Source organism: Mycobacterium innocens (genome assembly GCF_900566055.1).
Taxonomy (GTDB): domain Bacteria; phylum Actinomycetota; class Actinomycetes; order Mycobacteriales; family Mycobacteriaceae; genus Mycobacterium; species Mycobacterium innocens.
This window is the reverse complement of sequence record NZ_UPHQ01000103.1, coordinates 1-51,276: the sequence shown is the minus strand read 5'-3', so window position 1 is coordinate 51,276 and position 51,276 is coordinate 1. Positions and strand designations below refer to the sequence as shown.

Annotated in this window: 31 protein-coding genes, 1 pseudogene and 1 riboswitch; of the genes and pseudogenes, 16 read left to right on the top strand and 16 right to left on the bottom strand. The window is 63.8% G+C overall.

The window, feature by feature from the left end:
* Together EET03_RS31400 and EET03_RS11725 are read left to right on the top strand one after the other, a co-directional pair.
* Nucleotides 1-393, top strand: a pseudogene (locus EET03_RS31400) (IS1380 family transposase); the annotation flags it as partial.
* A gap of 133 nt (nt 394-526) precedes the next feature.
* Nucleotides 527-2,815 (top strand): arylsulfatase, encoded by a 2,289-nt coding sequence (locus EET03_RS11725; RefSeq protein ID WP_099194142.1) that lies wholly within the window; start codon nt 527-529, stop codon nt 2,813-2,815.
* Nucleotides 2,816-2,857: 42 nt separating this feature from the next.
* On the opposite strand, the gene ileS is transcribed toward EET03_RS11725, so the two are convergent.
* Entirely contained in the window at nt 2,858-6,040 is a 3,183-nt protein-coding gene (ileS, locus tag EET03_RS11720; protein WP_075543117.1) for an isoleucine--tRNA ligase, read from the bottom strand.
* Nucleotides 6,041-6,753: 713 nt separating this feature from the next.
* Here ileS and EET03_RS11710 point away from each other — a divergent pair.
* The 5 genes from EET03_RS11710 (at nt 6,754) to EET03_RS11690 (ending at nt 12,509) form a co-directional block, all read left to right on the top strand.
* Nucleotides 6,754-8,262, top strand: coding sequence for a condensation domain-containing protein (locus EET03_RS11710; RefSeq protein WP_082274697.1), 1,509 nt, complete (start codon nt 6,754-6,756; stop codon nt 8,260-8,262).
* 43 nt (nt 8,263-8,305) lie between these two features.
* Nucleotides 8,306-9,661, top strand: a complete 1,356-nt coding sequence (locus EET03_RS11705; RefSeq protein WP_244232322.1) for a condensation domain-containing protein — start codon at nt 8,306-8,308, stop codon at nt 9,659-9,661.
* 58 nt (nt 9,662-9,719) lie between these two features.
* On the top strand, nt 9,720-10,988 hold the full coding sequence (locus EET03_RS11700; RefSeq protein WP_075543135.1) for a glycosyltransferase: 1,269 nt from the start codon (nt 9,720-9,722) through the stop codon (nt 10,986-10,988).
* 157 nt (nt 10,989-11,145) lie between these two features.
* Nucleotides 11,146-11,856 carry a GAP family protein gene (locus tag EET03_RS11695; protein WP_244232321.1) on the top strand — a complete coding sequence of 237 codons (711 nt, stop codon included), beginning with the start codon at nt 11,146-11,148 and terminating at the stop codon, nt 11,854-11,856.
* 170 nt (nt 11,857-12,026) lie between these two features.
* Nucleotides 12,027-12,509: a class I SAM-dependent methyltransferase gene (locus tag EET03_RS11690; RefSeq protein WP_244232320.1), complete on the top strand. Its 483-nt coding sequence runs from the start codon at nt 12,027-12,029 to the stop codon at nt 12,507-12,509.
* A gap of 31 nt (nt 12,510-12,540) precedes the next feature.
* Here the strand turns inward: EET03_RS11690 and EET03_RS11685 are convergent, their stop codons facing one another.
* From EET03_RS11685 to EET03_RS11665, 5 genes are all read right to left on the bottom strand, one after another.
* Complete coding sequence (locus EET03_RS11685) at nt 12,541-13,311, bottom strand: glycosyltransferase family protein (RefSeq protein WP_063469545.1); 771 nt, start codon at nt 13,309-13,311, stop codon at nt 12,541-12,543.
* Between the two features lie 207 nt (nt 13,312-13,518).
* Entirely contained in the window at nt 13,519-14,406 is an 888-nt protein-coding gene (locus EET03_RS11680; protein ID WP_075543120.1) for a glycosyltransferase family 2 protein, read from the bottom strand.
* A gap of 240 nt (nt 14,407-14,646) precedes the next feature.
* On the bottom strand, nt 14,647-14,895 hold the full coding sequence (locus EET03_RS11675; protein WP_063469528.1) for an Rv1535 family protein: 249 nt from the start codon (nt 14,893-14,895) through the stop codon (nt 14,647-14,649).
* A gap of 283 nt (nt 14,896-15,178) precedes the next feature.
* Nucleotides 15,179-15,348: riboswitch (M-box (ykoK) riboswitch) on the bottom strand.
* Nucleotides 15,349-15,480: 132 nt separating this feature from the next.
* Nucleotides 15,481-16,173, bottom strand: coding sequence for a TetR/AcrR family transcriptional regulator (locus EET03_RS11670; protein ID WP_063469527.1), 693 nt, complete (start codon nt 16,171-16,173; stop codon nt 15,481-15,483).
* Entirely contained in the window at nt 16,170-17,297 is a 1,128-nt protein-coding gene (locus EET03_RS11665; protein ID WP_075543121.1) for an NAD(P)H-dependent flavin oxidoreductase, read from the bottom strand. Before EET03_RS11665 ends, EET03_RS11670 begins: the two co-directional genes overlap by 4 nt.
* A 59-nt stretch (nt 17,298-17,356) precedes the next feature.
* On the opposite strand from EET03_RS11665, the gene EET03_RS11660 reads away from it, so the two are divergent.
* Entirely contained in the window at nt 17,357-17,791 is a 435-nt protein-coding gene (locus tag EET03_RS11660; protein WP_075543122.1) for a PaaI family thioesterase, read from the top strand.
* A gap of 27 nt (nt 17,792-17,818) precedes the next feature.
* Here EET03_RS11660 and EET03_RS11655 read toward each other — a convergent pair whose 3' ends face one another.
* A complete protein-coding gene (locus EET03_RS11655; RefSeq protein WP_099194376.1) occupies nt 17,819-18,382 on the bottom strand; it encodes a carboxymuconolactone decarboxylase family protein in 564 nt (187 codons plus the stop codon).
* A gap of 810 nt (nt 18,383-19,192) precedes the next feature.
* On the opposite strand from EET03_RS11655, the gene pks2 (EET03_RS11650) reads away from it, so the two are divergent.
* From pks2 (EET03_RS11650) to EET03_RS11635, 4 genes are all read left to right on the top strand, one after another.
* On the top strand, nt 19,193-25,480 hold the full coding sequence (gene pks2, locus EET03_RS11650) for a sulfolipid-1 biosynthesis phthioceranic/hydroxyphthioceranic acid synthase (RefSeq protein ID WP_279637684.1): 6,288 nt from the start codon (nt 19,193-19,195) through the stop codon (nt 25,478-25,480).
* Between the two features lie 74 nt (nt 25,481-25,554).
* A complete protein-coding gene (locus EET03_RS11645) occupies nt 25,555-27,021 on the top strand; it encodes a condensation domain-containing protein (protein ID WP_321182585.1) in 1,467 nt (488 codons plus the stop codon).
* Nucleotides 27,022-27,312: 291 nt separating this feature from the next.
* The gene (locus EET03_RS11640; RefSeq protein ID WP_063469523.1) at nt 27,313-27,534 is read left to right on the top strand and encodes a hypothetical protein; all 222 of its coding nucleotides are present in this window, start codon (nt 27,313-27,315) and stop codon (nt 27,532-27,534) included.
* The gene (locus EET03_RS11635) at nt 27,534-31,100 is read left to right on the top strand and encodes an MMPL/RND family transporter (protein WP_099194140.1); all 3,567 of its coding nucleotides are present in this window, start codon (nt 27,534-27,536) and stop codon (nt 31,098-31,100) included. Before EET03_RS11640 ends, EET03_RS11635 begins: the two co-directional genes overlap by 1 nt.
* Before the next feature lie 268 nt (nt 31,101-31,368).
* Here the strand turns inward: EET03_RS11635 and EET03_RS11630 are convergent, their stop codons facing one another.
* Nucleotides 31,369-33,120, bottom strand: coding sequence for an AMP-binding protein (locus EET03_RS11630; RefSeq protein WP_075543125.1), 1,752 nt, complete (start codon nt 33,118-33,120; stop codon nt 31,369-31,371).
* A gap of 525 nt (nt 33,121-33,645) precedes the next feature.
* Between EET03_RS11630 and pks2 (EET03_RS11625) the strand changes: the two genes are divergently transcribed.
* On the top strand, nt 33,646-39,924 hold the full coding sequence (pks2, locus tag EET03_RS11625) for a sulfolipid-1 biosynthesis phthioceranic/hydroxyphthioceranic acid synthase (protein WP_167470625.1): 6,279 nt from the start codon (nt 33,646-33,648) through the stop codon (nt 39,922-39,924).
* 174 nt (nt 39,925-40,098) lie between these two features.
* Nucleotides 40,099-40,635, top strand: coding sequence for a class I SAM-dependent methyltransferase (locus tag EET03_RS11620; RefSeq protein ID WP_244232318.1), 537 nt, complete (start codon nt 40,099-40,101; stop codon nt 40,633-40,635).
* 270 nt (nt 40,636-40,905) lie between these two features.
* Here EET03_RS11620 and EET03_RS11615 read toward each other — a convergent pair whose 3' ends face one another.
* The 8 genes from EET03_RS11615 to rfbF are packed head-to-tail and all read right to left on the bottom strand — an operon-like array spanning nt 40,906 to nt 48,679.
* On the bottom strand, nt 40,906-41,679 hold the full coding sequence (locus EET03_RS11615) for a TylF/MycF/NovP-related O-methyltransferase (RefSeq protein ID WP_075543126.1): 774 nt from the start codon (nt 41,677-41,679) through the stop codon (nt 40,906-40,908).
* Nucleotides 41,679-42,932: an NAD-dependent epimerase/dehydratase family protein gene (locus EET03_RS11610; protein ID WP_075543127.1), complete on the bottom strand. Its 1,254-nt coding sequence runs from the start codon at nt 42,930-42,932 to the stop codon at nt 41,679-41,681. The genes EET03_RS11615 and EET03_RS11610 overlap by 1 nt, the downstream gene beginning before the upstream one ends.
* On the bottom strand, nt 42,929-43,963 hold the full coding sequence (locus EET03_RS11605) for an ATP-grasp domain-containing protein (protein ID WP_075543128.1): 1,035 nt from the start codon (nt 43,961-43,963) through the stop codon (nt 42,929-42,931). The genes EET03_RS11610 and EET03_RS11605 overlap by 4 nt, the downstream gene beginning before the upstream one ends.
* Nucleotides 43,956-45,065 carry a DegT/DnrJ/EryC1/StrS family aminotransferase gene (locus tag EET03_RS11600; protein WP_099194139.1) on the bottom strand — a complete coding sequence of 370 codons (1,110 nt, stop codon included), beginning with the start codon at nt 45,063-45,065 and terminating at the stop codon, nt 43,956-43,958. The genes EET03_RS11605 and EET03_RS11600 overlap by 8 nt, the downstream gene beginning before the upstream one ends.
* Nucleotides 45,062-46,285, bottom strand: coding sequence for a class I SAM-dependent methyltransferase (locus EET03_RS11595; RefSeq protein WP_075543130.1), 1,224 nt, complete (start codon nt 46,283-46,285; stop codon nt 45,062-45,064). The genes EET03_RS11600 and EET03_RS11595 overlap by 4 nt, the downstream gene beginning before the upstream one ends.
* Complete coding sequence (locus tag EET03_RS11590; RefSeq protein WP_075543139.1) at nt 46,282-46,833, bottom strand: dTDP-4-dehydrorhamnose 3,5-epimerase family protein; 552 nt, start codon at nt 46,831-46,833, stop codon at nt 46,282-46,284. Before EET03_RS11590 ends, EET03_RS11595 begins: the two co-directional genes overlap by 4 nt.
* On the bottom strand, nt 46,830-47,918 hold the full coding sequence (rfbG, locus tag EET03_RS11585; protein WP_244232316.1) for a CDP-glucose 4,6-dehydratase: 1,089 nt from the start codon (nt 47,916-47,918) through the stop codon (nt 46,830-46,832). The genes EET03_RS11590 and rfbG overlap by 4 nt, the downstream gene beginning before the upstream one ends.
* Nucleotides 47,906-48,679 carry a glucose-1-phosphate cytidylyltransferase gene (gene rfbF, locus EET03_RS11580; RefSeq protein WP_075543132.1) on the bottom strand — a complete coding sequence of 258 codons (774 nt, stop codon included), beginning with the start codon at nt 48,677-48,679 and terminating at the stop codon, nt 47,906-47,908. Before rfbF ends, rfbG begins: the two co-directional genes overlap by 13 nt.
* A 399-nt stretch (nt 48,680-49,078) precedes the next feature.
* On the opposite strand from rfbF, the gene EET03_RS11575 reads away from it, so the two are divergent.
* On the top strand, nt 49,079-50,080 hold the full coding sequence (locus EET03_RS11575) for a glycosyltransferase (protein ID WP_244232315.1): 1,002 nt from the start codon (nt 49,079-49,081) through the stop codon (nt 50,078-50,080).
* Between the two features lie 3 nt (nt 50,081-50,083).
* Nucleotides 50,084-50,998: an NAD-dependent epimerase/dehydratase family protein gene (locus EET03_RS11570; RefSeq protein ID WP_075543133.1), complete on the top strand. Its 915-nt coding sequence runs from the start codon at nt 50,084-50,086 to the stop codon at nt 50,996-50,998.
* Nucleotides 50,999-51,276: the final 278 nt, after the last annotated feature.

Genomic DNA, 51,276 nt, shown 5'->3' with positions numbered 1-51,276 from the left:
CCCGGTCGCCTACCTCGACGTCGACGGCACCATCGCACCCACCTACGGGCAACACAAGGCCGGAATGGACATGTCCTACAAGGGCATCTGGGGCTACGCGCCGCTGATCGTGTCGCTGGCCAACACCGCGGATACGTCAACCTCGAACTCAACTGCGAGGATGTCGCCGAGTTCAGCTACCAGCCCGGCAAATGTGCCCGACCCTACCGGGTGATCGCGCTGCGCAAGAACATCAGCAAGACCCGCGGCGAAGCGGCCCTCATCGAGGAGATCCGCTACTTCTTCTACATCACCACCCGCACCGACCTGACCCCCGCCCAGGTCGTGGCCTGCGCCAACGACCGCTGCGACCAGGAAAACGTCATCGAGCAGCTCAAAAACGGTGTCAACGCGGAAACGACTTCTCCAACAATCCTGCGACCCACTAACGCCGACTCGCGTATTTGAGGGGCTAGATCGTTCGGCGGCCGTTGTCGCTACCGGCCCACACAGCACCAGCCAATCCCAACCCGAGTGGAGGTAACCCGTGACACACGACCCGACCAGCACTGTCGATCGGACCCGGCTGCCGTTGCCGGACACGCCGACGGGGGGAAAAGCCGGGCGAACGGTTTCCGAGTCGACAATGCCGACGATCACTCCCATCCGCCCACCACAGAACGCGCCGAATGTGGTGATCGTCCTGCTCGACGACGTCGGATTCGGGGCCACGGCGACCTTCGGCGGCCCAGTGCCGACGCCAACCGGCGACGCGCTGGCACGGGAAGGGCTGCGGTACAACCGGTTTCACACGACCGCCTTGTGCTCCCCAACTCGCGCCGCACTGTTGACCGGCCGGAACCATCACGCGGTCAACACGGGCAACATCACCGAATGGGCCACTGGGTATGACGGCTACAACAGCATCATCCCGAAATCCGCCGCCACCATAGCCGAGACGCTGCGCCAAAACGGCTACAGCACAGCAGCATTCGGCAAATGGCACAACACCCCGGTATGGGAGGTGAGTCCGGCGGGCCCCTTCGACAGGTGGCCAACCGGGATGGGTTTCGAAGAGTTCTACGGCTTCATGGGCGGTGAAGCCCACCAATACAATCCCGGCCTGTATCACGGTACGACGCCAGTCGAACGGCCCGAAGGCGTTGAGAATTACCACCTTACGACGGATCTCGCGGATCGGATGATCGAGTGGGCACATCGGCAGCAGGCCATGTCGCCCGACCGACCGTTTTTCGTCTACTGGGCGTCCGGCGCCACCCACGCACCGCACCACGTGGCACCAGAATGGAGCGAACCTTTTCGCGGACGATTCGCCGCAGGCTGGGACAAGCTGCGTGAGGAAATCTATTCCCGGCAGAAGGAACTGGGCGTGATTCCCGCAGACGCCGCGTTGACTCCACGCCACGAATCGATACCCGCCTGGGACACGATGTCAGAAGAGCAGCAGCGCATCGCGTCGCGTCTCATGGAGGTCTACGCCGGATTCCTTGCCCACACCGATCACGAGATCGGTCGGATAGTCACCGCGCTCAAGGATATGAGGGTCTGGGACAACACGATGTTCGTCTACATCATCGGTGACAACGGCGCGGCTGCCGCCGGCGGGATCACCGGTGTCTTCAACGAAATGGTGACGTTGAACGGCCTCCAAGAAGACCCGGAAATCGTCTTGTCGAGGATCGACGATTTCGGCGGGCCCAAGGCCAGCAACGAGTATCCGGTCGGCTTCGCCTGGGCGATGTGCACCCCGTTCCAGTTCACCAAGCAGTTCGCCAGTCATTTCGGTGGCACCCGCAATCCGATGATTGTGACCTGGCCGCAACGCATCAACGACGGTGGCGGGCTGCGCTCGCAGTTTCACCACGTCATCGATATCGCCCCAACCATCTTGGAAGCCGCCGGCATCCCCGCACCCGTTGTGGTCAATGGCGTGCCACAGCAGCCCTACGACGGCATCAGCCTGGCGTATACATTCGACGACGCGGCCGCCCCGGACCGGCGCCGCACCCAGTATTTCGAGATCAAGGGCATCCGCGGGATCTATCACGATGACTGGATGGCCTGCACCTATCACGGCAAGATCCAGTGGCAACCGGGGTCGACGATGCCCGCCTTCTCCGATGACCGCTGGGAACTCTACGACCTGTCGCGGGACTACAGTCAAGCCGTTGATCTGTCCGCCCAGCACCCCGATCGGCTTGCCGAGTTGAAGGCACTATTCGACGCTGAGGGCGAGAAAAACCACGTCTTTCCGCTCGACGACCGCGGCCCCGCCCGGGCGATCGGTGCGCGGCCGACGGTTCTGGGCCAGCGAACCTCGATTTCGTTCGGGCAAGGATCAATCCGGATGCCTGAGGACATCATTCGGTGCGCCTTTAACCGGTCCTACTCGATTACCGCGGACCTGGACACTCCCGGTGGCGACACGGTCGACGGCGTTCTCCTGGCCGCCGGCGGCTACTTCGCCGGCCTGGCTCTCTACGTGCAGAATGGACTGGCCAAGTTCACCTACAACTATTTCGGGTCCAAGTACACGACCATCGCCGCGGCCACGCCCCTGCCCGCGGGCAGCTCGACCATCGCGGTCGAATTCGATTATGACGGTGGAGGTTTGGGAAAAGGCGGCGTCGCGCGACTCCTGGTAAACGGGCGCCAGACAGCTGAATCTCGCATCGAGCGGACGGTTCCGCTGGGGTTCAGCGCCGACGAAGGGCTCGATATCGGGCTCGACGGCGGCACCCCGGCCGCCGACACCTACGAGGGCGCATTCCCGTTCAACGCCACCATCAAGGCGGTGACGATCCAGTTGCGGTGAAGGCCGGCGGCGGCTGTCCCCCGGGCCGTGGGGCACCCGCCGTTAGCCGGCTTTGGCGATCGCGACTCGTACCCCGTCGCCGATGTCGACGCCGCCGGCCGGGTCGCCGAATTCGAAACTGGTGGCCAGAATTTCGCCGGCAATGAGATCGCGGTGGGTCTGCGCCCAGGCTTGCCGCTCGGCGGGCACCGATATCACCACGCTGATCCGGTCGGACACGTCCAGCCCGGTCGACTTGCGCAGCTCTTGCAGTTCCCGGATGCGGTCTTTGGCCCAGCCCTCGGCCTCCAATTCCGGGGTCACTGTGCCGTCGAGCACCACCAGCCCGGCGCCGCCGGGCAGTGCCGCGGTGGACTCCGGGTCGGCGGCCACCAGCCGTGAGCTGTATTCCTCCGGTTGCAGCACCGCGGGCCCTGCCGTCAAGGTGCCGTCGGGATTGACGACGCCGTCGCCGGCCTTGACCGCCTTGATCGCCGGTTGCACGTCCTTGCCCAGTCGCGGCCCGGCCACCCGGGCGTTGACGGTCAGCTCGAACCGCCCGTAGGTGTCGATGTCGTCGGTGAGTTCGACCTGTTTGACGTTGAGCTCATCGGCGATCAGTTCAGCGAATGGCTTCAGTCGTTCCGGGTCGGCAACTGCCACAGTCAGTTTCGGCAACGGCAGACGCACCCGCAGCTTCTTGGCCTTACGCAGGGACGACGCGGCCGAGCACACTTCGCGGACCTGATCCATCGCCGCTACCAGGCCGGCGTCGGCGGGCACCGCATCGGCCCGCGGCCAGTCCGTCAGATGAACCGAGCGCTCACCGGTCACAGCGCGCCAGATCACCTCGGTAATCAACGGAAGCAACGGCGCGGCCAGTCTGGCGGTGACCTCCAGCACCGTGTGCAAGGTGTCGATGGCATCGCCGTCTTCTTCCCAGAAGCGCAAACGCGACCGTCGCACATACCAATTCGTCAGCGCTTCGGTGAACTGCCGCAGCTGCTCGCAGGCCCCGGAGATGTCGCACACCTCCATCGACCGGGTGAGGTCTTCGCGCAGCACCGCCAGCTTGGCCAGAATGTAGCGATCCAGTACATGGCGTGAATCGGTACGCCAGGTACCCACTTTCGGCGCATACAGGGCCAAGAAGCTGTAGGCATTCCACAACGGCCGCAAGACTTGCCGTACGCCGTCCCGGATCCCCTGCTCGGTGACAATCAGGTTGCCGCCGCGCAGGATCGGCGAGGCCATCAAGAACCAGCGCATCGCATCGGAGCCGTCCCGGTGGAACACCTCGTTGACGTCGGGGTAGTTGCGCAGCGACTTGCTCATTTTCTGACCATCTGAGCCCAGCACGATCCCGTGCGCCACACACGTTTTGAACGCGGGCCGGTCGAACAGCGCGGTTGCCAGCACGTGCAGGGTGTAAAACCAGCCACGGGTCTGTCCGATGTACTCGACGATGAAGTCCCCGGGGTAATGGGCATCGACCCTTTTATCGGGGTCGACGCAATCGACTCCGTCGAACCAGTCACGGTTTTCGAACGGGTAGTGCACCTGGGCGTAGGGCATGGAGCCCGAGTCGAACCACACGTCGAGCACGTCTGGGATGCGCCGCATCGTGCTTTTCCCGCTGGGATCGTCGGGGTTGGGCCGGGTGAGCTCGTCGATGTAGGGCCGGTGCAAATTGTCCGGCCGCACCCCGAAATCGCGCTCCAGCTCGTCCAAGCTGCCGTATACATCGATTCTCGGGTACGCGGGATCATCGGACTTCCACACCGGAATCGGGGTGCCCCAGTAGCGGTTTCGTGAGATGGACCAATCGCGGGCACCCTGCAGCCACTTCCCGAACTGGCCGTCTTTGACGTGTTCGGGATACCAGGTGATCTGCCGGTTGAGTTCGACCATGCGGTCGCGGAATTCCGTCACCGTGACGAACCAGGACGACACCGCGCGGTAGATCAGCGGGTTACGGCAGCGCCAGCAATGTGGGTAAGGGTGTTCGTAGGATTCGTGGCGGATCAACACCGCGCCGTTCGCCGCCGCCGGACCACTTTGTTTCTTCAGGTCATGGATGATCTGGGCATTGGCGTCGAACACGTGCTGCCCCTGGTAATCGGCAACGGTGGCGTCGAAGCGGCCCTTGGCATCGACCGGGGTTACCGGCGCGATGCCGGCAGCCTCCGCGACCGCCATGTCGTCTTCGCCGTACGCCGGGGCCATATGTACGATGCCGGTGCCGTCTTCGGTGGTGACGAAATCGCCTGACAGTACGCGAAATGCGTTAGGCGAATCACCAAAGTATGTAAAGGGCGGCTGGTACTGCATATCCAGTAGGTCGGCGCCGCGATAGGTGCCGAGAACCTCGGGTTCTTCTCCGAACTCTCGAGCGTAGGCAGGCACCCTCGCCTCAGCCAGCACGAAGCGCCGATCGCCGGCTTTGATCTCTACATATGTCGTCTCAGGGTTTACCGCGACGGCCAGGTTCGACGGCAGCGTCCACGGTGTCGTGGTCCACACCAACAGGAATGCGCCGGCCAGCTCGTTAAGTGGTTGGCCACCCGGCACTTTGAATCCCACCGTGATCGCGGGGTCCTGACGGCTCTGGTAGACGTCGTCGTCCATCCGCAGTTCGTGATTGGATAGTGGGGTTTCGTCGCGCCAGCAGTAGGGCAGCACCCGGTAGCCCTCATATGCCAGGCCCTTGTCCCAGAGCTGTTTGAACGCCCAGATCACCGATTCCATATACGGCAGATCAAGCGTCTTGTAGTCGTTGTCGAAATCGACCCAGCGAGCCTGCCGGGTCACATATGCCTGCCACTCGTCGGTGTAGCGCAACACCGAAGCCCGGCAGGCATCGTTGAACGCGGCGATCCCCATGGCGTCGATCTGCGATTTGTCGGTGATGCCCAGCTGGCGCTCGACCTCGAGTTCGGCAGGCAACCCGTGGGCGTCCCAACCGAAGCGGCGCTCCACCTTATAACCGCGCATGGTTCGGTACCGCGGCACGATGTCCTTGACATAGCCGGTCAGTAGATGCCCGTAGTGCGGCAGGCCGTTGGCAAAGGGGGGCCCGTCGTAGAACACGTATTCCGGGGCGCCGTCGCGGCGGGCGATGCTGGCGCGGAAGGTGTCATCGCGGGCCCAATAGTCAAGGACCTGGCTTTCCATCACGGGAAAGTCCGGAGAGCCACCACGTTGGTCGGCGCCCAGGTCGCTCCGCGGGTAGGCGCTGTCGGTCATGCCGTCTCCTGTGTCGTTTGTCACAAGACACGGGGACGACGATGCGCCGGAAGCGCGAACACCGCGGTACCACCCCGCTTGCCGCACCTACCTACGCACGGCCGCTCGTTGCAGGCTGTGACGGGCCCACCCGTTCGGTTCTACTGGGCTTTTGCGCTGTTCTTCCGAAGGCTCACCGGTGATAGCCGGATCAACGCCGTTGCGGCCGATCCTACCCGGCAACCGGGGCGCGAGGCCCCGCCCAGCCAACAAACTGCGACCCCTCAACCACGGGTTTCAAACCCAATGCAGCGAAAACCGAAATTTAAGCACCACCCATCAACTAGGCTCAGCTCACCAACGCTAGAAACCTAAATACCCGGATGAACGGTCGTCGCAGCGTCGGGCATGGGGCAACCCACACCGACAGCGATATGGTCGTGCCTTCGGGGAGGCACGACAAAGTTAATGAGGGGGCATGTGAACACCACGATACCCGGCCTACCCAGTGCCGTCACGACCGCAGTCCGTTGGCCGGCCAGGGGTACCGACCCGTCCAACGTGTCCCGTGACGTGCGGTGGACCGGCACCGGTGGCGCAACCCGACATCGTTACGGCCAAGACCTCGAACCCGGTTCACCGGGATCCCTACAAATGTCATCACCGTGCCGGGTTCTGTGGACCACCCTTGGCTCTCCGGTGCATCGCAACCTGCTGGGCGACTGGGAGGAAGAATGGTCAGAGTAGGGAAAGTAGAGGCCGGGACCATCCGCGATTGGGCCCCCGAGCCGGGCATGCTGGTGTCGTGGCAACCATCGCCGGCGTCGCTCGCCAAGGCGAAGCAAGCACCGATCAGCCCGGTACCGCCCAGCTATATGCAAGCCCATCACCTGCGTAACTTCCGGTCCTACGCCAGCCGCAGCCTGGAGATGTCGCGATTGCTGATTTCCGCCTGGGACATTCCCGGTCGATGCGACACCCGCACCATGACGCACGTCATCAATGCGCACCTGCGTCGCCACGACACCTACCGAAGCTGGTTCGAGCACACCGAGGGCGATCACTTCGTGCGGCGAACCATCAACAAAGCCAACGACATTCAGTTCGTCGCAACCCAGCACGGTGAACTGACAACGCAAAGGCAATGGCGGGACCACCTGTTGGCCACCCCGAGCCCGCTGGAGTGGGACTGCTTCCGCTTCTCGATCATTCAGCGCGCAGACCATTTCACCTTCTGTGTGGCCATCGACCATCTTCACTGCGACGCCATGTTCGTCGGTGTCGCGTTCGCCGAGATCCACCTGATGTACGTAGCGCTGGTTGGGGGCGGAGCGCCGTTGCGGCTGGCCGAGACAGGCAGCTATCACGACTACTGCACCCGGCAGCAGGAGCACCTGTCCGGGCTCACCTTGGACTCCCCGGTTATCCGCGCATGGGCCGAATTCTTCGAGGGCAATGACGGGTGCCTTCCCAAATTCCCGCTGCCACTGGGGGACACATCTGCGCCGTGCGAGATGATGGGCGTCCGGCTGTTGGACGAGCGGCAGACACTCGCGTTCGAATCCGCGTGCTTGTCGGCGGGAGCCCGGTTCTGCGGCGGCGTACTCGCTATGTCGGCAGTGGCCGAACACGAATTGACCGGAACCGACGCGTTCCACGCCATCGTCCCCATCGACATTCGCCGCACCCAGACGGATTTCATGACGACGGGTTGGTTCACCGGCTTCGTGCCGATCACCGTCCCCACCACCGGATCGTCGTTCGGTGAAATCGTCAAGGCGGCTCAGGAAAGCTTTGATTCCGGCCGGGAATTGGCCGAAGTGCCGTTGGACCGCGTGCTGGAACTGGTTCCGTGGCTGCGGAAAGGCCAATGGGGAGCACCGTTGCTCTTCTACCTCGACGCCGGCATTCCACCGCTGTCGGCCCTGGCCAACTGCCACGTGGAAGGCTTACACGCCCGGCTCTGCCACGACGGCGGAATGATGGGGCAAATCGACATCCGGGTTAACCGGTTCGAGAAAGAGACCCAGTTAACGGTGTTGTTCCCGAACAACCCGATCGCCCGCGAGTCGGTCACCCGCTACGCCGAGACGCTGAAGGCCGCCTATATTCGGGTAGCCGAGGGACGCGAGGTGATGCCGGCCCGGCGCCACAACGGCAGTCAGCTGCACCTCGCCTATAGTCGGCGCGCTTACGAACCCGCGACCGCGGTCCCCCCCTTGACCACATGGCGCACCGGCTAGGCCGGCTAGGCCGGAAATCCGGGTTTTTCCAAGGAGTTTCGAATTGGCACGTTCTTCGGCCATGACGGACAACAGGATCGCCTTTCTCGACCACGTAGCTTTTCTTCGGTTGCGCGCAACCGGCGTTGACACCGTCGGCCAAGTTACCTGGATCTACGATCGTCCGGTTGACTTGGAAGGGTTGCGCCGGTTCAACCGCAACCTCGGCCGTGGATGGCTAGGGCGCCGAATCGAGCGTTCCCCGTTACCATTTGGTCGTCCCCGCTGGGTCGCATACCACGATCCACCGGAAATCGACATCGCTCCATCACCCCGATCTCGCGCTGAAATCATGGGCTGGCTGGATGAGCGTGCGCAGATTCCGGTCGACCCCGAATACGGACCTTGCTGGCATCTGGGGATCCTCCCGCTCCACGACGGTGGGACGGCGGTAACCCTGATCACGTCGCACTCAGTGGTGGACGGCGTCGCGCTGCATCTCGCTATCCACGAGGCCGTCAACGGCATCACCCGAGATTTAGGCTATCCACCCCCACGATCGCGCAGTCGTGGACGAGCACTGCTTGTCGACGCGTGGGACGCCGTTTGCGGATTGCCCGAGGTTTTTCGGGCACTGATCGCCTGCATCATGCTCGTACTGAAACGCGACTCGAGTGTGAAGACGCGAACAAGCACACCACCGGCTACGTCGAGCCGCAGCGACGAGCCAATTGTCGTACCTTCTGTCACATTTTCCTGCGATTTGGCTTCGTGGGACGCCCGGGTACTCGAACTCGGCGGGTCCAGTAATTCGCTTTTCGTTGCTTTCGCGACCAGGCTCGCGCAACGCCTGGGGCGGCTGAGCCCGGCTGATGGCGCTGTCACGATAACAATGCCGGTCAATGAGCGCACCGCAGGTGATTTACGAGCGAATGCGTTGACGGCCATTACCTTCGGGGTCGACCCGGACCGGGTGACAACGGATTTGCAACTCATCCGCAACGAGATGAAACAGAGCCTGGCCGCACTCCACGAAACCCCAAACAAGCTGCTCAAGCCGCTGCCGCTGGTTCCTTACACGCCTAGGTGGCTGGCCAGGAAGATGGCAGCACTGGCCTTGGGCAGTTCGGAATTGCCGGTTTGCTGTTCGAATGTCAGGAACCTTAGTCAAGACTTGAACCGTATCGACGGAACCGATGCCGACTATTTCTCGGCACGTCTGTTCAATCAAGGTGCGACCAAACAGAACATCGAGCGGGAAAGCGGCCAGCTGTACCTTTTCTCCGGACGTCTGAATGGCAAAGTTTTCATCAGCGTATCCTCTTATCAACTTGGTGCGGAGAATTCGAACCGGCAGCTGCGCGGAGTGATAGAACAAACGCTTGCAGATTATCGGCTAACCGCTGAGGTATTCGGATAGCTCGCAGTCACAGGGCTGAGGTCGCCCGGGGGCGGGAAGCAAAAGGTAGGGGATGCTGATGAAGTTCGCACTGGCGATCAACGGCACCCGCGGCGATGTCGAGCCCTGCACGGCTCTCGGTCGGGAGTTGCTGCGCCGGGGGCACGAGGTTCGCCTCGCGGTGCCACCCAACCTGATCGGTTTGGCCGAAGCGGCCGGACTGGATGCGGTCAGCTACGGGCCGGACACTCAGGCGCTGCTCGACAACGAAGACAACTTGCACGAATTTTGGAAGCCGCAGACTTCGATCAAGTTGGTGCGCGAAGGTATCGCGGACCTGCGTCAGGGGTGGGCCGATATGGCGGCGACCCTGAGATCGTTGGCAGCCGGCGTGGATCTGGTGTTGACCGGCATGATCCACCAGGGCATTGCCGCCAACATCGCGGAGTATTACGACATTCGGCTGGCGACCATGCACTTCATGCCCGCGCGGGTCAATGGCCAGCTCTTGCCGATCTTGCCGGAGCGGTTGAATCGCGCGCTGGTTTCGGCGCTGTGGTGGGTGCAGTGGCGCATCACGAAGAGCCCTGAAGACGCGCAGCGGCGAGAACTGGGCCTGCCGAAGGCAACCGCGTCCTCGTCGTCGCGCATTCTGGGCCGCCGGGCACTCGAGATCCAGGCCTATGACGAGCTGTGCTTTCCCGGCCTGGTTACCGAGTGGGCGCAATGGGCTGACAGGCGGCCGTTCGTCGGAGCCCTGACCCTGGAATTGCCAACGGATTACGACGACGAGGTGTTGTCGTGGATTGCTGCCGGCACGCCGCCGGTCTACTTCGGCTTCGGCAGCATGCCAGTGGATTCGCCCGCCGACACCATCGCCATGATCAGCGCCGCCTGTGCGGAATTGGGCGAACGCGCGTTGATCTGCACCGGCCAGAACGACGTCAGCAATCTCGAGTGCGCGGACCACGTCAAACTGGTGCCCGGGGTAAGCCACGCCGCCGTATTTCCGGCCTGCCGCGCGGTTGTACACCACGGTGGCGCCGGAACGACCGCGGCGGGCATGCGAGCCGGCATCCCGACCCTGATCCTCTGGATCTGGATAGAGCAACCGATTTGGTTAGCCCAGATCAAACGGCTCAAGATCGGCTCTGGACGCCGGCTCGCGGCCACCACGAAGGAGACGCTGGTCAGCGACCTCGGGGCAATTCTGGCCCCCGGGTACGTCAACCGGGCCCGGGAGATTGCAAATCAGATGACCAAACCTGGCGAAAGCGCCACGCGGGCAGCCGGTCTTCTGGAAAATGAGGTGAGCCGGAATCAGTCCAACCCGCAATTTCGTGACTGACTCCGGTGCGCACTGCCCACTCGAACAGGACGACATGACCGCGAAACGCTTCTTCAACGACAGAGCCCCGGGCGGTCGCCACCGCTTCCTATGCGTTGACGCAGTGTCGGTCAGCTGAAAGACGGCGAACGGGAGGAGGGGGCAGATGTGGACCACAGTGCTGATCCTCGCGCTGATCACAGCGACTGAGCCGGTGCGTCTGGGCGTTGCCCTCTTCTTGATCTCGAAGCCGCGGCCAATGGTCAACCTGCTCGCTTTCTGGTTCGGCGGAATGGCGACGGGCACAGCCGTCGCTCTGGGCGTTTTACTTCTGCTGCGCGACTTCGCACATGCCCTCGCCGACAATGTGACGTCCCTGGCGGCAAGCTCCACTGTCGGGCACATCCAAGTCGCGCTTGGTGTCGTGGCATTAGTGGTGGCCGCGCTGGTCGCCGCCGGAGTCTCGGTCCGTTCGCCCGCGCCGGTGTCCACCGGCGAATCCTCGGCGGTGCTGGTGCAGGAGCAGCCCTCCCGATTCTCGCGGCTGATGGCAAACGCCCAGGGTGCACTCGAGGGCGGGTTTCCCTGGGTGGCGTTGGTGGCCGGCCTGAGTTCGGCGGGACCACCGCCGGTGGAATATCTTGTGGTGCTCACCGCCATCGGCGCTTCGGGTGCGGCGTTCAGCACTCAGCTCAGCGCGACCGTCGCCTACCTTCTCGTGATGCTCGCGATCGTCGAGATCCCGCTTGTCAGCCATCTGGTCAACCCTGACAAGACCGAAGCCACCATGTTGCGGCTGCGCAACTGGCTACGGACGCATCGGCGCCAGATCCTCTCGGTTTCCTTCGCCACGGCGGGGGTCGCCCTGCTGGCAAGCGGCATGAACTGAACCCAGCACGCAGGGTTGCCAGCTGAGCAGATGACACCAGAACCCGGCCGCCTCGCGCGGTACTACGGCGGTACTACCACCAAGCAGCGGCAGAGACGTTGCGGCTCATACCGACCGACGCATAACGGGTCCTCGATCTCGGCTGCGCGGATGGGTCGTTCGGCGTCACGGTGAAAGACCGAACCGGCGCCGAACTCTGGGGCATCGTGTCCGACTTTGACGCGGTGATCTGCGTCGACGTATTGGAACGGCTGGTGGAACCGGGCGCGGCGCTACGGAAGCGGCGCACCAAGCTCAAGCCCGATGGCGTCGTCGTCGCCGCGGTTCCGAACTTCCGCTTTCTTCCCGCGCTGGGCCAGGTGCTGTTCCGAAAAGACTTCCCGCAAGAGGACTTTGGCCCTTTCAACCGCACCTACATACGTTTCTTCACCTGCAGGAGCATGGTGCGAATCTTCAAGAAAGCGGGCTTGCGGATACAGCGGATCGAGGGCATCAACGCTTGGCCCGGCCCGCTTGGCGTGGCGATCGCCGTAGCCAGTTTGGGGTTCTTCGCCGACGGCCGATATCTCCACTATGTCTGCGTCGGGTCGCCGGCCGCGCCGAGGCCGGGGCTATTGAGCGTGTTCAAAGCGGGTGCCCGCCAAGCTTCGTGAAGCGCGTCGCGCCGCTTCGGAACCGGATCGGTCAGTCCTCGAGCGGGTGCGTCGTGTACGCCGTCGCCGCTTTGCCCCACAGCGGCCGTGACAATGTCCCCGGTGGGAACTGCTTGCGCCATGTGCGACCGTGGGTTTTGCGCATCGCCAGCTCCATGGTCAGGTTTGCGCCCAGCAAATATCGCCAGCTGCCGAAATGGGTGTTGGCAGTCCTGCGTCCGAAGTGGTTGATGTACGCCATCTCTGTTGTGTACAAGCCGTATCCGGCTTTCCGGGCACGTAGCTCGAGATCGAAGTCGACCCCCCACCCGTAGCGACCAAAGGTGCGCAGATCCATTCCGCCGACATCTTTCCAGCATTCGCGGGACAGCGTCAGCGCCGTTCCCTCCACGACGTTTACGCACCGATATCGCGGTCGGGGAACATAATCCGCGGCGTCCGGCTTCTCGTCGTCTTCTGCGCAGGGGAAGCCGCGGTCGAACATCGGCCCAACGATCCCGGCATCAGCGGGTAGCCGCGGGTCGAGCAGGGCTTCGACGAATCCCTTGGAGATGCGGGTGTCGTTGTTGAGTGTCATCGCATGGGAATAGCCCTCGGAGAACGCGATCCGGAATCCGAGGTCGCTGCCCCCGGCCCAACCGAGGTTCTCACCGGGGGTGATGACACGTTCGTTGCTGACCCTGGGATAGTCGCCCCGGTTGTCGACGATCAGATAGTCGGCGCCTTCGCGGTCCAAGTCGCTGACGAGGTCATGCGTGTACTCATGCTGACCGAAGACCGGGACCGTGATCAGTACGGACATTTCGGACATGAGGTGACGGTACACTGCCGTCGGCGTCGGGAAGGGCACTCCGGAAACAACGGTGCCGAATGCTCACGGGCAGCGGCGCCGGCACCGCCCCGCCGGCGCCAACGAGCGTCGGCAGACGGCGGCTCACGACCCCACCGGGACCGCCACATTTAGCTGCCAGCAAATGCGAGACACGCAATACTGACAACAAATGGTGTGCTAAGAATCCGAGACCGGCTCACCGGCTCGCAGATCCGGTCTGCGCGCCAACAGTTTCTTCTTATCGAATTCCTTGGGTTCTCCGAGGATTTGCAGCTGGTGTATGCCTTGTTTGACCGAGTCCTTCAGTCCCAAACCGTGCGAGTGATGAACCGTCAAGGCCGGCTCTTGAATAATGTGGTAGCCGCTTTTCAGCATCGACTTTCCCAGAGCCGTATCCTCACCACCGGCCTGATAGCGATCATCGAAACCGCCCAATTCCTGCCACACCGACTTGGAGATCATCGCGCCGGTCGCGCTCAGCAGTCCCGGCCCGGTACGCCTCGCCGGTCGCGCCGGGCGTGACACCCACTGATTCATTCCCGTCAGCGCACCCCAGCGCTCCACGAATGATGCGCCCTCGTTCGGTAGCACCACGCCATACGCACCGGCCACATCCGTGTTCTTGCTGAAGTGCCGGGCGCCGGCGTGCAGGTTATGACGGCTGCTCAACCGGACGTGGGCCACCGTTACGAACACCACGGCGTGGCTGGCGGCCCGAACACCCAGGTTCAGCGATTTCGGATACGTAAAGTCACGTTGGGCCAGTCGCACCAACTCCGCGCCGTAATGCTTCGCCACCTCGGGGCTCCGGTCACTTGAGCCGTTGTCGACGACCACGACCTCGATTTCGCTACTGAATTGCTGATTATCGATATCTTCGAAGAGTTTCTCTAATTTGGTCGCCTCATTGAATACCCGTATGACCACGCTGAGGCGCGGATCTTTAGCCGGATCGTCGATCAAGGCTTCCTCGATACGCCGATCAAGTAGTCCGGCAGTAAGCGAACCACCGAATGGAATCAAACCAATTAGATCCGGGTGCAGCAAATAGCGGTCTTTGGTCATGGGCAATACGGTCCCTCTGGGCGAAGTCGTGGCTTCAGCAACACTTCAGCAACAGTAGTACGCGGGCGAGCCGCGCGTCGGCTATCACCGACGGCCGTGCAAGCGCGCTTCCCAGCACCAGAACGGCCCCGAAGGGTGGCCGAGCCGCAGAACAACTTCTGCAACCGGGCCGCCCCTCGGAGCCGTCAGCCGGACACCCGCCGACGCATGCGGCGGGTCGAACACTCGCCATCCACCGGACTAGGCCCGGACTTCGAGCACACCGATCCGCCACAGCGCGGCGTAGACGTGCCGAATCGGAATGGTCAGCATGCGTGCGGCCCCGTCGACCAGGGGGTCTCCACCGACGCCGAACGGCGGGTTGGCGACGCGACGCGCCACCTTCACCTTCGCGGGCGGCGGCGTCTCGATCGGGGCACCCTCGCGCACCACGCGCAGCCGGGGAGCGGGGGTTGCGGTTACTACTTCGTCGTACAGAACAGCGGTCATGATCAGCTCCTAGAGGGGAAATCAAAGCTATGGACTGTTGGACAGACTTCGACAGACGTAGTCCCGTCCCGTAGCGGTTCCGATCCAGCGGGGCTGATCTAGGTTTGACGACTCAGCACAGCGTCGCGCCGGCGATCGGATCGGGACGAAACAGAGCCCGGATATCGGTCCGGACTGTCACCGGAACTCATGGGTCCCTCACCTCCTCGCGGTCGCGGTACGCGCGGCTAGCCGCACGTTCTACGTGCACAACGGAGTATCGGAACGCCGACGATCGTCGGAACCCACACCCCTCTCGTCAGAGCTTTGGCACTACACGACGTGTCCGGTATTCCGGAAGCCACCTGGGCTCAACCCTTAAGCCGGGAGGAGCTGTCCTGACCCGGGGCGTCTTTCGACGTTCGGGGTCAGTGGCCTGTGTTCGTGTAGCCGCCTCACCTAACGAGGTGATTACCCGACAGATGATGCACCACCGATGCGAGTCGGTCAAACGAACCTGGCGCCCGTGTCCGAATCTTTACGGATTCACCATGGGCGTTGACAGCAATTCAGCAGGTTTACCCATTCTGAGCTGGGCTTATGCACTCAAAGCCGGCGTCTGTGACTTGGGTATGAATCGATCGGGGCGATGCGTCCGTCCGGCACCCGGCGCGGCCGCAGCCCGTCGAGCACCAGGGACACCACGAAGTCCGCCACTTGCGCCGCAGTGACCCCGTCGTCGGTGCTCAGGCGCCGGTGCGCCAATTGGCCCACCAGCGCGGCCAGTGTGTAGGCAACCATCCGGGGCGGGGCCGCCACCACGTCGCCGCGCTCTTGAGCGGCGACGATGACGGTTTCGATGTCGTCGATGAACCGTTCGTAGATCCCGCCGAGGTGCTTTTCGAACCGGTCGCCGAGAGCATGGGCGTCCCGGAACAACAGTTTGACGGTGGCCTTGTCGGCTTCGAAGAACTCGAAGGTGGCCTGCACGCCGGCCCGGAACAACGTCTCTCCCCCGGTGCTGTCGGCCGACCCGCCGGCCGCGACCATTGCTTCGGCGAGATGTGCGCGCAACGCATCCTCTTCGGCCGCCATCAACGAGTGGAACAGGTCATCCTTGGACTCGAAATACCAGTAGATCAAGCCGTACGCCAGGCCGGCCTGTTTGGCGATGTCCGCGATGGTGGTGGCGTGAAAACCGTTGCGGGCGAAGACTTCTTTGGCCGCGGCCATGATCTGGTCACGCCGTTGCGACTTGTCCTCGTCACTGACCGCCCGGCGCCGCCGGGTGGTACTCACTTGTCGACCAGCCCCTCGAGCCGACCGATGGTGTCGATGAATTCCAAGACCATCTCGAGCACCACCGCGCGGGTCGGCCGCACCCGGTTGAGCGAGCCGACGACCTGACCGACGAAGTAGGTCGCCAACTCCCCGGCCCTGGTGCCGGGCTGCCCGGCCGCTTGGTTGATGCGCAGCTGCGCCTCACCGATCAGTGCGGTCTGCAGCGGCATTCCGAGGGGGTCGGGATTCTCCGGCCGGGCCCACTCGTCGGTCCAGGCGGTGCGCAACATCCGCGCCGGTTTGCCGGTCATCGACCTGGACCGCACGGTATCCGTGGAGCCGGCGGCCAGGAACTTCTCCTTGACCACCGGTGGCGTCTCGGCTTCCTCGGTGGTCAGCCACACCGATCCGCACCACACGCCCTCGGCGCCCAGGGCCAGGGCCGCAACGATCTGGCGGCCACGGGCAATCCCGCCGGCGGCCAATACCGGAAGGGGATCGACGGCATCGACTATCTCGGGGACCAACACCATGGTCGCTACCTCGCCGGTGTGACCGCCGGCCTCGGTGCCCTGAGCGACGATCAGGTCGACACCCGCCGCGGCGTGCCGGCGCGCGTGTTGCGTGGTGCCGGCCAGCGCCGCTACCACGACGTCATGACCGTGAGCCCGCTCGACGAGGTCTGCGGGCGGCGGTCCCAGCGCGCTGGCGATCAGCCGGATGTCGTGCGCGAAAGCCACCTCGAGCAGCGGCTCATAACCCTTGGGCGAGATGTTGAGCCCTCCCCCGGGCGCCCGGGCTTGCTGCCCGGCGGGCTGGGTGATGCCGTAGCGGACCAGCAGGTCGTCGACGAAAGCGCGATGCTCGGCGGGCAGCAGCTCGGCGACCTGCTGCCGGTCGATCCCACCCTGCTCGGCACCGACGTACTTGGGCGGCAGCAGCAGATCGACTCCATACGGCTTGCCGCCGGTCTGCTCCTCGATCCAGGTCAGCTCGCTGTGTAGCCGCTTGGGGCTGTGCGCCACCGCTCCGAGGACCCCGAACCCGCCGGCGTTGGTCACCGCGGCAACGACATCGCGGCAATGGCTGAAGGCACAGATTGGAAACTCGACGTCGAGCATTTCGGCGACTCTGGTCCGCATTTTTGTGACGCTATGAGCTATTGATTGATATGTCAATCGAATGCGGTAGCCTAGCCGCCATGGCCGAGCCGTTGACCGCTGAACAGCAACACCAGCGCCGCCAGGCGGTGCGTGACCTGATGACCAGCACCCCGTTCATGGGCGGGCTGGGCATTGTGTTCGAACGTTATGAACCCGACGACGTCACGATCCGACTGCCATTCCGCGACGACCTCACCAACGACGGCACCTACTTTCACGGCGGGGTGATCGCGTCGGTGATCGATACCGCCGGCGCGGCGGCCGCCTGGTCCAACCACGACTTCGACAAGGGCATGCGGGCGGCGACCGTCGCGTTGAGCATCCAGTACACCGGCGCCGCCAAGCGCAGCGACCTGCTGTGCCATGCCCGCACCGCCCGGCGCCGCAAGGAACTCACCTTCACCGAGATCACCGCCACCGATGCCGACGGCAGCGTCGTCGCCCACGCGATACAGACCTATCGGATCGTCTGATCCGCGACTATCTCGACTACGGTGCGCCTACGGCGAGACGCCGTCGGGCGGCCAGCTCGACACGCCGTCCTCCAGCGGGACTTCGAGGCTGTGCAGGATCGAAGCGACCATCCGCCACGCCCCGATGGCCGTGACGAGTTCAATGAGAACCGTTGTGTCGCCGTGCAATTCGCGTTCGCAGGCGGCCCAGCTGTCGGCACTTACCATGCCGTCGCGCACGACGTCGTCGGTGGCCGCCAGCACGGCCCGCTCGGCCGGCCCGAACCCGTCATGGCTCTGCCAATCCCGTACCCCGAGCAGATCCTCGGCCGACACGCCCAATCCCGAGGCGACGCGCCAATGCTGGGTCCACTCGTAGTCGCATCCGGTCAGCCAGCCGATCCGCATGATCGCCAACTCGCGCAGCCGCGGGTCCAGAGCGCCGTGCCAGAGCATGGTGGCCAGCAGGTCGTTGAAGGTGCGCGCCAGTCGCGGGTGGTTCAGCAACACCTGAAAGATGCTCAGCTCGGCCATATAGTCGGGCACGCCGGCTTCATCGGCGGCCGCCTTGGCCTCGTCGACCGGCAACTGGGGTACCCGGGCTGGCTTCAAGGGTGGGGTCATGGTGTGAGCACTCCGTGTCCTTCAGGGATGCCATCGCCTTCGCCGGCCATGGTAGCCAGCAGTTCCTCAACCTTGCCGCGGCGCGCGCAACGGCGTGGCGGCCACTGGTGCCGGCAACGACCGCGACGGGCCATGACCGGCTCGCCGAGCTGCGCCCGGGCCCCACACCACGTCGACATCTGCCTACTCGGCATCGAATCTGTTATCCCCCAAGATATTCCAGCGCTGTGCGGGTTGAACGGAAGAGTCACTTGCGGGCCGGGGCGACGAGGCACCGGCGGCACGGTCGAGTCCGGTGCCCGCTGGGGGCGTTCGGCGTAGGCCAAATGACACGCGTGCTGGCCGGTTCCACAGCGCCCGTAGGCCGCACCGACGACGGGGAAACGATACTCACCGACGATGAGGTTGCGCGGCGGCTTCCATACCCCTGATACCTGTGATTCCCGTGCCCGCGCAACCGCGCTGTCCGACATACCAGCACACTATGGACGGCTGACAGGCCGGTCAATAGCGAGCAGTCCCGTACCCCGAGCAGGCCGGGATGGGGCGAACGTGTTGTGGCACAACGCCGAAATTCGCAGCCAGGCACCCGGGAGTCAACGGCCCGCGCGGCGACGTAGTCGGGACGCCCCGAAAAGCCAGCGGGGCTGCGGGGTTCGCCGTCGGTCGACGCCGGCGAATTCGCAAAAACGTCAATGCGGACGCGGTGTGGCAGGTCTTCGAAGGCCCGGCAACCGGATACGCTGCGGTCACCTGAAGAGATGGCGAACGGGGGTCTCACTGGGGAGGTGGCTGACCGTGGACGACACGTGTGCGGACCCGGTTGCGGTGATTGGCATGGCGTGCCGGCTACCGAACGGCGTCGATTCGCCCGAAGCGTTGTGGACGGCGCTGCTGCGCGGCGACGACTTGATTTCCGAAGTTCCCGCTGACCGTTGGGACGTCGACGAATACTACGACCCGGAACCGGGGGTACCCGGCCGGTCCGTGTCGCGCTGGGGCGGCTTCCTCGACGATGTCGCCGGCTTCGATTCCGAGTTCTTCGGAATCGGCGAGCGCGAAGCGACCGCGATGGATCCCCAGCAACGCCTGCTGCTGGAGAGCTCGTGGGAGGCGGTGGAACACGCCGGTTTGCCGCCGAAATCGCTGGCCGGCACGCTGACCGGCGTGTTCATCGGCATCGCCCACAGCGATTACGCACACGTCACCGCCGAAGCGGGTGCCCTGGAAGACGCGTACGGGTTCACCGGAATTCCATTCAGCATGGCCTCCGGACGAGTTGCATACGCCCTGGGGCTGCGCGGGCCCGCGGTCAGCGTCGACACCGCCTGTTCGTCGAGTTTGTTTGCGGTTCATATGGCTTGCCGCAGTCTGAACAACGGCGAGAGCGACCTGGCCCTGGCGGGTGGCTGCATGGTGATGTTGGAGCCGAGAATCGGCGCTTCCGCGTCGGCGTTGGGCATGCTGTCGCCGACCGGCCGCTGCCGCGCATTCGACGTGTCGGCAGACGGCTTCGTCCGTTCCGAGGGCTGCGCCGTAGTGCTGCTCAAGCGGCTTGGCGACGCCCTGCGCGACGGCGACCGAATCCTTGCGGTGCTGCGCGGCACCGCAACCAACCAGGACGGCCGCACCGAAAACATTTCGATTCCTTCCGCGCTGGCGCAGGCGCAGGCATATCGAGCGGCATTGCGGGCGGCCGGCGTGGACCCCGCCACCGTCGGGATGGTGGAGGCGCACGGCACCGGCACCCCCGTCGGCGACCCGGTCGAATTCGCAAGCCTGGCAAAGGTTTACGGGGTCGAACGCTCCTGTGCAGTCGGGTCGGCCAAGAGCAACCTGGGTCACACCGAGGCCGCCTCCGGCGCGGTGGGGCTCGTCAAAGCGATCTTGTCGGTGCAGCATGGGGCGGTGCCGCCGATGCTGCACTTCACCCGGTTGCCTGACGAGGCGGCCGGCTTGAACACCAAACTGTTTGTACCGCAAGAAATTACACCCTGGCCTGAACAGGATGACGCGCTGCCGAGGCAGGCAGCGGTGTCGTCGTATGGGATGTCGGGCACCAACGTGCACGCCATTGTGGAACAGGCTCCGTCCGCCGCGACGTGCCACGACCCGGCGGACTCGGCGGCGCCGTTGATGTTTGCGCTGTCGGCCACGTCGGCCGAGGCGTTGCGCGGCAGTTCACGCCGGCTGGCCGAATGGCTGGCCGGACGCCGGGACCAGGACGGGGCGGCATTGTCGAATCTGGCCTACACGTTGGCCCGCCGGCGCGGCCACCGGCCGGTCCGTACCGGAGTGTTCGCCCACAGCCGGGCCGAGCTGATCGAGCGCCTGCACCAGCTGGCCGAGGACGAACGCCCCTATCCCGCCACCGTCGGCCACGACGACCGCGGCCCGGTGTGGGTGTTCTCGGGTCAGGGTTCGCAATGGACGGCGATGGGCGCCGAGCTGTTGACCAGCGAACCGGTGTTCGCCTCGACCGTCGCCGCGCTCGAGCCGGTGATCGCCGCGGAATCCGGCTTCTCGGTCGCCGACGCGATGTCCGCCCCGCACACCGTCACCGGAATCGACCGGGTCCAACCGACGCTGTTCGCCGTTCAGGTCGCCCTTGCGGCCACGATGTCGTCTTACGGAGTCCGTCCGGGCGCGGTGATCGGCCATTCGCTCGGTGAGGTGGCGGCCGCCGTGGTCGCCGGGGCGCTGTCGCTGCACGACGGGGCGCGGGTGATCTGCCGCCGGTCGCGGCTGTGTCTCCGCGTCGCCGGTACCGGCGCGATGGCCGCGGTGGAATTGCCTGTCCAGCGAGTACGCGAAGAACTCGCCCGGCGCGGCGCCGCGGCCCGTGACGTCGTCGTCGCCGTGGTGGCCTCACCGCAGTCCACCGTGATCGGCGGGGCGGCCCACACGGTTCGCGACCTCGTCGCGCAGTGGCAGGAAGGCGAGGTGCTGGCCCGCGAGGTAGCCGTCGACGTGGCATCACACACCCCGCAAGTCGACCCGATCCTGCACCAGCTCTGTATGGATCTCGGCGACCTCACCCCGATGAAACCGACCATTCCTTACTACTCGGCAACGTCGTTCGATCCGCGCGAACAACCGTCCTGCGATGCCCGTTACTGGGTCGACAACCTGCGTCATATGGTGCGTTTCGCCGCCGCGGTGCGAGCGGCACTGGAGGACGGCTACCGGGTGTTCGCGGAGCTGTCACCGCATCCGCTGTTGACGCGGGCCGTCGAGCAGACCGCTTGCAGCCTCGACATTCCGGTCGCAGCGGTAGCCGCCATGCGACGTGAGCAACCGATGCCATGGGGACTGCGCCCGGTGGTGATCGATCTGTACAGTGCCGGCGCCGCCGTGGACTTCGCGGTGCTTCATCCCGGCGGGCAGTTGGTCGACGCGCCGCTCCCGGTGTGGACACATCGTCGGATGCTGCTGCGCCCCGACCGGGCGGGCAGCCATGTGGGCGTCAATACCGTTGCGGCGCATCCGTTGTTGGGCGCACACGTGCGGTTGATGGAGGAGCCGCCGCGTCATGTCTGGCACGGCCAGGTCGGCACGGCGGCGCTGCCCTGGTTGCGCGACCACCAAATCCACGATGTGGCCGCGCTTCCGGGCGCCGCCTATTGCGAGATGGCATTGGCCGCGGCCCGCACTATCTTCGGCGAACAGTCCCAAGTGTGCGATATCCGCTTCGAGGAGATGCTGCTGCTGGACGACCGGACCCCGATCGGTGCCGTCGCGTCGGTGGAGGAACCCGGTGTCGCCGGCTTCGTCGTCCAGACCGAGCAGCAGAACCAAAAGGTGCGACGAGCCAGCGCAATACTGCGGGCCGTATCCGCGCAAGACCGGCCGCCCGCCCATGACGTGGCCGATCTACTGCGGGCTTATCGGTGCCGCCACGACGGCGAGGAGGTGCGAAAGCGGTTCGAGGAGCGCGGTATTCGGTTGAGTTCGGCTTTCGCGGGCCTGGCGGCCGCCCACGTCGCACCGCAGACGGTCAGTGCCGTGCTCGCCGAGGTCGGCTTACCGAGTTCGATCCGCAGGCAGCAGGCCGACTACGGGGTTCACCCCGCGTTGCTCGATGCGTGTTTCCAGTCCGTTGCGGCCCACCCCGCCGTCCGGCAGGTGGGCAACGGCGGCCTGCTGTTGCCGCTCGGTATGCGCCGGCTGCGCGTCTACGCGTCCACCCGCAACGCCCGCTACTGCCACACGACAGTGACTGCCTACGGCACCAATGTCGAGGCCGACATCGACGTCATGGACGAAGACGGCACGGTGCTGCTGGTGGTGCGCGGCCTGCAGATGGGCACCGGGCTCTCGGAGAGCGCCGACCGTGATCGCCTGCTAGCCGAGCGATTGCTGACCATCGAATGGCGCGAGCGCGAACCGGCCGGCTGCGATGGTGTGAGTGCTGTCGACCCCGGAAAGTGGCTGCTGGTCAGCATTTCCGATACCGCCGATATGTTGGCGACCGAACTCACCGATGCGTTGAAGCGCTACGGTGCCGAATGCGCGGCACTGTGCTGGCCCCCACAGGCAGACCCCGCCGCCAACCTCGAACGGCTGAGCAAGCAGCTCGACTGCGGCGGAGTCACCGGCGTGGTCGTTCTGGCGCCCGAATGTATGGGCGGTGACGATGCGCGAAGTCCGCGCCGCGGCAGCGAAAACGTCAAGCAGCTGGTGCGCATCTCACGCCGGCTACCGGAAGTCTCCGGCTCCGTCCCCCGGCTGTATGTGGTGACCCGCAACGCGCAGCGGGTCCGATCCGATGACTGCCCCAATCTGGGACAGGCCGGGTTACGTGGTCTGCTACGGGTGGTCGGCGCCGAACACCCGTACCTGCGCACCACGCATATCGATGTCGACGACCACACCGACGCCGACCAGGTGGCACGCCAACTGCTGGCGGGCTCCGATGAAGACGAGACCGCCTGGCGACAGGGGCAGTGGCTGACGGCCCGGTTGTGCCCGGCGCCGCTGCGACCCGACGAGCGGGAAACCACCGTCGCCGACCACGACCGACACGGGGTGCGCCTGCAGATCCGGACGCCCGGAGACCTGCGGACGATGGAAGTCGTGGCGGCCGAGCGAATACCGCCGGGTCCCGGGCAGATCGAGGTCGCCGTGACCGCGTCCAGCGTCAACTTCGCCGATGTCTTGATCGCCTTCGGCAGATACCCCGCCTTCGACGATCTGTCGCCGCAGTTCGGCGCGGATTTTGCCGGGGTGGTGACCGCCGTGGGTTCCGATGTCACCGATCACCAGATCGGCGACCGCGTGGGCGGCATGTCATCGGCGGGGTGCTGGGGCTCGTTCATCACCTGCGATGCCCGACTGGCCACAACGCTGCCGCCTGGGCTCACCGACGGGCAGGCCGCCGCGGTGACCACCGCACACTCAACCGCCTGGTACAGCCTCGTCGACCTGGCCCGCATCGAAGCCGGCGACAAGGTGCTCATCCACTCCGCCACCGGCGGAGTGGGACAGGCCGCGATTGCGATCGCGCGCTCCGCCGGTGCCGAGATCTTCGCCACCGCCGGCAGCCCCGAGCGTCGAGAGCTATTGCGCAACATGGGAATCGAGCATGTCTACGACTCGCGCGGCAGCGAGTTCGCCGACCAGATTCGCCGGGACACCGACGGTTACGGCGTCGACGTCGTGCTCAACTCACTGACCGGTACCGCCCAGCGCGCCGGCCTTGCGCTGTTGTCTTTCGGCGGGCGATTCGTCGAGATCGGCAAGCGCGACATCTACGACGACACCCGGCTCGCGCTGTTCACCCTGCGGCGCAACCTCACCTTCCACGCCGTCGACCTGGCGTTGATGACGCTCACCCACCCCGCCCGGATCCGGGGTCTGTTGACCACGGTCTACCGGCTGGTCGCCGACGGCGCGTTGCCGATGCCGGAGCGCACGCATTATCCGGTTACCCAGGCAGCCAACGCGATCCGGACAATGAGCGCCGCCAGGCATACCGGCAAACTTGTCCTCGACATCCCGCACACCGGGCGCAGCACCGTTGTACTCCCGCCCGAACAGATCCCGGTCTTCCGGCCCGACGGCTCCTACATCATTACCGGTGGCCTCGGTGGCCTCGGGTTGTTCCTGGCGGAAAAGATGGCCGCCGCCGGCGCCGGCCGCATCGTGCTCAACTCGCGCGCCCAGCCGAATCAAAAAGCCTGGGAGACAATCGATCTGGTCAAGGCCACCGGGTCGGACGTGGTGGTCGAGTGCGGCGACATCGCCCAGCCCGCAACCGCGGGCCGGTTGGTGGCAACCGCAACAGCGACCGGGTTGCCGGTGCGCGGCGTGCTGCACGCGGCCGCAGTCGTCGAAGACGCGACCCTGGCCAACGTCACCGACGAGCTGATCGAGCGAGATTGGCGGCCGAAGGTCCACGGTGCCTGGCACCTGCACCAGGCGACCGCCACCCAACCGCTGGATTGGTTCGCCGTGTTCTCGTCGGCAGCTGCCCTACTGGGCTCACCCGGTCAGGGCGCCTATGCGGCGGCCAACAGCTGGCTTGACGCCTTCGTGCAGTGGCGGCGAGCTCGCGGCCTTCCGGCGACCGCGATCGCCTGGGGCCCATGGGCCGAGGTCGGCCGGGGTGCACACCTCGCCGAAAACGGCGAGACCACGATGATCGCTCCCGACGAGGGCGCCTACGCGTTCGAGGCGTTGCTTCGACACACCCGCGCCTACAGCGGTTATGTCCCGGTCCTCGGATCACCCTGGCTGACGGCCCTGGCCGCACGCAGCAGGTTTGCCGAGGGTTTCCACTCCGCCACCCGGAATCGGCCCGGTGAAAGCACATTCCGTGCCGAGCTGCTGGAACTGGCCCTCGACGAGTGGCCGGGACGGCTTCGACGACTGATCTCCGAACAAATCGCTGTGATTTTGCGTCGCAGTGTCGATCCGGATCGCCCGCTTTCCGAATACGGGCTGGATTCACTGGGCAATCTGGAGCTGCGGACCCGTATAGAAACCGAGGTCGGGATACGCTGCAGCCCCACCGATGTCACCACGGTTCGCGATTTCGCGGATTATCTGTGTGAAAAGCTGGCCGTCAAAGAAACGATCCGGTGACGACGTGCCGCATATTCGATGACATGAAATATCCTGGGACCGGGCGCTGAGCCAAAGGAGTTCAATTGGTTGTCGTGGGCAATCTCGGCCTGGATAACGTCAGGAATTGGCTGCCGGAGCCGGGTGTTGTCTGGCTGTGGCAGCCGTCGCCGACGACTGTGGCGAACGCCCGGGACGCACCGATCAGCGCCGTGCCGCCGAGCTACATACAGGCCCGGCATCTGCGCAGGTTCGCTGAGCAAACGGCCAAGGGCCTCGACATGTCACGGCTTTTGGTCATTGCCTTCGATATCCTCGGTCACTGCGATATCCGCACGATGACCTACGTCATCAACGCCCACCTTCGTCGCCATGACACCTACCGCAGCAGGTTTGCGATCACCGCTGCGCGTCAGATAGTCCGCCACACCATGACCGATCCCCGCGCTATCGAAATGCAACCGGTTGAGCACGGCGAGATGACGCCGAACCAATGGCAGGAATACATCTTGAGCACCCCGAGTCCCCTGGATTGGGATTGCTTCAGATTCGGCGTGATCCAACATGACGACCACTTCACCGTCTGCATCAGCATTGACCACATACATTTCGATGCGACATTTCTCGGCACCATCTTCTTGGAGATCCGCGAGATGTACAACACGCTGATGGACGGCGGCGAGCCTATTCCGTTGCCGAAGGCCGGTAGCTACGCCGAATACTGCCTGCGCGAGCACGCATACACTTCCGCGTTGACGTTAGATTCGCCGGAGGTACGTCAGTGGATCGAATTCTTGGAAAACAACGACGGATCCTTCCCCGCCTTCCCACTGCCGCTGGGCGACACGTCGCGGCTCACGACGGGCGAGGTGCTTTCCCTGCAACTGCTGGATGCCCACCAGACCGCCGATTTCGAGGCCGCGTGCACCCGGGCCGGCGCCAGGTTCAGCGGCGGAGTCTTCGCGTGCGCCGCCCTCACCGAATACGAACTCGCCGGCGCGGAAACCTATTACGCGGTCACACCCACCGGCACCCGAAGCACGCCCGAGGAATTTGTCACCAGCGGATGGTTCATCGGCCACCTTCCGCTCGCCGTGGCGGTCGGCGCCTCGTTCGGTGACACCGCGCGCGGCGCACAAGCCGCTTTCGACTCGCGCGCCCACCTGGCCAGAGTGCCGTTCGAACGCGTGTTGGAGCTGGCGCCCCGGCTCGCGACGCCGCTGTCGCGAGGGTGTTTTCCCATGCTGTCGTTCCTCGACGCCGGTGTGCCGCCGCTTTCCGCCGTGTTCGCGCCACATATCCGAACGGCAAATACCAGAGTCTTCAGTGACGGTCGCATCGCGGCCCGGGTGTGCATGTGGGTCAACCGGTTCCACGAAGAGACCACGGTGACGGCATCCTTCCCGGATAGTCCGATCGCCCGCGAGTCGGTGCGGCGCTACCTGGACGCCATGAAATCGGTGTATGTGCGCGTCGCCGAGGGCCGCAGCGACATCCGGCAACGTCGTGCAACCGCACTCAGCTTCAGCGGCAACGGAAATGACGGCCTGTTTCCCGGTTGAGCGGCGTCGGTGTGAGCGGTGCTTCGACTGCTGCCTCGCCGGCGGCCGGCACGACGGGGCAAAGCTCTGTTGACTGGCGAGTCAATACGCCTGGTGCGCTGCCGAATTACCCGAAAACAGCCGACTTTCTGCACTTCGGACAAAAAATTTTTGTACGTTGGCACGATTTTTCCACGGGCCGAAGATCAACGGGCTACCCTGTGGTGCACTAGCAGAATTGAGGATGCCCGGCCGTCGCGGACCGAAATGTTGGGGGGATGAGTTGACGTGCGATGCCCTCGGACCGGGCGCATGAACACCACCGAAAAGAGGTGGCTGGACTTGAATAGAGCCGCTGCCGATCCAGCCACTTTCGTCAGCCCACCCGGCCAGTTGTCGGCGGTGCGCTCCACGGCGTTGTCGAGGCTCGAACGGGTGGCCACCGGGTTCATTTACCACCGCCGCGATGCGGATCGGCTTGGCGGGCTTTATCGGCCGGTGAATCGCTGTGGCGTGGAAAGGTGTCGCGACTGATGAGCGATTCGGAAGCAGCCCGCCCCGGGGGAATTTTCGACCGACTCGGCCAATTGGTCGTTCGGGCTCCGGCGCTGGTCATTGCATTCTGGATCGCGCTGGCAGCGGTACTCGCCGTCACTTTCCCGCCGCTGATGGAGGTAGCCGGTAAGGCCGGCGGAGAAGCTTTGCCCGCCGACGCCCCGACGATGGTCACCAGCAAGGAGATGGGCAAGGCCTTCGGCGACAGCGGCAAAGGCTCGCAGTTGTTGGTGATCCTGACCGACGAAAACGGGCTCAGTCCCGCCGACCTAGAGACCTACCACACGCTGGTCGACAGGCTGCACCAGGCAAACCTGTCGGTTCAGGACTTCATTAGCACGCCCGGCTTGCACGACGTCTTGTCCAGCAAGGACAACAAAGCCTGGAACGTGCCGGTGATGTTCCAGACCGACCCGCAGGACCCAGCCACCATCGCGGGGTACAAACAAGTCCGGGACATCGTAAGCCAGACGCTCGCCGGTTCGACGCTGGCCGCCAACTATGCCGGCGGTCTGGTCACCATGTCCGACCTCACCGCCATCGGTCAGGAAGACGCACATCTGATCGAAATCGGCACCGCGGTCAGCGTGCTCATCATCCTGCTGATCATCTACCGAAACCTGGTCACCATGTTGGTGCCGCTGGCCACCATCGGTATCTCCATGGGGACCGCCCAAGGCACTTTGTCCGCGCTGGCAACCATCGGCCTGGACGTGCAAACGCAGACGATCATTTTCATGAGCGCGGTAATGATCGGTGCCGGAACGGATTATGCCGTCTTTCTGATCAGCCGATATCACGACTATGTGCGGCAAGGCTTGGCTTCGGACCTGGCTGTCCAGAGAGCGTTGATGTCGATCGGCAAAGTGATCGCGGCGTCGGCGGCGACCGTGGCGGTCACGTTCATCGTGATGGTCTTCTGCAGATTGCCGGTCTTTTCCACGGTGGGCCCGGCGATTTCGGTATCGATCGTCGTCAGCTTCGTGGCTGCGGTGAGCCTGCTGCCCGCCATTCTGGTGCTGATCGGGCGACGCGGCTGGATCAAGCCCCGACGAGACCTTACCCATCGCTTCTGGAGACGCACGGGAACACGGATCGTACGCCGGCCCCGGATCCATCTGGTCGCCAGTCTCGTCGTGCTGGCAGTCCTGGCGGGATCCAGCTTCTTGGTGCGCTTCAACTACGACGATCTCAAGGCTTTGCCGTCCGACGTCACCAGCGTCGCGGGATACGAGGCCATGAGTCGCCACTTCCCGCAGAACATGATGACGCCGATGATGCTTTTCATTAAGTCACCGCGTGACCTGCGAAACCCGAGCGCGCTCGCCGATCTCGAGATGATGTCGCACCGGATCAGCCAACTACCCGACATCACCGCGATACGCGGGTTGACCCGGCCCAACGGCGAACCGCTGCAGCAGACGAAGGTGTCCTATCAGGTCGGCGAGGTGGGCGGCAAACTCGACGAGGCCGGGGATGCAATCAGGGACCACGGTAGCGACTTGGACAGGCTGGTCAACGGCTCCAACGATTTGGCCGGCGCCCTGGCTCAGGTGCGCGACCAGGTCACTCAAGCTGTCGGCAGCGCCGGCACGCTGGTCAGCGTGCTTACCACGATGAAGCAACTGATGGGCGGCGACAAGACGCTCAACGACCTCGACAGGACGGCCAAGCTGGTCGGCCGCATGCGGGCGCTCGGCGACGCCCTTAGCGCAAACATGGTCGATGTGGCGAATACCGTCGCCTGGGCCAGTCCGCTGCTGAAGGCGCTGAACTCGAGTCCAACCTGCAATGCCGACCCGGCCTGTGCGGCCTCGCGGAGCCAGTTGCAGGCGCTGGTCCAAGCACAGACCAGCGGAACCCTCAACAGCATCACCGATCTGGCTCGCAGCCTGCAGCAAACGAAAGAGGTGCAGACCGTCAGCCAGACGATCGACAAGCTGCAGCAAAACCTGAACCAAGCGGTCAGTACGTTGCGGTCTATCGACGGACTGCAGAACCGGCTGAATCAGATGCAGCAGGGCGCCAACGCCCTCGCACAAGGCAGCCGTGCGGTCGCCGACGGCGTCGCAGCACTGGTCGACCAGACCAAGAAGATGGGCACCGGACTCGACGAGGCATCGGCCTTCCTGCTGGACCTCAAGCACGACGCCGAACGACCGTCCATGGCCGGCTTCAATGTTCCGCCGCAGGTGCTGGCCGCCGACGAGTTCAAGAAGGCCGCGCAGATTTTTATATCCAGCGACGGGCACGCGGCACGGTACCTCCTCCAAAGCTCGCTCAATCCGTTCACCACCCAAGCCATGGACCAGGTGAATACGATCCTGTCGGCAGCGCGGTCCTCGCAACCGAATACCGAGTTGTCGGATGCGACGATATCGCTGGCGGGCATTCCGACCGGGCTGGCAGATACTCGGGAATATTACAATAGCGACATCAATTTCATCGTGTTGGCCACGATCGTTATCGTCTTTTTGATCCTGGTCATGCTGCTGCGGGCGATTATTGCGCCCCTATACCTCATCGGTTCTGTGCTGGTTTCCTTTTTTGCGGCCCTGGGCCTCGGTGTCATCGTTTTCCAGCTGATACTCGGCAAAGAATTGCATTGGAGCCTGCCCGGGTTGTCATTCATTCTGTTGGTTGCGGTTGGCGCTGACTACAACATGCTGCTGATCTCGCGTATCCGTGACGAATCACCCCATGGCGTGCGGGTCGGTGTTATTCGCACAGTCGGTTCGACGGGCGGTGTGATCACGTCCGCCGGCCTCATTTTTGCCGCGTCAATGTTCGGCCTGCTGGCCGCCACCATCAACACCATGGTGGAAGCCGGCTTCATTATCGGCGCCGGGATCTTGATCGACACCTTCATCGTTCGCACCGTCACGGTGCCAGCGTTGGCTGCGCTGATTGGCCAGGCTAACTGGTGGCCGTCGAAACTCGCTGCGTCCAGTAAGAAGCAGCGGGCGAGCCGTCGCAATAAGACGGGGGGCCAAGCTCAGCCAGCACGGGCAAGGGCCGTCCCGACCCGCAAGACCGGCAGTGTGACGCGCCCACCGTCGAAAGTTCGTGCCGTTCCAGCCGGGGATACGCCCCGAGCCGTACGCCGCCGTCCCGCCAAAGATGTGCCGCTGCGGAAGTTGGATTTCCCCATCACGAGCAATGGCAAGGATGCGTTCGTTGATCTCGGCGAGCATGCACTTCCGCTATTCGGTTCCGTCGTGCTGCGGGCCAAGACGGCCACGTCAAACGGGCATCACCCGGTCATTGGCGGCAGCGATGACGATCGCATCCAACACTCGCTGCCGCTGTTCGGCCCCATCGACCTGCCGGCCCTGATGACCAATGGCAACGGTCATGGCAACGGCAATGGCAACGGCCATGGCAACGGGATCACCAACGGCAACGGCCACGGGGTCACCAACGGCAACGGCCACACGAACGGCAACGGGGTCACCAACGGCAACGGCCACACCAACGGCAATGGCAACGGCAAGCAACCCGTCGACACGGGAAGCGCCCTCCCCGATAGGTCAACGATCACCTAACGCCCTGCTCGTTGTCCGCCGTCGATATGACCGATGCCGGCCAGCTATGTCGGCCCACACCGATCTATTGATCGCTCGGGCAACGCCGAGATCGACTCCAGCGCACAAAAATTCGAGTGGACGTCAGGCTAACTAAGGACGGCGCCGAGTGTGAACCATACGACGCGACACGCCGAGAAGGCGTCGTGAGATTCACTCTCGCCGCCGGAACTCCGGGCCAACGTCGATCTCGACGAACGTCTGCCGCAAACCAGCGAGTACGAAAGACTTAAGCGTCCAGGCGGGTGAACTCGTCGTGCCGATAGAGCTCGACACATTGCGCTCGTCTGATCTTGCCGCTTGTGGTTATAGGAATCGAGCCGGGCGAGACCAGAACCAGATCCGCCACGCTCAGGCCGTGCGACTTCGAAATTGCCGACGTCACTTCCCGTTTGACGACCTGTAACCTGTCAGCCAAATCCTCGTCCGTGTCCGGGCGCTTCTTGAGCTCGATGATTGCGACCAGTTTCTCAGCGCCACGGTCCGGAACCGATATTGCCGCGCATCGACCCGGAGTGACCTCCTGGATCGTCGCCTCGATGTCGTCTGGAGAGTGGTTGCGGCCGTACACGATCAAGAGGTCTTTGATACGGCCGATGATGAACAACTCTCCGTCGAAGTAGAAGCCGGAATCACCAGTTCTGAGCCAGGGACCTTCCGGGGTGCCGGCCGAAGGGTTGACAATGCGCGCCTGGAAGGTGCGCTCGGACTCGACCGGCTTCTGCCAGTAGCCGGCGCCCACGTTGGGTCCGTGCAGCCAGATCTCGCCGACCGCTCCCTCCGGGCACTCGACGCCGGTGTCGGGGTCGACGATTCGCACCGTCATCTGCCGTGGGTTGCCATAGCTCACCAACCCGGTACCGGTTCCGGGTGCGCACCGCTCCGCCTCACCCGCGGGCAGTTTCGCGGAATCGAAATACACGACTTTCGGCGGTTCGCCCGGTTCACGAGCCGCGATATAGACCGTTGCCTCGGCCATCCCATATGACGGCCGGACCGCCGCGGGGTCAAGGTTGAATTTCGCGAACCGGTCGGTGAAGCGCTTCACGGTGACGGGCTGCACCCGCTCACTGCCGCTGAGGACATGCAGCACTTCCCCGAGATCGAAACCGTTCATATCGTCGTCGGACGTCTTGCGCGCTACCAGGTCGAAGGCAAAATTTGGCGCTGCCGTGAACACCCGGCCACTACTCGCCATCAATTGCATCCACCGAGCCGGTCTCTGCAAAAACCCCGCCGGACTCGTCAGGACCACAGGAATGCCCGCAAGAATGGGAATGATAATTCCAACAAAGAAACCCATATCGTGATAAAACGGCAGCCAGGACACCACACCACTGCCGGGCGGGGGAACCTTCCCGTACTTCCCGTAGTAGCCGTCCATGATTTGTCCGAAATTGACGAACAAATTCTTATTCGAGACCACAACCCCGGCCGGAGTGCGGGTGGACCCGGAGGTGTACTGCAAATACAGCGCGTCCGGCGTCGCTGCGCTACGAGAGCCCGGCCGGACCGACGAAGTCGGCCGAGAGTCCAGGTCCAGTAGATCGATTTCGACAACTGCGGGTGCAGATTGTCCGGGTTGCGGCTTCGCGTACCCGGAGACATGGTCGCTCACCGAGGAAGTCGTCAGGATGACCGAGGGTGACGTATCGGCCAGCACGGAAGTGGTGCGCTCGTCATGAACGCCGGAATAGGGAACCGAAAGTGGAACGGCGGTCAGTCCGGCCTCGAGCGCCCCGAGGAAACCGGCGATGTAGTCAAGGGTCTGCGGCGCAAGTATCACTGCCCGATCGCCAGGCGATCCGCATTGCCTGAGGCGCTGACCTACGTTGAGCATGCGCCGATGCAGCTGCGCCCACGTCAGCGTCTCCGGGACACCTTCCCAATCCTGCTCGTAATCAATGAATGTCATCGCTGTGTCGTTGGGCTGCAAGCTCGCACGCTCGCGCAGCACAGCGGGAATCGAAGACTCAACCACGGGCCTCACACTACCTCGGATGCCCTTGGCTGGTGCCGAATCTGCTCGTCACAGGGGTAACACGCGGATTATCCGCCGCCGGGCCGGCCGCACGGGTCCCACCGGCTCGGGGCTGCGGTCGCGCTCAGGCCATAACTTCTGCCACCTCCGTGGCTCTCGGTTTGTATGCACCACGTCGGCGACCCGCCGCGGCATACGGAGGTGTTGGGCGCATATATAGTCGTCAACCGGGTGCGCTGGCGGCGAGCCGAGCAAAGCGCCCGCATACTGCTTTTTTCGGACATCCGGCGTCACTCTTAAGCCGTCGACCTGCCCTTTCGCCCTTATTCAACAGATTTTTTTGTACGTACGCACAGTTTTCCCACATTGGTGACGCTGAGGGGCTACGCTGCTGTTCACCTGACTAGTTGGGTCAGATGCGATCAGGGGGATCATGGCGCGGTGCGCGATGCGCCGGCGCCGACAGCCCGGATCGACATTCGATGAAGTCTCCTTGAGGCAGGGGGAAAAGAAGAGGTGACGGCGGTGAACGAACCAGGTGTGACCCCGGTGGCTGTGATTGGGATGGCATGCCGGCTTCCCGGAGGAGTCGACTCCCCGAAAAAGCTGTGGGAGGCGCTGTTACGGGGAGACGACACGGTCACCGAGGTTCCCGCTGACCGCTGGGACGCCGACGAATACTACGACCCCGAGCCCGGCGTGCCCGGCCGGACCGTCTGCAAGTGGGGTTCCTTCCTGGACAACGTCGGCGACTTCGATCCCGAGTTCTTCGGGATCACCGAAAAAGAAGCGACGGCGATCGACCCGCAACACCGCTTGCTTTTGGAAACCGCCTGGGAGGCCATGGAACACGCCGGCCTGACACCGGAAAACATGGCCGAGTCGCTCACCGGCGTCTTCGTCGGTCTCAATCACGGCGACTACCAGTTCGTGCACATTGACGCGGAGGCCTTCGACGGGCCGTACGGCAACACCGGAACCAATTCCTGCTTTGCGTCGGGACGGATTTCCTATGCTCTGCGGTTGCACGGGCCCGCGGTCACCGTGGACACCGCATGCTCGTCCAGCTTGTTCGCAACCCATCTGGCCTGCCGCAGCCTCAGCGACGGCGAGAGCGATCTGGCCTTCGCGGCAGGCGTCTACGTGATGATGGAACCACGCAGGTTCGCCTCGGCGTCGGCGCAGAACATGTTGTCGCCCACCGGACATTGCCACGCATTCGACGCCGCGGCGGACGGGTTCGTGTCCGGCGAGGGCTCGGTGGTGCTGTTGCTCAAGCGGTTGCCGGACGCACTGCGCGACGGCGATCGGGTCCTGGCCGTCGTGCGCGGAACCGCCGCCAACCAGGACGGCCACACGGTAAGCATCGCGACGCCGTCGGTGCAAGCCCAGTCCATGGTGTACCGCGCGGCGCTGGCCGCGGCGGGAGTGGAGCCGGGCAGCGTCGGGTTGGTCGAGGCGCACGGCACCGGCACCCCCGTCGGCGACCCCATCGAATACGAGAGTCTGGCCGAGGTGTACGGCATCGACCGGCCCTGCGCGCTGACATCGGCAAAGCCCAATTTCGGACACACCCAAGCGGCCGCCGGAGCACTCGGGCTGATGAAGGCGATCCTCGCCCTGCAGCACGGTGTGATTCCGCGGAACCTGCACTTCACCCGCCTGCCGGACGATATGGCCCGAATCGGCAGCAAACTCTTTGTGCCGCAGGAGATCACGCCGTGGCCAACGACCGGTGAGCAGGTACGACGGGCGGCGGTGTCGTCGTACGGCATATCCGGGACGAACGTGCACGCCATCGTCGAGCAGGCACCCGAAGTCACTGCTCACGAAGACCTGCCGAACACCCCGGCTGGAGGCGAGCTGATCTTCCCGCTGTCGGCGACGTCCGCCGACGCATTGCGGCAGACGGCCGGGCGGCTCGCGGACTGGGTCGATGCGCAGGGCCCGGAATGGTCGGCGTCGGACCTGGCCTACACCCTGGCCCGGCGGCGCAGTCATCGCCCGGTGCGGACGTCGGTGCTGGCCAACAGCGCGGCGGAGCTTTCCGCGGCCTTGCGCGAGATTGCCGACGACGAGACTCCCTATCAAGCCGCCGTCGGGCAGGACGACCGGGGCCCGGTATGGGTGTTCTCCGGCCAAGGCTCGCAATGGGCGGCGATGGGCGCCGACCTGCTCGCCAACGAACCGGTTTTCGCCGCGACCATCGCGGAGCTGGAGCCGTTGATCGCGCAGGAGTCCGGATTCTCGGTGACCCGAGCGATGACCGCACCGGAGACCGTGACCGGGATCGACCGTGTGCAGCCGACTCTGTTCGCCATGCAGGTGGCGCTGGCCGCCACTATGAAGTCCTACGGGGTTCGCCCCGGCGCGGTCATCGGGCACTCCCTCGGAGAATCGGCGGCAGCTGTCGCGGCGGGCGCGCTGTCACTTCAAGACGGGGCGAAGGTCATCTGCCGCCGTTCCCGGCTGATGACCCGGATCTCCGGTTCCGGAGCCATGGCATCGGTGGAACTGCCTGCCCAGCAAGTGCTTTCCGAACTGATGGCCCGCGGCGTCAACGACGTCGTGGTCGCGGTCGTGGCTTCGCCGCAGTCCACGGTGATCGGCGGCGCCACCGAGGCCGTTCACGAGCTCGTCGTGGCATGGGAGCAGCGCGAGGTGATGGCCCGTGAGGTGGCCGTCGACGTCGCGTCGCACTCCCCGCAGGTGGACCCGATCCTAGACGACCTGTACGAGATACTCGCCGACCTCGAGCCGCTGACACCGGAGGTGCCCTACTATTCCGCGACGCTGTTCGACCCGCGCGAGGAACCGTACTGCGATGCCAACTACTGGGTGGACAATCTGCGCCACACGGTGCGCTTCGGCGCGGCGGTGCAAGCGGCGCTCGAGGACGGCTACCGGGTCTTCGCCGAACTGGCGCCGCATCCGCTGCTGACCCGTGCCGTCGAAAAGACGGCCGAGAGCCTCGACATACCGGTGGCGGCATTGGCCGGCATGCGGCGCGAACAGCCGCTGCCGCACGGGCTGCGCGGCCTGCTGGCGGATCTGCACAGCGCCGGCGCCGCGGTCGACTTCGCCGTTTTCTACCCCGCCGGACAGCTGGTGGAAGCGCCGCTGCCGACATGGACGCACCGATCGTTGCTGTTGAACCGCGCCGGTCACGACCACCAGGGCCAAGGCGGCTCGTCGGTGGTCGTGCACCCGCTGCTGGGCGCGCATGTGCGGCTGCCGGAGGAACCGGAGCGGCACGTGTGGCAGACCGATGTCGGCACCGAGGCGCTGCCCTGGTTGGCTGATCACCAAATCCACAGTGCCCCAGCGCTTCCGGGCGCTGCATATTGTGAGATGGCGCTGGCGGCAGCCCGCACCATCCTCGGCGAGGCGTCCGAAGTCCGCGACATGCGCTTCGAGCAGATGCTGCTGCTGGACGAAGAAACCCCGTTGTCGGCGGTCGGATCGGTGAAATCACCCGGGGTTGTCGACTTCGTGGTGGAGACCTTCCAGGAGGGCGGGTCGATCCGGCGCGGCGCGGCGGTGCTGCACGTCGCCGAAGACGAGGACCAGCCCCGCGCCTACGATGTCCCCGGCTTGTTGGCCGGCCACCTGCGCACCGAAGAGGGGACCGAACTACGGGAACGGTTCGACGAGCACGGCGTGCAATATGGTCCCGCCTTCACCGGGCTGGGCGCCGCCCACATTGCCGACGGGGCCGTGAGCACGGTGCTGGCCGAGGTCTCGCTGCCCGGCGCGATGCGGTCACAGCAGCGTGCTTATGCGATCCACCCCGCGCTGTTGGATGCCTGCTTCCAGGCCGTCGGCGCTCACCCCGACGTCCAGGTCGCGGGCAACGGCGGTCTGATGTTGCCATTGGGTGTAGGCCGGATCCGTGCTTACGGCTCCACCCGCAATGCCCATTACTGCTATGCGCGGGTGACAAACGTCGACGCGGCCGGGGTCGACGCGGACCTCGACGTGCTCGACGAGCACGGGACCGTGCTGGTGGCCGTGCGCGGGTTACGGCTGGGCACAGGGGTTTCCGAGCAAGGCAACCGGGATCGGGTACTCGGCGAGCGGCTGCTGACCATCGAATGGCAGCAGCGTGAGCTGCCCGAATTGGACCTCGCCGACGCCGGAACGTGGCTGCTGATCAGCACCACCGACGTTGCGGACCAATTGGCGACCGAGTTGACCGACACGTTGAAGTCGCACGGCGCGCAGTGCGCAACCATGAGCTGGCCGGAACACTCCGACCATGCCGGGGCCGCCGAACGGCTGCGAAACCAGCTCAATGCCGGCGGTTTTCACAATGTGGTCATCCTGACCGCGCCGGACAACGGCGACCGCGACGAGAAGAGCGCGGTCCGCGGTGTCGAGGGCGTCCGGCACCTGGTGCGCATCACCCGCGAGCTACCGGAAATCATGGGCGAGGCACCTCGCTTGTATGTGGTGACCCGTAACGCGCAGACCGTGCTCGCCGCAGACAGCCCCAACCTCGAGCAGGCCGGGCTGCGAGGTCTGTTGCGGGTCGTCGGTGCCGAGCATCCACACCTGCACACCACCCACATCGATGTCGACGAGCACACCCAGGCCGAACACATCGCGCGCCAACTGCTGTCCGGCTCGGAAGAAGACGAGACCGCCTGGCGCAACGACGAGTGGCACACCGCACGGTTGTCGCCCGCGCCGTTGCGTCCCGAAGAGCGCAAGGCGACTGTGGTGAATCACGAATCCGCCGGCGTGCGCCTGCAGATCCGTACCCCGGGTGATCTACAGACCATGGAATTCGTTGCCTTCGACCGGGTTACGCCGGGGCCCGGCGAGATTGAAGTCGCCGTCACCGCGTCCAGCATCAACTTCGCCGATGTCCTGGTCACATTCGGTCGCTACAACTCACCGGACGGCCGGATGCCGGAACTGGGCACCGATTTCGCGGGTGTGGTCACTGCCGTCGGGCCCGACGTCACGACGCACAAGGTCGGTGATCACGTCGGCGGCATGTCACCCCACGGCTGCTGGGCGACGTTTGTCACCTGCGACGCGAACCTGGCCACGCCGATTCCGCAGGGCCTGACCGACGCCCAGGCCGCGGCCGTGACCACCGCGCACGCCACCGCCTGGTACGGGCTGCACGACCTGGCCCGGATCAAAGCCGGTGACAAGGTGCTGATCCACTCCGGAACCGGCGGCGTCGGCCAGGCCGCGATTGCGATCGCCCGCGCGGCGGGAGCCGAGATCTACGCCACCGCGGGCAGTCCGAAACGCCGGAAATTGTTGCGCGACATGGGGATTGACCACGTCTACGACTCACGCAGCATCGACTTCGCCGAGCAGATCCGCCGCGACACCGACGGCTACGGCGTCGACATCGTGCTCAACTCACTGACCGGTGCGGCGCAGCGAGCCGGGCTGGAATTGCTTTCGTGGGGTGGGCGTTTCGTCGAGATCGGCAAGCGTGACATCTACGGCGACACCAAGATGGGTCTCTTCCCGTTCCGGCGCAACCTGTCCTTCTACGGTGTCGACCTGGGGATGATGTCGCTCACCCATCCGCAGTACATCCGCGAGCTGTTGAGCACGGTGTACCGGCTGACGGCCGACGGCACGCTGCCGATGCCCGAGAGCACGCATTACCCGTTGACCGATGCTGCCACCGCGATCCGGGTGATGGGCGCCGCCGACCACACCGGCAAGCTCATCCTCGATATCCCGCGTGCCGGGCGCAGCAGCGTGGTGTTGCCGCCGCAGCAGGTGCCCGTCTTCCGTGGCGACGGCTCCTACATCATCACCGGTGGCCTGGGTGGCCTGGGACTCTTCCTGGCCGAGAAGATGGCCACCGCCGGCGCCGGGCGAATCGTACTCAGCTCCCGGTCCGCGCCGAGCCAAAAGGCTTTGGAGACAATCGAACTCATCCGTTCGATCGGATCCGATGTGGTGGTGGAGTGCGCCGATATCGCCCAGGCCGGCGCCGCGGAGCGGCTGGTGGCCAACGCCACGGCCACCGGACTCCCGTTGCGCGGTGTGCTTCACGCGGCGGCCGTGGTCGAGGACGCCACCCTGGCCAATATCAGCGACGAATTGCTCGACCGGGACTGGGCGCCCAAGGTCTACGGCGCCTGGCATCTGCACCAGGCCACCGTCGGTCAGCCGCTGGATTGGTTCTGCTCGTTCTCGTCGGCGGCGGCGATGCTGGGTTCGCCGGGCCAGGGCGCCTATGCCGCGGCCAACAGCTGGTTGGATGCCTTCACCCATTGGCGACAGTTGCAAGGTCTGCCAGCCACCTCGATCGCCTGGGGTGCCTGGGCCGAGATCGGGCGCGCCATCGCGCTGGCGGAGAGCACCGACGCCGCGATCGCTCCGGAGGAAGGCGCCTACGCGTTCGAGGCGATGCTCCGTCACGACCGCGCCTACACCGGCTACTCCCCGACCGTCGGAGTGCCGTGGCTGGCCGCTTTCGCGGAGCGGAGCAAGTTCGCCGAGGCGTTCAAGGCATCGGAGCAAGGACGTTCGGGTTCAAGCAAATTCCGCAACGAGCTGGCTTCGGTGCCGGTGGACGAATGGCCGGGCCTGCTGCGCCGCCTGGTCTCCGAGCAGGTCAGCCTGATCCTGCGGCGCACCATCGATCCGGACCGTCAACTCTCCGAGTACGGACTCGACTCGCTGGGCAACCTGGAACTGCGCACCCGTGTCCAGTCCGAAACCGGGATACGGATCAGCTCCACCGACATCACCACGGTGCGGGGTTTGGCCGACCACCTGTTCAACCAGTTGGCTCCGGAAGAAGCCACCGCGTCCTCCTGATGGCCGCTGGGAACAGTTGTCGCTCAGGCAGCTCGCGGTGCGAGACGGATAAGCCATGCGTATCCTGCCGGAACCGGCAAGCGTCAGGCACTATTACGGTCACAAGCGGCCGGAGATGTTGCGGTTCATCCCGGCCGATGCGCGACGCGTGCTCGACTTGGCTGCAGGGCAGGCGTGTTCAGTGCCGCGGTCAAGAAAAGCCGGGGCGCGGAAGTCTGGGGCATCGAGTACAACGAGGAAGCGGCCCGACGCGCCGGCGGCATCCTCGACCATGTGCTTGCCGGAGACGCGAATGAGCGGATCGCGGAGCTGCCTGATGGCTACTTCGACGCGATGGTCTGTAACGACGTATTGGAGCACCTGGTCAATCCGCTCGAGATGCTGACACGGCTTCGGGGCAAACTCAAGCCTCAAGGCGTCATTGTCGCCTCGATCCCCAACATCCGCTACCTGCCCGCGCTGGGCAAGGTGGTATTCCGAAGAGACTTCCCGCAGGAGGACTTTGGCATCTTCGACCGGACCCACCTGCGCTTCTTCACGCGCAGCAGCATCGTGCGGATGTTCGAGGACGCGGGCTACGCCGTCCAGCGCATCAAAGGCATCAACCCTTTCCTGGGGCCTTTTGGCGCGCTGTTCATCGTGTTGAGCCTCGGCCATTTTGCCGACGGGGTTTTCCTGCAGTACGCCTGCGTGGCGTCGCCGGCAGTTTGAGGGCCAGCTTGCACGAGCGCCGTTGGTCACATAGGCCTCGCAACTACCGGGCGGCATAGTTACTACGGCAGTCACTCCGTCGGCGGGGCACTCGATGTGCCCGGCTCACAGCGGCAGCGAGGGGTATAGGCGCCGCGAAAGTGCAAGAGGCAATGCATTTCCGAGCAATACCGCCGGTACATTCACGACACTTTTCGCCCACGAGTAGTAGGTGCACGGCGGCGAGGCTGACTTCCAAGCCTTGCCTGCCCGCCATGCCGCGTCCAGGTGTCAGTCCAGCACCGCGTAGGAAATTTGCGGCGTAAAAGGAAATCGCCTGATACGGAGATTCCTGATTCCGGCCGACTCCAGTACGGCAAGGGTTTCGCCGGGCCAGTATTTCTGGTTGAGCTCGTCGAAAGCGAGTACGGCGCCTTTGGGCATTCTGGGCAGGAAAGTCCTGACCGCCGCCAGGGTCGGTTCGAACAGATCAAAGTCGAGGTAGAGAAGCGCGACCACCGTGTGCTGGTTGTCTGCCAGATACGCAGGGATCGTCTGTTGGGCGTCACCCTTGACGAGTTCTACTCGATCGATATGCCCCAGCGGACGATTGAGATCGTACAACGACACGGCGTGCCGAATGTCGTCCTCGATGCCTTGAACCGCCAAGCCGCCGACTTTGGCGAATGACAGACTTGCGTCCGCGGCTGTAGCGTCCTGATCCGCGAGGCTGGGAAAACCGGCGAAGGTGTCGAACCCCACGATTCGTCGTGTGTGATTGTAGGGCTCGTAGATCGCCGAGAGCTGCGCCCACGTCATCAAGCCGCCCCCCATGAAGACGCCGCACTCAATGATATGGCCGTGAACATCCACGATTTGCTTGAAGATCTCGTTCTTGGCCAGGAACGTCGCCATTGTCTGCCGCGGAACGAACTTCGCGAAGTTCTTCAGTTTGGCGAGTATGTCACCTTCGCCGGCGCTGAAGAATTCCTGGATTCTGGTGGCGTATTGCTCATCCGCGGAAGTTTGTGTGCGCGCGTCGAGCATCGAAAAGCGGTTATCCATTACTCACCTTTTCCGGTCTGAATTTCGGGTGAAGCGGCGCGCGCAAGTGTGCGGCGCAGCCCGTCACTTAGGGTGGTCGTCGGCTGCCAGCCCAATTCTGTCTCCGTTGCTGACCAATCAAGGAAAACGTTCGCAACGTCGTCATCGATGTTAGTCTCCTCGATCGCCGCATGACACCCGAGGATCTCACCCATTTTGCTGATGATTTCGCGCGGTTCATGGAAGAAATTGCCGCCCAGATGGTAGATCGGAGCGTTTCCTTTCTTTTCGATGATGCTGGCAAGCCCCTCGACAGCGTCATCAATATAGAGAAGCTGCAGGCTAGGCAACCCGTTGCGATAGCGGTGGGTCACGATCGGTCGTCCTTCTTTCAGGCGGCGATGCGCGAACCCTATCAAGCGCGGCCGCAAGCTTTGCGGACCGAAAGTCGGTGAGATTCGAACGATAGTGGAACTGACTTCACCGTTGGCCCGAGCATTTTGAACGAGGACTTCTTCGAGAAATTTTGTTTCGCCGTATACCCCCCGAGGACGCATCGTTGTGTTGACGTCCGCAATCATCGAGCTCGACCTGTAGGCCGAAAACACCACTGCGCCTGAGGGCAGGACAAGGTGAATTCCGAGCGATTTGCAGACGTCGAGAATCCCCCGCAGCATCGTCAAGCTGTGGCCCATAGCGTCGTTGTTGGTGTAGATCCGCGGGTATGCGAGATGAATGATCTTTCCGATCTCGTTGTCGCGGCAATAGCGGTCAAGGTGGACCACGGGACCGAGCAGGTCTACCGTGGCGTGGTTGGGCGCGACGACACGATGTGAATCAGCGAGGCGGTCGCGCAGGGCGGCGCCTAGAAAGCCGCTGCTGCCGGTGATGAGGATGCCGTCCTGGCGGATCGACGCGGGAGACTTCCGCAGCGCCGCGCGCAGCGAGTCAACCATCTCAAGCTTGACCGCCTGCTCTCCGGTCGTCTCGATGACTTGGGCCACCGCCACATCGAATTCCAGGCCGCGCCATTCGGCTAGGATCCCGGCCGCGACCGCGTTGCTGCGAGACACGCCGAAATCGCAGACGACTACGACGGAGCCGCCGCGCTCGAGCTCCGCGACGCCCTCGCGGATCTTTTCGAGCAGGTCATCAGCCGAGTTGCCGCGCTTGTCGACCATGGTTCTCGTATCGACCACGAGAAACGGGAAGTCGTGCGCGATGCTGTCACCCGGCGCGGTCCCCAGTCGGCCTTCGACGATCCATCGGATCATTTCACCACCTTCCAGAGCGGAACGGCGACCTCGCTCAGGGTTCGCAAATACCATCCTGGAGTGATGCCGAGCGCGCCCGGTGGCGGGAGACCGAGAAGGTGCCGGACGTACCAATCGACCTCGTTGAAACCCGCCAGTGTCCGCAGGTAAGTACTGGCAGAGAAGCGGGCGTTGATTTCGAAGGGCACGAAGGTGCCGTCGGCGGCGATGCGCCCCTGGATGTTCAGCGGGCCGGTGCTGCCGAGGCGCCGGGCGATCAGTTCGGCGGTCTCGCAGATGGCTGGATAATCGTCGATCAGACCCTGGCTATATCCGCTCGAAATGAGGAAGTCCGGGCCGCGCACAGAGACGGAAAGTTTGCTGTGAAACGCCCGCTTGAGGGCTATCGCCCCCGCGCAGCTGCCGTCGGGCAACGAAAGAACGCCGACCGTGAACTCGCCTCTGTCCTCGGGCAGGTACTCCTGAATCACCGGGGTGCGGCCGTTGTTGTGCAGGTAGGTGCAGTACAGGCGTGCCTCCTCGCGGCTTCTGACGAAGAACACAAATACGCTGCCGCCGCTCGCCACCGCCGGCTTTACGATGCATGGCATCGGGAAGTCGCCGATGTCGGTCCCCGGATCCACCGTTTGGGTCCGCGGCGTTCTGACACCGACACTCGCAAGAATCTCGAAGCAGTGACCTTTGTGGGCAAGGCGCTCGGTGAGCTCCGGGTTGTTTTGGCCGAGCCGTATCCCGGCGCGCACAAACAGCTCGTGGTCTCTGCCGATGAGGATCGCGGGCTCGTCGCCACCCGGGATGATGCAATCGACCTGCTCGCGGACGCAAAGGTCTAGCAGATTTTGAGCGTAGCCTTCGCGATCGACGAGGAAGGTCGAGGCGAAATGCTCGTCATAGTGCCCGAAAGCGAGCGGCGAGATGTCGCATCCCAGGACGTCATAGCCGCCGGCATGGTTGAGAGACTTGGCGATCTCGGTCCCAAGCGAGGCGCCCGCGATTCCGGCAATAAGCACCCGCGGACTCTTCTCATACAACGCAAATCTCCTGGACAACTTGCACTACTCGGCATTGCTCGATTTCGGTGATGTCATGGAAACTGGGAACATTGATTGCACGGTCCGAAATATTGCCGGCCCATTTGCCTCCAGGCGATCCTGCAAACGGAGGGGTCGTGGATAGCGGATGAAAGAAAACCCGGGCATCAATATTTTCGGCCGCGAATGCAGCAGTAAGACGCTCGGTCGTTACCCCGGTCGACTCTTCGAATACAACAGTCGGCATCCAGAATCCATTTTGTGTCCCCGTTCGCTCAGGGTTCATCGATACCCCCATCACGCCGGCCAACCCACCCTCGTAAGCCCGAAATATCTCGCGCTTTCGTGAAATCAGATCATCGATACGCTCCATCTGCGCGCAACCTATGGCTGCCTGGATGTTCGACATTTTGTACTTGAAGCCCACCACATCCGGCCAGAACTGCTTGGTCTGACTGCGGGCGCGGCCGTGGTTGCTGAGCGTAAGAACTTCCTCGTACAGGTTATCGTCATTGGTGACGAACATGCCGCCCTCACCGGTGGTGATCGTCTTGGTGCCGTGAAACGAAAAGGTCCCAAAACGCCCCATGGAGCCGGCACACTTTCCGTGGTAAATCGACCCAATCGCCTCGGCCGCGTCCTCAATTACCGGGATACCGTGCTTCTGCCCTACTGCCAGGAGACGGTCCATCTCGCAAAGATTGCCATACAAGTGCACAGCGACAATGGCCTTGGTGCGCGGGGTGATGGCGGCTTCGGCCAGTTCCGGGTCGATGCACCAACTCTCCGGCAAGATGTCGACAAATATGGGTTTCGCCCCGAGGTGAACGATGGGCGCGGCCGTGGCGATCCAGTTGGTGTCGGCCATGATGACCTCGTCGCCTGGGCCGATTCCGAGCGCGGCCATGCCCATGTGCAGCGCACCGGTGCAACTCGACGTGGCGATCGCGTGCTTGACCCCGAGGTGTGCCTTGAAGCCGCTTTCGAAGCGCTGGATGTATTCGTAGCAACGCTCGCCCCAGCCGTTTGCGGCGGCATCGGTGGCGTAGCGCACCTCGAGCTCGGTGATCGACGGCTTGGTGTAAGCGATGCGGGGCTTCACAGGAAGCTCAATTCGGGTACCGCCGTCACGAAACGTGTGCCGCTGTGAACAAGGTCAGCCAACTGGGTCCGCACCTCATGGGCGATGTTCCAGGGCAAAATGATCACGTCGTCTGGCGGGTTCTCGCGCAGCACCTCAGGCGAATGGATGGGAATGTGGCTTCCTGGCATGAATTTTCCCTGCTTGGACTGCGCGGCATCACAAACGTACGGAAGCAGGTCGGGCCTGACACCTGCGTAGTTCAACAAGGTGTTACCTTTCGCCGCGGCACCGTAGGCCGCCACGCGCCGGCCGGCACGCTTTTGTTCGATGAGGAAGGCCAAGAGGTCATCCTTCACCCGATCCGCACGCGACTGGAAGGCCGTGTAGGTCTCGGGCCGGGTCAAGCCGAACTCGTCCTCCCGCCTCAGCAGGGAACCCACGCGGTCCGTGGTGGAGTTCGCTGCCCCAGCATGGCAGCCATACACTCGCAGGCTGCCGCCGTGGGTAGGCAATTCTTCCACGTCCCACACCCGCAAGCCGGCCTCGGCAAAGATACGCGCCACGGTCGTGAGCGACAGGTACGAGAAGTGCTCGTGATAGATGGTGTCGAACTGAGTGCGGTCGATCAACGGCATCAGATGGGGAAATTCCAGCGTGACGCTGCCTTCGGGCTTGAGTACGGCGGCCAGTCCACGGGTGAAGTCGTTGATGTCGGGCACGTGAGCGTACACGTTGTTACCCGCGACCAGATCCGCCGACCATCCTTCGCTGGCCAGTCGATGACCCAAGGCTTCCCCGAAGAATTCCCGCCTGACCGGGATTCCCAGTGCCTCGGCGGCCTCGGCCGTGCTCGTCGTCGGCTCGATGCCTAGGCAGGGGATCCCCGCTGCCATGAAGTTCTTCAGTAGGTAGCCATCGTTTGAGGCCACCTCGATGACAAAGCTCTCGGGCCCAAGTTGTAGCCGTTCGGTGATCATGTCCGCATAGCTGGCCGCATGATCGAGCCAAGTGCTCGAGGTGCTGGAGAAGTAGGCGTAGTCGGCGCTGAACAGTTCCTCGGCGCGGGCGTAGTCCTCGGTCTGCACCAACCAACACCGGTGGCACACCAGCACACGCAGGGGGTAGTGCACCTCCGGGTGACGCAGGTCCTCGGCATGCAGGTAGGCGTTGGACGGTGGCGCAAAGCCCAGGTCCACAAAACTGTGTTCCACGGGTGCCCCGCAGTGTCGGCATTTCATAGCGCGACTCCGGTGAAATCAGCATCCAGCAGCGGATGGGCCAGATCACGAGGTGATAGGTCTTGCGGCGGCAATGGCCACGCGATCGCAAGCCGCGGATCGTCGTGGCGCAGGCCGCCCTCGGAAGGTGGGTGATAGAAAGCCGTGTGGAGGTATAGCAATTCGCTGTCAGGCTCCAAGACCTGGAAGCCGTGGGCGAAGCCCTCGGGGATGATCAGCATCTGCGCGTCGTCTGCCGCCAGTTCTTGGGCGTGCCACCGAAGAAACGTCGGAGAGCCGGACCGCAGGTCCACCGCGACGTCCCATACCCGGCCACGAAGGCAGCGGACCATTTTCATTTCCGCATGCGGCGGATTTTGAAAATGCATCCCCCGCACGGCCCCTGCATGTCTGGTTCTGGAGTGGTTGATCTGCGCGATCTGGCGGTGGCGCAGCAGAGGCCGAAGTTCGTTGGCGCAAAAGAGGCGGACGAAAGCTCCGCGGGCGTCACGGTGGGGCAGGGACTTCACAATCTTGAGATCGGAGATCGGGGTGTCGAGGATATTCATGCGGTGGCCCACGGCAGTTGTGAAGTGACTGCATCGGTGAGGTAGGCGTCCAGTTGGTCGGCGCTTCGCACTTCACCAAGTTCCAGCCATTGGCGATACCAGTTGGCTGTGTGGTGGATCGCTTTTTCAAGGTCCCAGACCGGACGCCACCCGAGATACATTCTCGCCTTGGCACTGTCGAGTTGCAGCAAGCCCGCCTCGTGCGGCTGTGGATCGGTTGTCTCTTGCCACCGAAGCTTCGGCCAGGTGCGAGCAAGGTCTCGGAGCACCTGCTCTACCGTACGGTTACCTTTCTCATCGGGGCCGAAATTCCAAGCATCAGCGCAAGTGTCGTCGCCCGCCAGGAGCCGCTGGCCCAGTAGCAGGTACCCGCTGAGGCAATCGAGTACGTGTTGCCAAGGGCGTGTGGCGTGTGGCGAGCGAATGACCAATGGCTCGCCGGCGACGACTGAGCGCACTAAGTCGGGAATCAGCCGGTCCTCAGACCAGTCGCCACCGCCAATCACGTTGCCGCCCCTAGCGGTTGCGAGCAGCGAGGCCGACGAGTGTTGCAGAAAGGCGGTCCGGTAGCTCGCCGCCGCCAACTCGGCCCCGGCCTTGGACGCACTGTAGGGGTCGTGGCCGCCCAGCCGATCTCTTTCTCGGTAGGCCCACGGCCATTCGCGATTCTCATAACACTTGTCGGTCGTCACGACCACCACGGCACGCACATGTGACGTGGCACGGGCAGCCTCGAGTACATGCACCGTGCCCATCACGTTGGTGGCCCACGTGGTGACTGGCTCGCGGTAGGACCGGCGGACCAACGGTTGGGCGGCCAGGTGGAAAACGATCTCCGGCATTTCCGCGGCGAAAATCCCACGGACTGCAGCTTCATCGCGAATGTCGACGCGATGATCGTTGATCGATAGCTTCAACAGGTCCCAATGGTTGGGCTTCGACGATGGGTCCAAAGCCAGCCCGGTCAGCTCAGCGCCCAGGGCATGTAGCCACAGACACAACCAGCTGCCCTTGAAGCCCGTGTGGCCGGTGACGAGGACCCGGCGCCCGCGATAGGCAGTTCCGAATGCGTTCAATGCCAGCATTTCCACGGCGCTTTGCCGCTACTCCACAGTTCTTCGAGCAGGTTCTTCTCTCGAAGCGTGTCCATCGGTTGCCAGAAGCCGGAATGCTCGAAAGCCATCATTTCGCCGTCGGCAGCCAGACGAGCCAAAGGTGGCCCCTCCCATGCGACTTGATCGCCGTCAATGTAATCGAGTACTGCGGGAGACAGGACGAAAAATCCGCCGTTGATGAGGCCGCCATCGCCACGCGGCTTCTCGGCGAAGCCCGTGACTTGGTTGCCTACGCACTCGATGGCGCCATAGCGCCCCGGCGGAAGCACCGCCGTAACCGTGGCGTGACGACCGTGCCGACGGTGGAATTCAACGCTCGCGCCGATGTTCACGTCACTGAGTCCATCACCGTAGGTGAAGCAAAACGCCTCATCGTCCTGGATATAGGTAGCGACGCGCTTCAGGCGCCCGCCCGTCAGGGTTTCGTCGCCAGTGTCGACCAGCGTCACCCGCCAGGGTTCTGCGTGGTGGCGATGGACTTCCATCTTGTTGAGGGACATATCAAAAGTCACGTCCGACATGTGCAGGAAATAGTTGGCGAAATACTCCTTGATGACGTAACCCTTATAGCCACAGCAAACGACAAAATCACGAATACCGTGATGCGAGTAGAGTTTCATGATGTGCCACAGGATGGGTCGCCCGCCGATCTCCACCATAGGTTTGGGGCGGATCGTGGTTTCCTCACTCAGGCGAGTACCGAGGCCCCCGGCCAGAATTACGGCTTTCATTGGACTCGCTTATGTTTGGAAGGATACCAAACCAACCAATTCCTTGGCCGATCTGTTAATGCATGAGAGCAACTCAAGTTACCTTCTAATATGACAGTCATATACTCCAATACATTGACAGGAGCGTTTGTATACTTGTCCCGTAAGATGACGAATGAGAAAGAAAGACCCCCAACGGTTAGATACTTCGCGCCCTCGCACTCCAGGTCGCCTTCGAGCGCATGAGTCTACTCTTGCTGCCCGACACCGGGACCGTAATCAGAGGGACGCGCGGCGTGTACACCGGCCATCTCAACGCCGACGGCCGGACCCGCGAGGCAGAACCACAATTGGCATCACTTTCCCGCTTATCCATCGGTACAGTCACTTCACTGGAGCCGTATGTTGGGGAGGCAACGCGTGACTGGTGACCGTCAGTTGAGCCGGGTGGATTCGGTCAGCGTTGTGATCCCGGTCTACAACGGAGCTGCGACTTTGCCTGGTGTGGTGAAGGAGCTCGCGCAGCTGCGTTCGACTCAGCAAACCCGCGACGGTCGTGAGTTCCGCGTCGACGAGGTGCTCCTGGTGTGGGACCGGGGCATTCGCGGCAGTGAAGAAGTCGTTCGTGAGTTGGCTGGGCACGACGAATGGGTGCGCCCGGTGTGGTTGTCTCGCAACTTTGGGCAACATCCGGCGACACTTGCGGGCATGACCTCGTCGGGTGGGGACTGGATCGTCACGATGGACGAGGACGGGCAACACGACCCGGGTTATATCGGTGACTTGCTCGACACGGCGTACCGGGACCGCACACAGCTCGTCTATGCCTCGCCGAGGAATCGACCGCCGCATGGGGTGTTGCGCAACGCGGCGTCTCGGATAACGAAGTGGTTGTTTGTGCATGTCTTGGTGTCGTCTGACGGGCCCAGTGCATTCAACAGTTACCGATTGATCCTGGGCGAGGCCGGACGAAGTGTCGCAGCCTACGCCGGCGCGGGCGTGTTTTTGGATGTCGCTCTTTCTTGGGTTGTCGCCAACCCGTCGACCTGTCCGGTGATGATGCGCCAAGAAGGACGACCTGCAAGCGCCTACACCCTGCGTCGCCTGGTGTCGCATTTTTGGCGGCTCGTCATCTCTTCGGGTACCCGGCCGCTGCGTTTCGTGTCAATGATGGGCATTTTGTTCGCCCTTCTCGGTTTTGGTGTGGCGATCTACAGCATGATCCAGAAGCTGGTCGGCGATATCACCGTGCAAGGGTGGACATCGGTGTTCGTGGCGGTGCTTGTTGTCGGCGGGGCCACCTTGTTCGCCCTGGGGATCATCGCCGAATACATCGCCGCTTCAGCCACCATGGCGATGGGCAAGCCCGTATACGTCATCGTGCGAGATCCCGGTGACACCTTCGACAATCCGGCGGACTGACGAGTGCTTACCTGGATCGTCGGTCTTGGCGGACTTCTCGGCAGCGCCGTATCACGGGCGATGGGCCCGACATTCACCCAACAATCGGTGCCGTGGGAGGAGCACGATGCGGCGGTCGAGGTGCTCGACGCCGACCTCAAGCGATTCATCCGAACGGCCCAAAACGACGATTGGTCGATTATCTGGGCCGCCGGCAGCGGCGTCGTCGGTTCCACGGCCGACAAACTCGCCGCGGAGACGCGCATCATGTCGCATTTCGTCACAAGGCTGCAAGACATGCAGCCGGCCGGTAAGGGCGCGTTCTTCCTCTCGTCCTCCGCAGGCGGCGTCTATGCCGGGTCGACTCACCCCCCGTTCAGTGAGTCGACGAAGCCACGGCCGCTGAGTCCCTACGGCGAGACGAAGCTCGCTCAGGAGGAGATCCTGCGGATGACGCTTCAAGGCTGCGTCCCACTCGTCATCGGGCGGTTCTCAAACCTCGCCGGGCCCGGTCAAAATCTTGCGAAACAGCAGGGTCTGGTCAGTCAGCTATGTCGAGCCGCGGTCACGCGACAATCGTTGAACGTTTTCGTGCCGATGGAGACACTGCGCGACTACTTGTACGTCGATGATGCCGCTGCGATGGTGTGCGCGCTGGTCGAGAATGTGGTGCGCGACCAGCCGTCGGAACCGGTGCTGCGCAATATCTCATCTCAACGACCCGTGTCCGTCTGTACTGTCCTGCGGACGGTACAGCAGGTCGCACATCGCTCCGTCCGCATCGCACTCGGGACCAGCCCGTCCTCGCGCTATCACGTCCGGGACCTGAGGCTTTGCACAGACTTTCCGCGCGAATTCCAGAGCGTGGCAATCACGCCGTTTCCCGTGACAGTCAAGCGCGTGTACGAGGCTGTGCTAAGGCAACAAGCAATGTGCTAGTAGGCCAAGCCGACTGCCGAAGACTCTCTAAGCTAGGTACCTGACCGGTATTCGGGGCGCGCTGACTGCCACATTCGCTCCCCCGGTACCGGGGAAACGTGGCCTCAGGAAGTGTATGGGCAACGGAAGGGTAGAAGTTCCGATTCGTCAGTGGTTTGCGTCTGACTTCGCGATAGAGATCGGCGTGTCGATCAGACGGCATCCGACGGGTTCTCCCAGCTTTTACGGAGGATCTGATCATGTCCGAAGCAAACTCTGGTGGCGGCCGGTCTGCCCGC

Excerpts from the sequence above, each read along its gene's own strand:
- ileS (WP_075543117.1), bottom strand. The coding sequence starts at position 6,040 with ATGACCGACAGCGCCTACCCGCGGAGCGACCTGGGCGCCGACCAACGT.
- EET03_RS11710 (WP_082274697.1), top strand. The coding sequence starts at position 6,754 with ATGGTCAGAGTAGGGAAAGTAGAGGCCGGGACCATCCGCGATTGGGCC.
- EET03_RS11700 (WP_075543135.1), top strand. The coding sequence starts at position 9,720 with ATGAAGTTCGCACTGGCGATCAACGGCACCCGCGGCGATGTCGAGCCC.
- EET03_RS11685 (WP_063469545.1), bottom strand. The coding sequence starts at position 13,311 with ATGTCCGTACTGATCACGGTCCCGGTCTTCGGTCAGCATGAGTACACG.
- EET03_RS11680 (WP_075543120.1), bottom strand. The coding sequence starts at position 14,406 with ATGACCAAAGACCGCTATTTGCTGCACCCGGATCTAATTGGTTTGATT.
- EET03_RS11675 (WP_063469528.1), bottom strand. The coding sequence starts at position 14,895 with ATGACCGCTGTTCTGTACGACGAAGTAGTAACCGCAACCCCCGCTCCC.
- EET03_RS11665 (WP_075543121.1), bottom strand. The coding sequence starts at position 17,297 with ATGCGGACCAGAGTCGCCGAAATGCTCGACGTCGAGTTTCCAATCTGT.
- EET03_RS11660 (WP_075543122.1), top strand. The coding sequence starts at position 17,357 with ATGGCCGAGCCGTTGACCGCTGAACAGCAACACCAGCGCCGCCAGGCG.
- EET03_RS11640 (WP_063469523.1), top strand. The coding sequence starts at position 27,313 with ATGAACACCACCGAAAAGAGGTGGCTGGACTTGAATAGAGCCGCTGCC.
- EET03_RS11635 (WP_099194140.1), top strand. The coding sequence starts at position 27,534 with ATGAGCGATTCGGAAGCAGCCCGCCCCGGGGGAATTTTCGACCGACTC.
- EET03_RS11615 (WP_075543126.1), bottom strand. The coding sequence starts at position 41,679 with ATGGATAACCGCTTTTCGATGCTCGACGCGCGCACACAAACTTCCGCG.
- EET03_RS11610 (WP_075543127.1), bottom strand. The coding sequence starts at position 42,932 with ATGATCCGATGGATCGTCGAAGGCCGACTGGGGACCGCGCCGGGTGAC.
- EET03_RS11595 (WP_075543130.1), bottom strand. The coding sequence starts at position 46,285 with ATGAAATGCCGACACTGCGGGGCACCCGTGGAACACAGTTTTGTGGAC.
- EET03_RS11590 (WP_075543139.1), bottom strand. The coding sequence starts at position 46,833 with ATGAATATCCTCGACACCCCGATCTCCGATCTCAAGATTGTGAAGTCC.
- rfbG (WP_244232316.1), bottom strand. The coding sequence starts at position 47,918 with ATGCTGGCATTGAACGCATTCGGAACTGCCTATCGCGGGCGCCGGGTC.
- rfbF (WP_075543132.1), bottom strand. The coding sequence starts at position 48,679 with ATGAAAGCCGTAATTCTGGCCGGGGGCCTCGGTACTCGCCTGAGTGAG.